Here is a 54,081-nt window from a genome sequence, read left to right on the forward strand (position 1 = left end):
ATCTTCCTGCTGTGCGTGGCCGTCGTGCTCGGCGCGGGCTCGCTCGTGCTGCTGTACTTCAGCTGGGACGCGCTGCTGGCCGTGGCGATCGAAGTCGCCTTCTCCTATGTGTCGGCCCGCGCCGCGGTGCGCGTGGCGCGCGAAGGCTGGCTCATGGCGGCGGTGCGGCTCACCTGGAAGCCGCTGCTGGGCGCCGTGGTCTGCGCGGTGGCGCTGGGCGCGCTCATCGACCACTTCATGCCGCAGGTCCACTCGTTGCCCGAGGCCGTGCGCGTGCTCACGGGGAAGGCACCGCGCTGAGCAGGTGCTCCACCAGCACCCGGCACTTGGGCGGCAGGTAGCGGCTGGGCGGGTACATCAGCCACGCGTGCCCCTGGTAGGCGCCCTGCAGCGCCCAGTCGGGCAGCACGCGCACCACGTGGCCGTCGTCCAGCGCCTCGCGCGCCGTGAAGGCCGGCACGCAGGCCACGCCCAGGTCCGCGAGCGCGCCGTCGAGCCGCATCTCGCTGTGGTTGCAGACGTAGCGGCCGTCCACCACCACCTCGACCTCGTCTTCACCGTCCTTTCGAAAGCGCCAGTGGTTGTCGCGCTCGTGCTCGCCCAGCGACAGGCAGCTGTGCGCGCGCAGGTCGTGCGGGTGCGCGATGGCGCCGTGGCGCGCCAGGTAGGCCGGCGTGGCGCACAGGATGTGCTCGACCGCCATCAGCCGCCGCGCCACCAGCCCCTCGGGCGGCGCCGTGGTCAGCCGCACCACGAGGTCGACGCCTTCGCGGATCGGATCGATGTCGCGGTCGGCCACGATCAGCTGCACGTCCACTGCCGGATACTGGCGCAGGAAGTCGAGCAGGTGCGGGTGCAGCACGCGCCGCGCAAAGGCCTTCGGCGCGCTCAGGCGCACCCGGCCGGCCGGCGTGCGCGCGAACTGCGCGCCGATGTCCATCGCGCCCTGCGCCGCCGCCACCAGTTCGCGGCAGCGCGCAAAAGCCTCGGCGCCGGGCTCGGTGAGCCGCAGCTGGCGCGTGGTGCGCTGCAGCAGCTGCACACCGATCTCCTGTTCGAGCCGCTTCACCTGCCGGCTCGCGGCCGAGGGCGTGATGCCCAGCAGGTCGGCCGCGGCCGAGAAGCTGCCCAGTTCGGCGACCCGCACGAAGGTCACCATCTCGGGCAGCACCTTGAGAAATGAATTCGTTCCGACCACGCAAGAGTCCTGTTCCGGCCGACGGCTGTGCGGCCCTGGTGCCGCCCGGAACAATGCGCCATCTCTTCTTCTTTCAGGCGCCCCGGGCCGCGGGCAGACAGTATGGATTCAAAGGCGTTGCAAGGTGCGGTCCCGGCGGGGCGCGGGTGGCGGCCGGCCGGCTTCGGCCCTGCCGAACTCATGCTGCTGCTCGTGGCGGCGGTCTGGGGCGGCAGCTACGCGGTGGCCAAGCAGGCGACGCAGCAGCTGCCCGTGCTCGAGTTCGTCGCGCTGCGTTTCGGCCTCACCTTTCTTGTGCTGCTGCCCGCGCTGCGGCCGCTGTGGCGTGACCCGCAATGGCGCCAGGGGCTCGCCGTGGGCGGCCTGCTGGGCGCCAACCTGCTCGCCATCTTCCTGTGCGAGACCTTCGGTGTGTCGCTGACCCTGGCGAGCAACGCCGCCTTCCTCATCAGCCTGTGCGTGGCGATCACGCCGTTCGTCGAATGGTGGCTGCTGGACCGGCGGCCCGCGCGGCGCGTGTTCTGGGCGGCCGGGCTCTCGGCCGTGGGCGCGGCCCTGCTCTCGGCGCCCTCGCTCGCCGACCTGTCGATGGGGTGGGGCGACGCCCTCATGCTCGCCGCCGCCTTCCTGCGCGCCGTCATGGTGTGCCTCACGCGCCGGCTGGCGGGCCGCCACAACCTGCCGGCGCTCACGCTGACGGCCGTGCAGTCCGGCGTGATGGCGCTGGGCGCGGCGGCGCTGTCGCTGCTGGCCGCGTCGGGTGGGCGCGCCTGGCACCTGCCGCCCGCCACGGCCGGCTTCTGGTGGGGCATGGCGTATCTCGTGCTGCTGTGCACCGTGTTCGCCTTTTTCGCGCAGAACCACGCGGCCTCGCGCAGCAGCCCGAGCCGGGTGTCGCTGCTCATGGGCAGCGAGCCGGTGTTCGGCGCGGCCATCGCGGCGCTCGGGCTGGGCGAGCGCATCGGCGCCTGGGGCTGGGCCGGCGGCCTGCTGATCGTGGGCGCCGCCCTGTGGGTGAGCCTGGCGCCGGAGGAGGGCGAACAGAAGCGGCGCCCCTGACGGCGGAAGGGGGCCGGCTGGGCGCCGCCCCCGGCTCGTGGCATCCTCGGGGGCTGCGGCGTTTCGCCGCCCCCCACAACACCAAGGAATGCAGACATGGGCGCGCAATGGAAAGCCAAGCACAAGGACGTGGCCGCGAATGCCAAGGGCCGGTTGTTCGGCAAGCTGGCCAAGGAAATCATGATCGCCGCGCGCAACGGCGCCGATCCGGCCTCGAACGCGCGGCTGCGGCTGGTCGTCGAGCAGGCCCGCAAGGTCTCGATGCCGAAGGACACGCTCGACCGCGCCATCAAGAAGGGCGCCGGCCTCACGGGCGAGGCGGTCCACTTCGACCACGTCATGTACGAGGGCTTCGCCCCGCACCGCGTGGCCGTGATGGTCGAGTGCCTGACCGACAACGTGAACCGCACCGCACCTGAAATGCGCGTGCTCTTCCGCAAGGGCCAGCTCGGCACCTCCGGCTCGGTCTCGTGGGACTTCGACCACCTCGGCATGATCGAGGCCGAGCCCGCCAGCAAGGACGCCGACGCCGAAGTGGCCGCCATCGAAGCCGGCGCGCAAGACTTCGAGCCGGGCGCCGAAGACGGCACCACCCTGTTCCTGACCGAGCCCGCCGACCTCGACCTCGTGAGCCGCGCACTGCCGGCCCAGGGCTTCACCGTGCTGTCGGCCAAGCTGGGCTACCGGCCGAAGAACCCGGTCGATCCGGCGAGCCTGAGCGCTGCCGACCTGGAAGAGGTCGAGGCGTTTCTTGCCGCGATCGATGCGAACGACGACGTGCAGAACGTGTACGTCGGGTTGGCGGGTTGAGCGCCTGACATTCAGGGCGACGCTCCCGCCGACGGGGAGCCTTGCTCCGCGAATGTCCTCCGGCCTGCGGGCTCCCCCTTGATTTCGCTGCGCAAGGCACCCCATCGGCGTGAGCGTGTTCAGAGCGGTTGTTGATCGGCCGCACACCACCGCCGCGTCCCGTGCGCAGGACACTGGGTGCTTCCCGCAGCGAAATCAAGGAGGAGGCCGCAGGCCGGGGGACATTCGCGGAGGGAAGTACCCGGTGGCCTGTGCACACGCCCTGAACATCGTCGATAGAACCGAGCCGCCACGCCGGAGACAATCCGCGCCGGAGGAAAACAGTTCAATGACCCATTCGACGAAGAAACGAACGCCGTCGCGTGCCACACGGCATGCCCTCGGCCTGGCACTGGCCATCGCCGGCTTCTCGGCGCAGGCCCAGACCGAAGCGGCTGCACCGCCCATGGCCGCAGCCTCGGCACCCGCCGAAGCCACCCCTCCATCCCAAACCCGCGTCCGCTACCTGCGCATGCCCCAGCAGAGCGGCGCCGATCACCTGCGCGTGGTGCGGCGCGAAGACACGGTGGGCCGCGTGGCCGGCCAGGTCGCGTTGAATGTCGCGTTCGCCGTGCTCGGCACCGGCGCGGCCGTGCAGGGCTTCTCGAAGGACGGCCTCGGCGGCGCCACGCTCGAAGCGTTGCGCGACGACCCGGTGGGCGTCAACCCGGCGATGAGCGACCTGCAGGAGGCCCTGAGCAAGATCGCCACCGACATCTACCGCCGCCGCACCGAGACCGCGCTCGCCACCGCGCTGACCGACGGCTCCACGCCCGAAGAGATCGAGGCCGCGCGCCAGACGCCGAAGGAGGCCGACTCGCCGCTGGTCCCGGGGTCGTGGCACCTCGTCTACGAAAACCTGATGGGCTCGGACGAACTGTTCCGGCTCAAGTACGGCGCCTCGCTGGGACGCGCGGGCTTCATGCGCCCGCCGATCGGCTGCAGCTACGAATCGGAGCCGCTGGCCTGGACCCAGTGGCAGGCCGACGGCTGGCAGCGGCTGCGCGAGGAGCGCGTGAAGATCGTGGCCCGTTGCGTCGAAGCCATCGGCGCCGCGCCGGAAAACCGCTGGTAGCCAGCGGCAGGCTGCTCAGTACAACCCGAGCTGCCGCGTGCGCAGCCGCGCCAGCCCCAGCAGCGCATCCGTGAACGGCGTGGCCACGCCCGTCAGCTCGCCCAGCTCGCGCACCACCGTGACGAGCGCGTCGAGCTCGACCGAACGGCCTGCTTCCACGTCCTGCAGCATCGAGGTCTTGAACGCGCCGAGCTTCATCGTCACCGCATGCCGGTCTTCGGGGCTCTGCGTGATCTCGATGCCGATGCGCCGGCCGATCTCCTTGGCCTCGAGCATCACGGCCGAGATGAACCCGCGCACGTAGTCGTCGCCCATGATCAGGTCGGTGGTGGCACCGGTGAGCGCGCTGATCGGGTTCACCGTCATGTTGCCCCACAGCTTGAACCACACGTCCTTCTGGATCTGCGGCGACAGCGTGGTGTCGATGCCCGTGCTTTTCAGCAGCTCGACCAGCTCCTGCACGCGCGGCGTGGCCTGGCCCGAAGGCTCGCCCACGATCAGCCCGTTGCCGAAGTGATGACGCACCACGCCCGGCCCGTCGAGCGAGCAGCTGGCGTGCACCACGCAGCCGATCACGTTGCGCGAGGGAATGGCCTTGGCAATGGCGCCCTCGGGGTCGACGGCCGCGAGCCGGTGCCCCGTGATCTCGCCGCCGAAGCCGCCTTCGAGGAACCACCACGGCACGCCGTTCATCGCGACCAGCACGATCGTGTCGGGCCCGATCAGCGGCCCGATGCGCTCGGCCACGCCGGCCAGCGCGGGCGCCTTCACGGCGATCACCACCAGGTCTTGCACACCCAGTGCCTCGGGGTCGGCCACCGCGTTCACCGGCACGCGCGTGCGCACGTCGCCGCGCATGAGCGAGAGGCCGTCCTTCTGCAGCGCGTCGAGCGTGGCGCCGCGCGCCACCACGTTCAGGCGCTGGCCTGCCTGCGCGAGGCCGACGCCGATCCATCCGCCGATCGCGCCGGCGCCGTAGATGCAAATCTTCATGGGAACAGGCGCCTCAGTTGCGGTAGCTCGGGTCGATGCGGTCCACCTGCCGCACCAATGCATTGAACACGTCCTGCCCGGCGCCGTGCGCGGGGCTGAACTGCAGCGCGTCGCGCGTGCAGCGCTGTGCGATCTCTTCGCTCACCGGAATCGCGGCGCCCATCGAGAAGGTCGCCATCTGGATCTCGCAGGCGCGTTGCAGCGTCCACAGGATCGCGAAGGTCTGCGGCAGCGTCTGGCCCCAGGCCAGCAGGCCGTGGTTGCGCAGGATCACCGCGTTGCGGTCGCCGATGCTCTTGAGCAGGCGCGGGCCTTCGTCGGCATGGATCGTGATGCCCTCGAAGTCGTGGTACGCCACCATGCCGTGCAGCTGGGCGGTATAGAAATTGGTCTGCTGCAGGCCGCCCTGCAGGCAGGCCACGGCCACGCCGGCCGTGGTGTGCGTGTGCATCACGCAGTGCGCGCCGGGCAGGCCGTCGTGGATGGCCGCATGCACCACGAAGCCGGCCGGGTTCACCGGGTAGGTCGAGCCGTCGAGCACCTTGCCCTGCAGGTCGATCTTCACCAGGTTGCTGGCCGTCACCTCGCTGTAGTGCAGGCCGAAAGGGTTGATGAGGAACTGCTTCTCGCCACCCGTCACGCTGTCGGGCAGCCGCACCGTGATGTGGTTGTAGATCATCTCGGTCCAGCCCAGCATCGCGAACACGCGGTAGCAGGCCGCGAGCTCCTCGCGCGCGGCGCGCTCGTCGGGATGGATCGAGGGATGGACCAGCGCCGACGGCGCGGTGGCGAGTGTGTTCATGGCAGTTCCTTCATGTGATCAACCTTCAGCCGTGAAGCCGACCTCTTTCACGATCGGCGCCCACTTGGCGGTGTCCTTCTTCAGCAGATCGGCCAGCTCGGCCGGCGTGGAAGACATGGCTTCCAGGCCGAAGGTGCCGAGGCCGTCGATCACGTCCTTCTGTGCGAGCGCGTTCTTCATCGCCGTGTTGAGCTTCGTCACCAGCTCGGGCGAGGCCTTGGCCGGCAGGAAGAAGGCGAACCATTCGCTGTGCGCCATGTTCTTGAGGCCCTGCTCGCCGAAGGTCGGCACATCGGGCGCGAAGCGGCTGCGCTTGGCACCCGACACGCCCAGGATGCGCACCTTGCCCGATTGCAGGTGCTGTGTGATGTCGCCGATGGGGCCCGACACCGCCGAGATGTTGCCGCCCAGGAGGTCGAGCATGGCCGGCTGCGTGCCGCGGTAGGCCGCGTGCTTGAGTTCGACGCCGCCTTGCTTGCCCAGCAGCGCGCCGATGAAGTGCGGCGTGGAGCCCGCGGCCGGCGAGCCGTAGTTGGCGCCGGCCGGGTTGGCCTTGGCCCAGGTGAGGAACTCGGGCACGGTCTTGATCGTGGCCGGCACGGCCGGGCCGACCGCGAAGCCGAAGTCGAAGATGCAGGCTAGGCTCACGGGCGTGAGGTCGACCATCGGGTCGTAGGGCAGCTTCTTGTAGATGTGCGGGTAGATCGTGAGGATCGACGTGGGCGTCTGCAGGATGGTGGTGCCGTCGGCCGGGCGGCCCTTCACGTAGCTCACGGCAATCTGGCCGCCCGCGCCGGTGCGGTTCTCGACCACGGCGGTCTTGGCGTAGTCGGGGCTCAGCTTCAGCGCGATGCGCCGGCAGGTGGTGTCCGAGGTGCCGCCGGCCGCGAAGCCGGTGACGATGGTGGCGTTCTCGAGCGCGGCAGCCTGCGCAAAGGCCTGCTGGCCGAGGCTGGCGAGCAGCGCCGAAGCGCCGGTGGACTGCAGCATGTGGCGGCGGGTGAAGGTCATGTCTGTCTCTTTTCGGGTGGGTGAGGAGGGAACAGGATCACGACTCGTCGCGCAGCCAGGTGACCGCGCCCGAGTGGGTCACGGCGCCCTGGTGGGCAGGGCGCACGGTGAGCGCGTATTTTTCCAACAAACCACCGTGCGCCGCCCCCGCGTTTACCTCACGTCCGGCCAGCCGTGACGCGATTTCTTCGGCGCTCAGTTCGACCGAAATGCTGCGCGCCGCGGCGCGCGCATCGATGGCCACCATGTCGCCGTCGCGCAGCACCGCGATCGGCCCGCCGTCGGCCGCCTCGGGCCCCGCGTAGCCGATGCACAGGCCGCGCGTGGCGCCCGAAAAACGCCCGTCGGTGAGCAGCGCCACCTTGTCGCCCATGCCCTGGCCGTACAGCAGCGCGGTGATGCCCAGCATCTCGCGCATGCCGGGGCTGCCCTTGGGGCCTTCGTTGCGGATGACGATCACATCGCCCGCTTCGTAGCGGCGGTTCTGCACGGCGGCCTGCGCTTCTTCTTCCGAATTGAAGACCCGCGCCGGGCCGCGGTGCACCAGCGTCTTCAGGCCCGCCGTCTTGAGCAGCGCGCCGTCAGGGCAGAGGTTGCCCTTGAGCACCGCCAGCCCGCCGTCGCGCGTGATCGGGTTGCCCGCTGCGCGCACCACGCGGCCGTCGGGCGCGGCGGCGTCGGCCACTTCCTCGGCCAGCGTGCGGCCGGTGAAGGTGAGGGCGTCGCCGTGCAGGAAGCCCTGCTCCAGCAGCGTGCGCAGGATGACGCCCGCGCCGCCGATGTAGTACACGTCGCGCGCCAGGTACTGGCCGCCGGGACGCAGGTCGGCAATGAGCGGCGTGCGTGCGAAGATCTCGGCCACGTCGTCCAGGTGGAACTTGATGCCCGCCTCGTGTGCGATGGCCGGCAGGTGCAGCGCCGCGTTGGTCGAGCCGCCCGTGGCCGAGACCACGGCGCAGGCGTTTTCGAGCGCCTTGCGCGTCACGACGTCGCGCGGCAGCGGGCCGTCGCCCATCACCGCCTTCATGAGCTGTTTGGCGGCGCGGCGCATCAGCGGCGCGCGTTCGCTGAACACCGCGGGCACCATGCTCGAGCCGATGGGCGCCAGGCCCAGCGCCTCCGACACCATGCCCATGGTGTTGGCCGTGAACTGCCCCGCGCAGGCGCCGGCCGTGGGCAGGCAGGCGCGGCTCATGGCGTCGAGCTCGTCGTGCGTGGCGGTGCCGGCCAGCACCTTGCCGATGGTCTCGTAGGTGTCGACCACGTTGAGGTCGCGCCCGTCGGGCCCGGGCATCTGGCCCGGCAATGCCGAGCCGCCGTGCACGAACACGCTGGGCACGTTGCAGCGGACCATGCCCATCATCAGGCCCGGCAGGTTCTTGTCGCAGGCGCCGATGGCGAAGATGCCGTCCCACTGGTGGCCGCGCGTGGACGCCTCCACGCTGTCGGCGATGAGCTCGCGCGAGATCAGTGAGAAGCGCATGCCCGAATGCGCCATCGTCAGCCCGTCGCTCACCGACACCACCGGACATTCGTGCGGCGTGCCGCCGCCGGCGTAGATGCCGGTCTTGGCGTGCTGCGCCTGCTCGCGCAGGTTGAGGTTGCACGGGCTCATCTCGCCGCCCGTGTGGAACACGCCGACGTGCGGGCGCGCGATGTCCTCGTCGTCCTGGCCCAGCGCGTGCAGGAAGCTGCGCGTGGTCGCGCGGATCGTGCCCTCGCGGATGGTCGCGGAGCGGAAGCGTTTCGTGGGGTCGGTGGGCGTGGTCATGCGGCTGGCGAAGGCTGGCTCGTGGAAGGGCGGGGCGTCAGAACATGCCGTTCTTGTTCGCGGCGGTTTCGGGCACGGGTTGCACCACGTCCCAGTGCTCGACGATCTTGCCGTTCTCGAGCTTGAAGATGTCGACGATGGCGCTGCCGCGCGTGCCCGGCTCGCGCACCGCGTTCACGTGCAGGATCACGTAGTCGCCGTCGACGAAGCTGCGCTTGATCTCGCTCTTCGAGTTCGGAAACTTCTCGCGCAGGAAGGCGATGAACTTGCGAAAGCCCTCGGGCCCGTCGGCCGCCGTCGGGTTGTGCTGCACGTAGCGGTTGCCCACGTACTGCAATGCTGCGTCAGCGTCCTTCTGGTTCAGGCCTTTCTCGTAGAAGGCGAGCACGGTCTGGCGGTTGGCTTCCTGTCGGGCCTGCGCGGTCGAGGCCGGGCCCGTCTGGGCGCAGGCGCCGAGGAACAGGGCTGCGGCAGCGGCGAAAGCCGCGAGGGTGGTGCGTCGCATCGAAATGTCCTTGAAAGGGGATCAGTAGCCGTTGGGCGCGGTGGCGCCCGGCGCGGCCTTGTACTTCGCGAGCAGTTGCTTGGCGGCGGCCGCGAGCAGGATCGTGTCGACACCCACCGCCACGAACAGCGCGCCGGCCGCGAGCCACTTGCGCGCCTGCTCCTCGGTGGTCGACAGGATGCCGGCCGCCTTGCCGGCCTTGCGGATGCGCGCGATGGCGTCGGCGATCGCGGCCTGCACCTCGGGGTGGTTGGGCTGACCCACGAAGCCCATCGAGGCCGACAGGTCGGCCGGGCCGATGAACACGCCGTCCACGCCGGGCGTGGCCGCGATGGCGTCGAGGTTCTTCATCGCCTCGACCGTCTCGGCCTGCACCAGCAGGCAGGTCTGCGCGTTGGCCTCGTGCAGGTAGTTCGGGTAGGCCTGCCAGCGCGAGGCGCGCGCCAGCGCACTGCCCATGCCGCGGATGCCTTCGGGCGGGTAGCGCATGCCTTGCACGAGTTGAGCGGCCTGCTCGGCGGTGTCGACCATCGGCACCAGCAGCGTCTGCGCGCCGATGTCCAGGTACTGCTTGATCAGCGTGGTGTCGCCGACGGGAATGCGCACGACGGGATGCGAGCGCTGCGCCTCGGGCTGCGCCGACCACGCGCTGGAGATGCCCTGCAGCTGCGCGAGCACCGAGCGCACGTCGTTGGGCGCGTGCTCGCCGTCGACCAGCAGCCAGTCGTAGCCGGTGCCGGCCAGCAGCTCGGCCACGTAGCCGTCGCCCAGGCCGACCCACAGGCCGATCTGGGGTTGGCCGGCCTGCAGGGCCTGCTTGAAGGTGTTGAGTGGGGTGTGCATGAAAAAAACTCGTCAGACGAAACGGAAGGCGATGGAGCCCAGGGGGCCGTAATCCGCATGGAAGGTGTCGCCCGGCACGGCGTTGGTGGGGCGCGTGAACGAGCCGCCCAGCACGATCTCGCCGGCCTCGAGGCATTCGTCCCACGGCGCGAGCTTGTTCGCGAGCCAAGCCACGCCGGTGGCCGGGTGGTTGAGCACGGCCGCGGCCACGCCCGATTCCTCGATCACGCCGTTCTTGTAGAGCAGCGCGCTCACCCAGCGCAGGTCGACCGCGTCGGGCTTCACCGGCCTTCCGCCGAGCACGATGCCCGCATTGGCGGCGTTGTCGGCGATGGTGTCGAACACCTTGCGCATGGCCTTGGTGTGGCGGTCGAACTGCTCGATGCGCGCGTCGATGATCTCGATGGCGGGCACCACGTAGTCGGTGGCGGCCAGCACGTCGAAGATGGTCACGTTCGGCCCCTGCAGCTTCTTGCCGAGCACGAAGGCCAGCTCGACCTCGATGCGCGGCGCGATGAAGCGCGTGAACGGGATGTCGCCGCCCTGCTCGAAGAACATGTCGTCCAGCAGCGTGCCGTAGTCGGGCTCGGTGATCTGGCTGGCCTGCTGCATGGCGCGCGAGGTGAGGCCGATCTTGTGGCCCTTGACGATGCGGCCTTCGGCGATCTTGTGCTTCACCCATTCGCGCGAGATGGCGTAGCCGTCCTCGATGGTCATCTCGGGGAAGCGCTTGGAGAAATGCTCGACCTGCACGCGCGACTTCTCGCTCTCGTGCAGTTCGGCGGCCAGTTGGGCGATGGTGGCGGTGGAGAGCATGGGGGCTCGCTTCTTTTTTATGATTTGTTGAACAGGGGATGCAGGTTGCTGTGCTTGCCGTCGTACACCTGCCCCGGCGCTTCGTCGATCTGCAGTGTGATGCCGATGTGGCGCTGCGTGAAGACGGGCTCGAAATGCGCGCGCACGGCAGCCAGCAGCGCGTCGCCGGCTTTCTTCTTCACCGCCTCGGAGCGGCCAGAGGCCATGCGCAGGTTGAGGTACACGAAGGCGTAGTCGGCCCGGCCGTCGGCCACCGCGTAGTGCGCGGCGGGGTAGGCCAGCACGCGCGTGCCGCCGGTGGGGAACACCGGCTTGCCGGCCTCGTCGCGCTGCTCGAGCATGGTGTCGGCCAGCGTGCGGCACAGCGCCGACACGTCGGTCTCGGCCTCGATGTTGGGCGTGTACAGGATCACCAGGTGCGGCATGGTCGTGCTCCGTTCAAACCACCGACATCGTCGCGGCCGTGCAGGTCACCGCGAAGATCGGGATGGCCTTCATGTGGAAGATCTCGCCCTTGCCGCGCGCGGCCGCGGCCACGCTCAGGAAGGTGCGGATCTCGAAGCCGCCCTGGCCCGCTTCGCGGTAGGTGGCCTCGTCGCCGTAGTCGGCCTGCGACAGCAGCGCCTCGCGGTCGTTGGCGCACCAGCGGCGCATGAACTCGGCGTCCCACTCGGCATTGACCTTGCCCGAATCGGGCGTGGCCGGCCAGTGCGAGATGCCGCCCGTGCCCACCAGCGCGATGCGCTCGGGCACCTTGTCGCAGGCGCGGCGCAAGGCTTCGCCGAAGGCCCACGCGCGGTGCAGCGGCGTGAGCGGCGGGCCCTGGCAGTTGATGTTCACGGGAATGACCTTGGTGTCGAAGTTCGGCGTGAGGAAGTTCAGCGGCACCATGATGCCGTGGTCGAACTTCCATTCTTCCGCGTAGGCCACGTCCACCGTCTGCATCACCTCGCGGATCAGGCGCTGCGACAGCGCGGCGTCGCCGGGGATGGTGTGCTTCTCGATGCCCAGCCACTTCGGGTCTTCGATCGGGCCCTCGTAGCTGTCGGCCATGCCGATCGCATACGCCGGCATGTTGTTCATGAAGAAGTTCGCGAAGTGCTCGGCCGCGATCACGATCACCGCGTCGGGCTTCGTGGCGCGCATCGCTTCGCCGAAGCGATGGAACTGCGCGTGGAACTCGTCCTTCACCGCCGGGTCGGCGAGATGCGCGCGGCCGGTGATGCCGGGGGCGTGGCTGCACACGCCTGCGAATACGAGACTCATACGCCTGCCACCTTTTCGTTCGTGCCGGTTGTCATGGCATAGATGCCCGCGCGCACGGGGCCGTACTTGCGCACGCCCTCGCGCATGGCTTCCAGATAGTCCGCCCATGCGATGCCCAGCAACGGCGCGAAGTGCATCAGCAACTGGCCGTTGCACCCGAGCACGTAGAGCTTGCCGATGTCACCGGTGCCGATCGCTTCGCGCTCTTCGTCGTTCAGGTCGTAGCCCGCCAGCAGCGTGGCGCGCGTGTCGCCGCCTTCGCCGAAGCGGCGCTGCACGTCGGCGTCGCGGTTCAGCGCGAACAAGAATTTCTGCATCGCATAGAGGCTCATGGGTCAGCCCTCGATCTGGATGTTGGCCTTGCGGATCACGTCGCCGTACTTCGCGATCTCGCTGCGGATGAACTCGGCAAAGCGCTCGGGCGTGCCCGACAGCGACGCGATGCCGCCCTTGTGGAAGGCCTCGGTCACGGCCGGCGAGGCGAGTGCGCGGTTCACTTCGGCGTTCACGCGTTGCACGATGGCGTCGGGCGTGCCGGCCGGGGCCAGCAGGCCGTTCCACGAATTGGACTCGATGGCCACGCCCTGTTCGGCCAGTGTGGGTATCGCGGGCGCGTACTGCGAGCGCTGCGCGGTCGCCATGCCCAGCGCCACCAGCTTGCCGGCCTGCACATGGCCGCGGAACTCGGGCCAGTTGCCGAACATGACGGTCACCTGGCCGCCGAGCAGGTCGGCCAGCGCGGGGCCCTGGCCCTTGTAGGGCACGTGCACGATGTCCAGCCCCATCTGCAGCTTGAGCATTTCGCCCGACAGATGCGCCGAGGTGCCGTTGCCGAAGGAGGCGAAGCTCAGCGTGCCGGGTTTGGCCTTGGCCTGGTTGCGCAGGTCGGCCAGCGTCTTCAGGCCGCTGCCCGGGTGCGTGGCGAGCACGTGCTCCGACATGCCCATGAGCGCGATCGGGCGCAGGTCCTTGAGCGTGTCGTAGGGCAGCTTGCGCACCAGGGTCTGGTTGGCCGTGAAGCTGTTGGCCACGCACACGAAGCTGTAGCCGTCGGGCGCTGACTTGGCGACCGCGTCGACGCCGATCACCGTGCCGGCGCCGGGTTTGTTCTCGACGATCACCGGCTGGCCCAGCGCCTTGCCGAGTTCGAGGCCGACGAGGCGCGCGACGAAGTCGGTGGTGCCGCCGGGCGTGAAGGGCACGACGATGCGCACCGGCTTGGCGGGCCACGCCGTCTGCGCGCGTGCCAGTGCGGGCAGGGCCGCGACTGCGGCCGCGCCCTGCAGCAGCATGCGGCGTTGAATGCTCACGCCACGCCCCAGTGCGGAATGTGGTGCGAGCCCATCGACACCGCGATGTTCTTCGGCTCGCAGAACACTTCGTAGCTCCAGGTGCCGCCTTCTCGGCCCGTGCCCGAGGCCTTGGTGCCGCCGAAGGGCTGGCGCAGGTCACGCACGTTCTGGCTGTTGACGAAGCACATGCCGGCTTCCACGGCGGCGGCCACGCGGTGCGCCTTGCCGATGTTCTCGGTCCACACGTAGCTGCTCAGGCCGTAGGCGATGTCGTTGGCCAGTTCGATCGCGTGCGCCTCGTCCTTGAACGGGATCAGGCAGGCGACCGGGCCGAAGATTTCGTCCTGCGCAATCTTCATGCGGTTGTCGACATCGGCGAACACGGTGGGCATCACGTAGTTGCCCTTCTTCACGCGGTCGGGCAGGTTGGCGGGCGCCTCGAGGCCGCCGCACAGCAGCGTCGCGCCTTCCTTCGGGCCCAGTTCGATGTAGCTGCGCACCTTGGCCAGGTGGGCCTGCGAAATCATCGGGCCGACGATGGTCTTCTCGTCCAGCGGGTCGCCCACGACGATGCGTTTGGCGCGCTCCGCGAACTTCGCGGCGAAGTCGGCGTAGATCGACTGCTGCACCAGGATGCGCGAGCCAGCCGTGCAGCGCTCGCCGTTGTTGCTGAAGATCATGAACACGGCCGCGTCGAGCGCGCGGTCGAGGTCGGCGTCCTCGAAGATCACGAAGGGGCTCTTGCCGCCCAGTTCCATGCTGAACTTCTTCAGGCCCGCGCTCTTCACGATGCGGTTGCCGGTGGCGGTGGAGCCGGTGAACGAAATCGCGCGCACGTCGGGGTGTGCCACCAGCGGCTCGCCGGCTTCCTTGCCGTAGCCGTGCACGAGGTTCAGCACGCCGGCGGGAATGCCCGCTTCGAGCGCCAGCTCGCCCAGGCGCGCGGCCGTGAGCGGCGACAGCTCGCTCATCTTCAGCACCGCCGTGTTGCCGAAGGCCAGGCAGGGCGCGACCTTCCAGGTGGCGGTCATGAAGGGCACGTTCCACGGGCTGATGAGCGCGCACACGCCCACCGGGTGGAACAGCGTGTAGTTCAGGTGCGTGGGCGTGGGGTAGGTGTGGCCGTCGACGCGCGTGCACATCTCGGCGAAGTAGTAGAAGTTGTCGGCCGCGCGCGGAATGAGCTGCTTGCCGGTCTGCGCGATCACCTGGCCGCAGTCGTTGGTCTCGGTCTGCGCGATCTCGGGCACGTGCTTGGCGATGAGGTCGCCGAGCTTGCGGATGAGCTTGGCGCGCTCGGGCGCGGGCAGGCCGGCCCACTTGGGGAAGGCGGCCTTGGCGGCGGCCACGGCGGCGTTCACTTCGGCCTCGCCGCCCGAGGCGACTTCGGCCAGCACTTCCTGCGTGGCGGGGTTGACGGTTTCGAAGTAGTCGGTGCCTTGGACTGGCTTGCCGTCGATGAGGTGATGGATCTGTTGCATGGGCGTGAAGGTGTTGCGGCCTTGCGGCGGTGTGTCGTCAGTCGAGCTTGATGTCGCGCGCCTTGATCAGCGCGTGCCACTTCTTGCGTTCGGTGTCCACGAAGCGGGCCATCTCGGCGGCGTCCGTGGGGCGGGCTTCCCAGCCGGCGTCGTAGAGCTTCTGCTTCACGCCGGGGTCGTTCATGCTTTTGAGCAGGTCGGCGCCCAGGCGCGCCTGGATGTCTTTCGGCGTGGCCGCCGGTGCCACCAGCCCTTGCCAGGTGTAGGCCTCGACGGCGTAGCCGAGCTCCTTGGCCGTCGGCAGCTGGGGCAGCTGCGGCACGCGCTCGGCCGACATGGCCAGCAGCGGGAGCACCTTGCCGGCCTTCACGGCGCTGATGCCGCTGGGCAGGTCGAGCATCATCAGCGGCACCTGGTTGCCCATGAGGTCCTGCAGCGCGGGCGCGCCGCCCTTGTAGGGAATGTGCAGCAGCGACACGCCGGCCTCGCGCTGGAACAGCTCGTAGGCCAGGTGGTGCGGGCTGCCGGTGCCCGGCGTGGCGATGCTGTACTTGCCCGGCGAGGCCTTGAGCGCGGCGATGAGCGCCTTGGCGTCGCTGAAGCCCGCGCCCGGCGCGGCCGTGATGATGAGCGGCGAGCGGCCCATCATGCCGAGCAGCGCGAAGTCTTTCTCGGCGTCGTAGGGCAGCTTCTTGTAGAGCGCGGGGTTGTAGACCAGCACGCCGTTGTCGGCCGAGAACACGGTGTAGCCGTCGCCCGGCGAACGCGCCACGTTTTCCGACGCGATGATCGCGCCCGCGCCGGGGCGGTTGTCCACCGTGACCGGCTGTGCGAGCTGCTGCGAGAGCTGCGCGCCGGCCGTGCGCGCGAGGTAGTCGGTGCCGCCGCCGGCCGGGTAGCCCACGACCCAGCGCACGGGCTTGGTCGGATAGGCCGAGGCGGTCTGTGCCGTTGCCGCGGGTGCGAGCAGCAGCGTGGCGGCGCTGGCCGCCACGAAGGCGGCAGCAAGGCGGAAGGTCCGGGTTCTGGCGGTCGTCATGGCGGTGTGTCTCCGTTTTTTTGAAAGGGGTGCAGTCAGTCCGTCAGCGTGCGGCGATGGTGTTGACCAGCGCGCCGATGCCGTCGATCTCGGTCACGACCACGTCGCCCGGCTGGCAATCGACCACGCCGTCGGGCGTGCCGGTGAGGATCAGGTCGCCCGGCGACAGCGTCATGAAGCGGCTGAAGTACTCGATGAGGAAGGGCGCGTCGAAGATCATGTCGCGCGTGTTGCCCTGCTGCGTGACGGTGCCGTTCACCGTGGTGCGCAGCGCGAGCGCCATCGGGTCGGCCACGTCGGCCGCATCGACGAACCACGGGCCCAGCGGCGTGCAGGTGTCGCGGTTCTTCACGCGCAGGTTGGGGCGGTACCAGTTCTCGAGGTAGTCGCGGATCGCGTAGTCGTTGGCCACCGTGTAGCCGCCGATGAAGTCGTAGGCGTCGTCGCGCTTCACGTGCTTCGCGGTCTTGCCGACCACGATGGCGAGCTCGCACTCGTAGTGCATGAACTTCACATCGGCCGGGCGGTGCGTGAGCTGGCGGTGGCCGATGAGCGTGCTCTGGCCCTTGACGAACACCAGCGGTTCCTCGGGCGCCTTGAACTCCAGTTCTTTCGCATGGTCGGCGTAGTTCAGGCCCAGCGCGAGGATGGTGCGCGGGCGCGCCGTGGGCGCGAGCGGCGGCAGCCACACGAGCTGCTCCTGCGGCACGACGTGGCCGTCGGCCAGCCGCACGGCGGCGTCGGCCTGGCCGTTGAATTCGTGCGCGGTGCCGGTGTGCTCGCGGCCTTCGAAGATGACGCGTGCGTGCTTCATGCCGTTGCTTCCTTCACCAGCGTGTTGCTCAGGGTCTCGAACCCCGGCGCGGAGATGTCGATGCGGTCGCCCGCGCGGGCCAGCGGACGGCCCAGGTCACAGCCGAGCATCAGCACGTCGCCGTGCGCCAGCGTCATGAACTCGCCCACGTCGGCCAGCAGCTGCGGTGCGGGGCGCACGAGCTGCGAGAAGTCGATCGATTGCTTGAGTTCGCCGTTGATGCGCACCTCGACGCGGAACTGCGCCGGGTCGGCCACCTCCTGCGCGTCGCGCAGCGCGGGACCGATGCCCAGGAAGCCGTCGACGCACTTGAACTTCACCGGCGGGCGAAAGAAGCTCGCATGCGGGATCGACAGGTCGTTCAGCAGCACGAAGCCTTCGACGTCGCCCTCGGCGCCGATCACCATGCCGACGCTGGCGCCGACTTCCACGTCGGTCACCGCAGCGGGCACGGTGACGGTGCTGCCGTGCGGGCTCCAGGTGTTGGCCGTCTTCACGTAGAGCACGGGCGCCTTCGGCGGTGCCTTGTAGGGCACCTCGGTCATCTGCGGCGCGAGCGCCGCGGCCTCGGCGCGGAAGTTCAGCAGCGTGCCGTACACGGTGCCGGTGGGGAGAAAGGAGGTGGTCATGGTTCGGGTTGCTCCAGCGCGATCAGTTCGTCCAGCAGGCCGTAGAGCTGCGTCAGCTTGGCCTTGCCCAGCGACTGTTCCATCCAGTCGTAGTGCGCCTCGATGCTGGTGCCCAGGCGCTTCACGAGCTTCATGCCGTGCGGCGTGGCCTCGACCACGGTGCGGCGCTGGTCGGCCGGGTCGCGGGCGCGGGTGATGAGGTTGTCGCGCTCCATGCGCGCCAGCACGCCCGTGAGGCTGGGGCCGAGGATGAAAGCCTCGCGTGCGACGCGGCCGGTGTCGACCGCGCCGTGTTCGCCCAGCACGCGCAGCACGCGCCATTGCTGGTCGGACAGTGCGTGCTCGCGCAGGCTGGGCCGCGTGTGGGCCATCACGGCTTCGCGGGCCTGCAGCAGCAGGCGCGGCAAATTGCGGTGCGTGAAGGTGGTGCTCAAAAGCTGTGCCTCTCAGAATTATTTAACATGTTAAATGAATGCCGAGAAAACACGCCTGCGGGATAACCCTTGCGGGCCGTCGGGTGCTCAGTCGATCGTCGTGCCGGAAGCGCGGATCACCCGCCCCCAGCGTTCGGTTTCGCTGCGGATGTAGGCGGCCAATTGCTCCGGCGCGCTCGCGCCGTGCGCCCCCGGTGCGGCCGGTTCGAAGCCCTCGTTCTCGAGCTTCTGGCGCAGTGCGGGCTGCGCGACGAGGCGGGCGATCTCCTGGCTGCAGCGGTCGATGAAGGCCTTGGGCGTGCCCGCGGGCGCGACCACGCTCTGCCACGCCACCGCCTCGAAATCGGCGGTACCGGCCACGCCCGACTCGGCCACCGTCGGCACGGCGGGGAAGGTCGGCTGGCGCTTGCGCGAGGTCACGGCCAGCGCGCGCAGCTTGCCGCTGCGCACGTGCTGCAAGGCCGGCGCGATGTCGGTGAACATGAGCTGCAGCTGGCCGCCGAGCAGGTCGGTCAGCGCGAGCGCGCTGCCCTTGTAGGGCACGTGCACCATGTTCGCCGCGGTCGCGACCTTGAACATCTCCGCGCCCAGGTGCTGCGGGCTGCCGTTGCCGGCGGAGCCGTAGCTCAGCGCATCGGGCCGCGACTTCGCGAGCGCCACCAACTCGGCCAGCGTGGTCGCCGGCACCGACGGATGCACCACCACCATCAGCGGCACGGCGCCGATGAGGCCGACGGGCGCGAAGTCCTTCGCGGGGTCGTACGAGAGCTTCTTGTAGAGCCACGGGTTGATGGCGAGCGTGGTGCTGGTCGCGACCAGCAGCGTCGTGCCGTCGGGTGCCGCGCGCGCCACCTGCGAGGCGCCGATGGCGGTGCCGGCGCCCGGCCGGTTGTCGACGATCACGGTGCGGCCCAGCGCAGTGCCCAGCTGCTGCGCGATCAGCCGGCCGAGCATGTCGGTCGTGCCGCCGGGCGCGTAGGGCACGACGATGGTGATGGGTTTCTCGCCTTGTGCGCGCACGAGGGCGGGACCTGCGGCGCAGGCGGCGGCGGACAGCGCGCCCAGATGGCGCAAGGCATGGCGACGGTTCATTGGCTTGTCTCTCTTTCTTGTTCGGGTGTCGGTGCGGCCACCACGGCGGCGCCGCGCAGCAGGTCGACCAGCGCGAGCGCGTCGGACGGCACGGCATGTCCGCGCCAGGCCACGTGCTGGTCGGGGCGCGAGAGGACGAGCGGCCGGTCGTACACGGCGGTGGCGGCCGAGGCGCGGATGTCGAGCGTGCGCAGCGGCAGGCCGCGCGCCGCGGCGGCGGCTTCGAGCGGCGCGACGTTGATCGCGGGATCGAAGCGCAGCAGCGTGTAGCCCTCGCCGGGCATCGCCATCGCGTCGTACAGCGAGCGCCCGTCGTCCAGCCACAGGTGCGGCGTGCGGCAGCCCGGCACGGTGGAGGGCGTGAACTCGTACATCGTGTAGGCGGGCGCGGCCTCGCCGTCGTAGGCGATGAGCGGCGAGCCCTCGTAGAAGTAGCCGAAGTTGAGCCCGCCGCAGCAGTACTGCTGCACGTTCAGGTCGTACAGCGCCTGGCCGCGCGCGGCGCGCAGCGCGTCGCCCTCGGGCCCGGGAGCCTCGATGTTTTCGGGAACGCCTTCGCGCTGGCGCTGCAGCGCCAGCGCGTGGTTCATCGCGAACCGCGACACCTGCTCGGTGATCGGCTGGCGCTCGGCCTCGTGCGCCGCGAGCGCGCCTTCGGCCAGCCAGCCGTGCAGCCGGCCCGCGAGCAGCCACGAGAGGTTCATCGCATCGGCGATGCCGGCGTTCATGCCGTAGCCCGCCATCGGAATCCACAGGTGCGCGGCGTCGCCGCAGATGAACACGCGGCGGTCGCGGAAGCGGTCGGCCACGAGCCGGCGCCCGACCCAGTCTTCGTTGGAGATCACCTCGTAGGCGAAGTCCTCGCCCACGCCCAGGATCTGGCGGATCGCCCAGTCGCGGTCGATCGAGTCGAAGTCGGTCTCCTCGGGCAGCAGGTAGTTGTGCAGCAGCCAGGTCTCGCGCCCGTCGATGGCGTACACGTTGCCGCAGCGGCGCGGGTTCAGCGCGAAGGTGGCCCAGGCCGGCGGGTGCTTCAGCAGGCCCAGCAGCGCGGGCGCGCGAAAGTACGTCGACTGCACGCGGCCCACCACGTCGGTGCCGTGCAGGCTGGCGCCGATCTTCTTGCGCACCGTCGAGCGGCTGCCGTCGCAACCGACGAGGTACTGGCAGCGGATGCGCACCGTGCGGCCGTCGTCCAGGTCCACGCCCGTGGCCCACACGCCCTCGTCGTCCTGTTCGAAGTCGTCGATGCGCGTGCGGTTGCGGATGCGCAGGCCGGGCGTGCCCTCGGCATGCGCGAACAGCACCGGCTCGAGAAAGATCTGGTTGATGCGGTGCGGCGGCTCCGCCGTGGGCCACCAGGTGTCGGGGCCGCCGGTGGCGGTGTAGCGCTCGCGGCGCGCGGGGATCGGAATGCGCGACAGCTCCATGCCCGTCACGGCCGTGCGGTAGGCCACGTCGTTGGGGTAGTCGGCCGGCAGGCCCGCGTCGCGCAGCGCCTGCGCCACGCCCAGGCGGCGGAACACCTCCATCGAACGCGCCGCCACGTGGTTGCACTTCACGTTGGGTGGTTCGCCGCGGTGGCGGATCTCGGTCATCAGCACGTCGATGCCGCGTTGCGCCAAGTCGATGGCCAGCGTCAGCCCCACGGGGCCGGCGCCGACGATCAGCACCTGGGCTTGCAGTTGCTCGGTCATGGGTTGCTTGTCTCCTGATTCTTGCGAGGCGCCATTACAGTGCCGAACCGGCTCGCGGAAAAAGTGAAACTTTCATGGCCATTCATAAAAAACCACTATCAATGCGCGGCGTGCCCTCTGTGCGGCAGCTGCGCGCGTTCGCGGCCGTGTACCACAGCGGCCAGCTGTCGAGCGCGGCGGCTGCGTTGTCGCTCACGCAGCCGGCCGTCAGCGTGCTGCTGCGCGAACTCGAAGCGCGGCTCGGCGTGCGCCTGTTCGACCGCACCACGCGTTCGCTGCAACGCACCGAGGCGGCGAACGAAGCCATCGCCTATGCCGAGCGCGTGCTGGCCGAACTCGATGCACTGGGCACCGGCATGGCCGAGCTGGCGGCAGGCCGGCGCGGGCGTGTGCGCATCGCGGCCACGTCCACCATCGCGCAGACGCTGATGCCCAAGGCCCTGCGCCGCTACCTCGACCTGCATCCCGACGTGAAGGTCGCCATCGAAGACTGCGCGCCCGGGCAGTTCGTGGAGAAGGTGCTCGGCGAGCAGGTCGACTTCGGCGTGGGCACGCTGCAGGCGCGGACGCCGGGGCTGGACCAGCGCGTGTTCGTGCACGACCACCTGGCGGTGATTGCCGACCGCGACCTGCGCCTGCCCGGCACCGACCGCATCACCTGGCGGCAGCTCGCGGGCCATCCGCTGATCACCGTCAAGCCGGGGTACGGCGTGCGCAGCAGCATCGACATTGCCGCGGCAACCGCCGGCGTGCGGCTGGACATCGCCTACGAGGTGACGCTGTTGACCACGGCGCTCGCGATGGCGGCCAGCGGGCTCGGCCCGGCGCTGCTGCCGGCGTCGATCCTCGCGCATGCCGACCACACGCGGCTGGTGGCGCGGCGGCTCATGCGCCCGACGGTGGCGCGCAACATCGCGGTCGTGACGCGACAGGGCCGATCGCTCTCGCCGGCCGCGGCGGCGTTCGCGGACCTGCTGGTGCGCGAATTCGCCATCGCCTGAATCGCGCCCCCTAAACTCGCTGCATGGCCAAGGACAAAACAACTTTCGTCTGCAGCGAATGCGGCGGCACCAGCCCAAAGTGGCTCGGCAAATGCCCCAGCTGCGGTGCATGGAACACACTCATCGAACAGGTCGCCGGCGCGGCCAACGGACCGGCCAACAACCGCTTCGGCACGCAGTTCGCATCGCTCGCGGGCGCCTCCGAACTCGCCACCCTGTCGGAAATCGAAGCCACCGATGTCGCACGCACGCCCACCGGGCTCGACGAGCTCGACCGCGTGCTCGGCGGCGGCATCGTGTCGGGCGGTGTCACGCTGATCGGCGGCGACCCCGGCATCGGCAAGTCGACGCTGCTGCTGCAGGCGGTCGACGCGCTGCAGCGCGCGGGGCAGAACGCGCTGTACGTCACCGGCGAAGAAAGCGGCTCGCAGGTGGCGCTGCGCTCCAAGCGGCTCGGGCTCGACCACTCGCAGGTGCAGGTGCTGGCCGAGATCCAGCTCGAAAAGATCATCGCCACGCTCGACGCCACGCGCCCGGCCATTGCGGTGATCGACTCCATCCAGACCGTGTACTCCGACCAGCTCACCTCCGCGCCCGGCTCGGTGGCGCAGGTGCGCGAATGCGCGGCGCACCTCACGCGCTTTGCCAAGACCAGCGGCACGGCCGTGGTGCTGGTGGGCCACGTCACGAAAGAAGGTGCGTTGGCCGGCCCGCGCGTGCTCGAGCACATGGTCGACACGGTGCTGTACTTCGAGGGCGACACGCATTCGAGCTTTCGCCTCGTGCGCGCCATCAAGAACCGCTTCGGCGCGGTGAACGAGATCGGCGTGTTCGCCATGACCGAGCGCGGCCTGAAGGGCGTGACCAACCCGAGCGCGATCTTCCTGAGCCAGCATGCCGAGCCGGTGCCCGGCAGCGTGGTGCTGGTCACGCTCGAAGGCACGCGGCCGATGCTGGTGGAAATCCAGGCGCTGGTCGACAACGGCGGGCCGAGCCCGCGCCGCCTGTCGGTGGGCCTGGACCGCGACCGCCTCGCCATGCTGCTGGCCGTGCTGCACCGCCACGCGGGCGTGGCCTGCATGGACCAGGACGTGTTCGTGAATGCGGTGGGCGGGGTGCGCATCAGCGAGCCCGCAGCCGACCTGGCCGTGATGCTGGCCATCACCTCCAGCCTGCGCGGCAAGCCGCTGCCCAAGGGCTTCATCGCCTTCGGCGAAGTCGGCCTGGCCGGCGAGGTGCGGCCCGCGCCGCGCGGCCAGGAGCGCCTGCGCGAAGCCGCCAAGCTGGGCTTCAGCGTGGCCGTGGTGCCGAAGGCCAACGCGCCGCGCAAGGGCACGAAGGAGATCGAGGGCCTGACCATTCACCCGGTCGACCGCATCGAGGAAGCGATGGACGTGGTGCGACGGCTCGACTGACGCGCACCCGCACGACAACACCCCCACCAGGAGACCCCCCATGCAACTCATCGTCTCCGCCGGGCTGATCGCCGTGGTCGTGCTGTGGGGGCTGGTGTCTCCTGCGTCGCTCGACCGCGTGTTCAGTACCGCGCTCGCCGACATCACGCGCAACTTCGGCTGGTTCTACCTGTGGGTGGTGCTCGGGCTGGTGGTGCTGGCCGTCTTCCTGGCGTTCAGCCGCTTCGGCGACCTGAAGCTGGGCGACGAGGACGACGAGCCCGAGTTCTCCATCGGCGCCTGGTTCGCGATGCTGTTCGCGGCCGGCATGGGCATCGGCCTGGTGTTCTGGGGCGTGGCCGAGCCGATCTCGCACTACGCGAATCCGCCGCCCGGCGTGATCCCCGGCACGCCCGATGCGGCCGGCGTGGCCATGCGCTACGCCTTCTTCCATTGGGGGCTGCACCCCTGGGCGATCTACGGCATCGTCGGCCTGTCGATCGCCTTCTTCAGCTTCCGCCGCAAGGCGCTGCCACTGGTCAGCTCGGCCACCGAGGCGCTGCCGTGGCGCTTCGTGCAGCGGCTGTCGCCGGCCTTCAACGTGCTGGCCGTGGTGGCCACCGCCTTCGGCGTGGCGGCCTCGCTGGGCATGGGCGCCACGCAGATCAACAGCGGGCTGCACGCGGCCTTCGGCACGGACATCGGCCGCTGGACGCAGGCGGTGATCATCGTGGTGACGACGGTGCTGTTCATCACCTCGGCGGTCACGGGCGTCGAGCGCGGCGTGAAGTGGCTGTCGATGGGCAACCTGGTGCTGGCGGCGCTGCTGGCGCTCACGGTGCTGGTGGTGGGGCCGACCATCGCCATCGTCGAGACCTTCACCAACACGCTCGGTTCGTACCTTGCCGAGTTCGTGCGCATGAGCCTGCGCATGAACCCGTTCCGCAACAGCTCGTGGGTGGCCGACTGGACGCTCTTCTATTGGGCCTGGTGGCTCGCGTGGTCGCCGTTCGTGGGCCTGTTCATTGCACGCGTGTCGCGCGGCCGCACGATCCGTCAGTTCATCCTGGGCACGGTGATCGCACCCACGCTGGTGGGCTTCGCGTGGTTCTCGGTGTTCGGCGGCGCGGCGCTCAACTTCGAGATCTTCCAGGGCGTGCCGCTGGTCGAGTCGGTGAAGGCCGACGTGTCGACCACCATGTTCGTGATGTTCAAGGCGATGCCCATGGGCGGGCTGCTGTCGATCGTGGCCACGCTGCTGGTGTTCGTGTTCTTCGTGACCTCGGGCGATTCCGCGACGCTGGTGCTGGGCATCATGAGCACGAAGGGCAATCCGAACCCGCCTGCCCGCGTCAAGATCACCTGGGGCGTGCTGGTGGCGGCGATTGCGCTGAGCCTGCTGTTCGCGGGCGGCATCAAGGCCATCCAGACGGCGACCATCGTGTTCGCGCTGCCGTTTGCGTTCGTGATCCTGCTGATGGCGCTGTCGGTCACGCTGGCCATCCGCGACGACTGGAACGCCGAGCAGAAGCGCGAACGCGAGCTGCGGCGCAAGATGCGGCAGCTCGTGAACTGGTAGGACGGACAAAAAAACGCCCGGCGCGCGGTGGACACGCGCCGGGCCTACCCTCCCTACCTTCCCTAGCCTCCCTGGCCTCCCTGGCCTCCCTGGCCTCCCTGGCCTCCCTGGCCTCCCTGGCCTTCTGTGTTCTTTGCTTGCTTAGCTTCCGATGTGCATCGTGAACGCCGGCCCGTTGTTGAGCACGCACTGGCCGCTGCCCAAAGTGGCGGAGTTCATCGTGTACTGGCAACTCAGGTTGCCGCCGCGACTGCCGGTGGCGTTCGCCACGCCGGTGGTGCGCGAGCCGGCCACGCGGGTCGCCTCTCCCTGAAACTGTTCGGCACCGATCTGCGCGCTGAAGTGGCCGCGGCCGTTCATGTCGTTGGTCACCGTGCCCCCGACGGCGCCGTAGCGCGCGGCTTCGGCGTTCGACGGATACAGCCGCGCGCTGAAGGTCTGTGACACCGGCCCCGGTGCCACGGCGTAGCTTTGCTGCGACGGCGCGACGGGAGCGGGTTGCCCGAGCGGCACCACGTAGCAACCGCTGAGGACGGTGCCCGCGAGTGCGGCGGCAAGGGTGAGTCGAACGATGGTGACGGAACGCGGGATGTTCATGCGTTTCTCGGTGGCCCGGGCAGATGCCCGTGCGGCGAAATGTGCCCGCACCCGCCCCGGCATCGTGCGCCTTTCGCCGGGAGTACCGCTTTCTGCGCCCGGCGGTAGCCACGGCGGCTACTGCGACGGGGTTGCGGCCGCACAATCGCGGGCCGTTTCTCGCAGGCACCGAATGAAATCCACCGCACCGCCCATTGCCGCCGTCATGGTCCACGTCACTGATGTGAACGCGGCGCTGCGCTGGTACGCCGACGCCTTCCCCGATGCGGTGCCGATGTCGATCGGCTCGCCGGCCTTCGAGTGCCTGTCGGTCCACGGCGTGCTGCTGGAGCTCGTGCCGGCCGACGCGAAGGTCGGCGCCGGTGCCTCGGGCTCGGTCGTGTACTGGAACGTCGCCGACTTCGATGCGGCGCTGGCCCATCTCGAGGCCTGCGGCGCGCCGCTGTACCGCGGCCCCTTGCGGCTCGAGGGCGACGAACACATGGCCCAGGTACGCGACCCCTGGGGCAACTGCATCGGCCTGCGAGGGCCTTCCACCGGGCGGCGACAATGCGCCCCATGAATTTCCAGAAATTGCTGGTGCCCGTGGGGGCCGTCGTGCTCCTCGGCCTGTCCTGGCACCAATACGGATGGGGCGGCGTGGCGTTCGCCGGCGGTGCGATCGTGATGTTCCTGCTGATGCACTTCAACCGCACGATGCAGGTACTCAAGCGGGCCGCCGACCGGCCCATCGGCACGGTGGCGAGCTCGGTGATGCTGAATGCCAAGCTCAAGCCCGGCGTGACGCTCATGCACGTCATCGCGATGACGCGCGCGCTCGGCGAACAGCGCTCGCCCGAGAACGAGCAGCCCGAGCTGTACCGCTGGACCGACGCCGGCGGCTCCTACGTCGATGCCGTGTTCAACGGCGGCAAGCTGCAGAGCTGGACGCTCACGCGGCCCGAGACGTCGGCCGACGAAGAAACGCCCGCGGCCTGAAGGCGGCGCGGGCGCTTCGCCTGATTCAGAACCTCAGAACGGCGCGTCTTCTTCTTCGGGCGTGTCGGCCTGCGTTGCAGGCGCAGTGGCCGCAGCCTTCGGCGCTTCATCCGGCGGGGCCGCCGAGAACGCCGCTTCACCACCCAACGCATCGAGCAGCGCCGGCACCAGCTGGCCGAGTTCGCCGGTGGCAATGGCCACGTCGGCGTCGAAGTTGTCTTCCTTCTTGCCGCCCGCCGCGCCGTCGCCCGTGCCTTCGAGGAAGGTGATCTTGCGGATCAGCAGGCCGTGCGTCAGCTCGAAGGACACGCGGTCGTCCCAGGTGAGTGCCAGGCGCGTCGGGCGCTTGCCGTCGGTGATGTGCTGCTTGACCTCGTCGATGTCCAGCGCGTGCTTGGCGTAGCGCACCACGGCCTTCGAATCGTCGGAGGCCTTGAGCTCGCACTCGCGGTCGATGCTGAAGCCGGCCGGCGGCTCCTGCGTCAGCAGCCAGTTGGCCATGGCGGCGGCCGGCTCGATCTGCGTGTTGATCAGCGCCACGGCAAAGCCGTCGAGCGACTTCACGAGGCTGGTGACCACTTCGTCGGCGCGCGCGGCATTGCCGCAGTTGATCACGAGGCGGTTCTCCGCCTTGTCGATCCACACCGTCACGCGCGCGCTGCGCGTGAAGGCCATGGGCAGCAGCTCGAGGGTGATGTCTTCCTTGAGCTCCTTCTTTTCCTTCTTGCCAGGCTTGCGGCCGGTGGTCGTCTCGATCTGGGCGCAGCGCTCGTCGAGCTTGCGGCGCACCACGGAGCCGGGGACTTGCTTGCTCTCGATCATGTACTCGACCAGCCACTGGCCGTCGATGGATTCGACCAGCGGGCCGTTGGCTTCGCCGCGGGGCTCGACCCAGCCGGCGGACTTTTCCTGCGAGGGGCCGCAAGGCACGAAGCGTTGCTTGGCCAGCCCTTCTTCTGCCTCGGTCAGTGATTGGGACCAGGCAGGTTCGATGCGATAGACGATGACGTTCTTGAATACGGACACGGGAACCCTTTTTCCACTGGTTGGCACAACCGGCCATTGTCGGGCACCGCGTTCCGGGCTCCGCCGTAAAATCGAAAGCTTTTGCGACTTCCTAGTGGGTCGCACCCCCACACCGCTCCCAAAGGAATCAGGAAATGAGCTCGATCCCCCCCTCGCTGGACGACCGTGACGGCAAGATCTGGATGGACGGCGAACTCGTGGACTGGCGCGACGCCAAGATCCACGTGCTCAGCCACACGCTGCACTACGGGTGCGGCGCCTTCGAGGGCGTGCGCGCCTACAAGACGGCCGACGGCGGCACGTCCATCTTCCGCCTGGCCGAGCACACCGAGCGCCTGTTCAACAGCGCCAAGATCCTGCGCATGAAGATCCCCTTCACGCAGGAACAGCTGAACGAAGCCCAGAAGCAGGTCGTGCGCGAGAACAAGCTCGAAAGCTGCTACCTGCGCCCCCTGATCTGGATCGGCTCCGAGAAGCTGGGCGTGAGCCCCAAGGGCAACAAGATCCACGCCATGGTCGCGGCCTGGTCGTGGGGCGCCTACCTCGGCGAAGAAGGCATGCGCCGCGGCATCCGCGTGAAGACCTCCAGCTACACGCGCCACCACGTGAACATCACGATGACGCAGGCCAAGTCGGTCAGCAACTACACCAACTCGATCCTGGCCAACATGGAAGCGCTGGACGACGGCTACGACGAAGCGCTGCTGCTCGACGCGAGCGGCTTCGTGTCGGAAGGCGCGGGCGAGAACGTGTTCGTGGTCAAGAACGGCGTGGTCTACACGCCCGACCTGTCGGCCGGCGCCCTGAACGGCATCACGCGCAACACCATCCTGCACATCTGCAAGGACCTGGGCATCGAACTCGTGCAAAAGCGCATCACGCGCGACGAGGTCTACATTTCCGATGAAGCCTTCTTCACCGGCACCGCCGCCGAAGTGACGCCGATTCGCGAACTCGACCGCATCGAGATCGGCAACCGCGGCGACGGCGGCTCGCGCGGCCCGGTCACCGAGAAGATCCAGGCGGCCTTCTTCGACATCGTGAACGGCAAGAATCCCAAGTACGCCCACTGGCTCACGAAGGTCTGAGAGAAAACATGTCCACCAATGCAGTCGTCGAACTCCTCGCGAAGGAGCTCAATCACCAGGGCGGCGTGTTCTGCCCCAGCCCCAAGGCAGACATGAAGCTCTGGAACGGCCACCCGAAGGTCTACCTCGACGTGGCGCGCACCGGCGAAGCCAAGTGCCCGTACTGCGGCACGGTGTACCGCCTGAAGGCGGGCGAGACCGTCTCGAGCCGCCACTGAGCGGCCAGGCGGAAAAAAGAAACCGGCCCTTGCGGCCGGTTTTTTCGTTTCAGCTTGGCCGGGCCCGCGGCCACAGGCCGCGCCACGGATCGGGGTCCTGCGATTCCTGCGCCAGCCGCAGGTAGACCATCGCGATCCACAGCACGGCCAGCCCGATCTGCGCGTCGCGCATCGCCGAGTTCACGCTCGACGCGATGAGCGCGATGAGCGTGGCGGCCAGTGCGTAGCGGCCGGCGATGTCGGGCCGGCGCCAGGCCTGCCAGACGGCGACGAGCATGATCGCCAGCAGGCTCAGGATGCCCGGGATGCCGCCTTGCGCGCCCACCCAGAGGAAGTCGTTGTGCGGCATGTTGGAGTCGGCGAACAGCGCCGGGCCGCGCTTGTGCCACTGCTCGGTCCAGCCGCCGATGCCCCAGCCCGCGACGGGCTGGTCGGCGATCATGGCGCCGGTGTCGCGGTACATGTAGTAGCGGATGATCCAGCTGCCGTGGAACACGGCGCCGGTCTGCGCCTTCTCGAGTTCCTCGATGCCGGTCTCGACCTTCTGCTGCAGCTGCGGCAGCTGGTACAGGCCCGCGCCGATCACCACCGCGCCCAGGATCAGCGCGGCCGACAGCGCCTTCAGGTGGTTCTTCCACTGGTGCAGGCAGACCACCGGAATCACCAGCAGCAGCGCCAGCACCGAGGTGCGCGACGTGAGCGGCAGCGCGACCACGGCGCCCAGCCCGAGCACGAGCGCAAAGGCTGGCAGCGCGCGCCAGGGGCGGTGCCCGGCGATCTGCGACAGCCCCCAGACCGCGGCGCTGGCCGCGACGATGCTGAACAGCAGCGCGTTGCTGATCGACTTGTTGCCCACCTCCATCACCACGCCGCGCAGCGCGCCCGGCACCGGAAAGCCCAGGCTGTAGTGCAGCACGATGAGCGCGATGTTGAGCGCCGCGATCAACAGGAAGCCGCGCAGCGCCCACAGCGCCTCTTCGCGCGTGAGCGCCATCGCCATCAGGAAGGTGAGGGCGATGCGCAGCCCGTGGAACAGGTTGGAGGGGGTCTCGGGGTAGTGCGGCCGCACGGCCAGCACGATGAAGGTCCACGCCACGTAGGCGACCACCGGCCACCACAGCGGGTTGGCGCGCAGGCGCGCGTAGCGCTCGCGCAGGCCGCCGGCCACCAGCAGGGTGAGCAGCAGCACGATGGCCGACAGGTAGGTGACGCCGACCGGCATGAACACCACCAGCCCCCAGAACATGGCCGCGGGCCGAACGATGTGCGATCTCTGCATAGGGGCGGGATTTTAGGTGCGGCCCCTCGGCTGAACCTGACTTGCCCCTGCGCGCCCGAAGGCGCTCAGTGCGCTGCGGCGGCAGGGCCTTTGGCCGGCAGGCGGATCACGAAGCTCGCGCCCCCGCCTGGCCGGTCTTCGCACTGCACCGATCCGCCGTGGCGTTCGGCGATCGACTTCACCAGCGCCAGCCCGAGGCCGACGCCGCCGTTGCGCTCGCTGGCGCCCGGCAGGCGGTAGAAGGGCTCGAAGATGCGTTCGCGCAGCGCCGCCGGCACGCCCGGCCCGCGGTCGTTGACGCGCACCGTGGCGTAGCCGCCGGCGCTGCCGAGTTCGACGCTGATCTCGCCCGCGCCGTAGCGGCGGGCGTTCTCGAGCAGGTTGCGGATCGCGCGGCGCAGCAGGCGCGACACGCCCTGCACGGTGAGCGTCGCGTTGTCGGTGCCTTCGGCCAGGTCGAGTTCGGCGTTGACCTGCGCGCACTCTTCGGCGGCCAGGCCCGTCAGGTCGACGGCTTCGATGGTGCCCATGTCGGCCTCGCTGGCGTCGAGCCGGCTGGCCAGCAGGATCTCGTCGATGAGCTGGTCGAGCTCGCCGATGTTGCGCGAAATCTCTTCGCGCGCCGTCGGGCTCGGCCGGTCGCCCATGAGCTCCAGGCCCATGCGGATGCGGGTGAGCGGCGAGCGCAGTTCGTGCGAGGCGTTCGCCAGCAGCGACTTGTGCGAACGCACCAGCTGTTCGATGCGTTCGGCGGAGGCGTTGAAAAGTTTGGAGAGATCGGCCACTTCGTCTTGTCCTTCCTCGGGCACGCGCGCCGACAGGTCGCCCTCGCCCCAGCGCTGCACGCCGCGCTGCAGGGTCTCGAGGCGCTGGGTGATGCGCCGCACGATCGGGTAGACGCCCAATGCCACCGCCACGCCCACGAGCGCGATCATCCAGCCCAGCCCGAACGGCGTGCGCCAGGGCGCGAAGCCGCCGGTGCCGGTGGGGCGTTCGCGCGGCGCCACGCGCAGCGTCATGTCGCGGCCGTCGCTGAGCTGCACGTCGAACTCCAGGCCCTGGCCCGGCACGCGCATGGCCTTGCCGGTGCCGATGGTGCGGTCCTGGCTGTCGAGCACGACCACCTCGCGCGGCACCGGCGCCAGGCGTTCGCGCTCGGCCTCGGCGGCCACGCGCACGATCCAGTTGGCCATCAGCGTGAGGATGACCACGCCGCCGACCACCGCGAGCCAGATGCGGACGTAGAGGTGGCGGCGGTAGAGGCTGCGCAGCATCGCGGGGCGCGTCCTAATCCTGCTGCTTGGCGAACACGTAGCCCACGCCGCGCACCGTCAGGATGCGCTTGGGGTTCTTCGCGTCGACCTCGATGGCGGCGCGGATGCGGCCCATGTGCACGTCGATCGAGCGGTCGAAGGCCTCGAGCTCGCGGCCGCGCACGGCTTCCATGATCTGGTCGCGCGTGAGCACGCGGCCCGCGCGCTCGGCCATGGCCACCAGCAGGTCGAACTGGTAGGAGGTGAGGTCGGCCAGCGCGCCGGCCACCGACACGGTGCGCGCGTTGCGGTCGATCTCGAGCGTGCCGAAGCGCATCACCGTGGAGGCTTCGGCCTCGGTGGCGTTCTCGCTGCGCCGGCGCAGCACGGCGCGGATGCGTGCCAGCAGCTCGCGCGGCTCGAAGGGCTTGGGCAGGTAGTCGTCGGCGCCGATCTCCAGGCCGATGATGCGGTCCATCGGGTCGCCCTTGGCCGTGAGCATCAGCACCGACACCTTGGCCAGCGGGCCGGGCAGGGCGCGGATGCGGCGGCAGACCTCGAGGCCGTCGGTGTCGGGCAGCATCAGGTCGAGGATCACCAGGTCGGGCGCGTGCTGCTGCAGCTGCTCCAGGCCGGTGGCGCCGTCGCCAGCGTGGTTGAAGGCGAAACCCGACTGCGTCAGGTACTCGCCCACCATCTGCGCCAGGCGGGCGTCGTCTTCGATCATCAGGAGTTGGGGGGTGCTCATGCGCTTCATGGTCGTTCACCGGGAGCAAGCGGGCTTGAACGCTCCGTAAAGTTGGGTAAACGCAGCATCGCCCTGTCAACCTGGATCGCTGCGAAAAACATAGCGCCTCGCCCAGGTTGCGTGGGCGCCATGCGGCAATGATGACGTACCGGGGCGCGGTTGCGTGTGTCAACACGCACCGCCGCTCCCCGGCGCAGGCCGGTCAGTCCGCGGCCTGCAGGCGCAGCCGCAGGGCCAGCGCGGCCGACAGTGGCAGGTCGATGGGCGCGTCGGCGCTGCCCGGGGCCTGGGCCAGCGCCTCGAACAGGGGCAGGGCGTCGGCCATCGGGTTGATGTCCTTCAGCGTGGCGGCGGCGGCCGAGCGCGGCGCCGTCGCCGTGCCGGCGGCATCGCCGACCAGCGACCAGTCGAGGCTGGCCACCGTGCGGGCCGTGCGCTCGGGCGCGATCACCAGCGCCACGGCCAGCAGGCCGCGGCTGTCGGTCACGGAGGCCAGCGCGCCGACCGTGGGGGCGTCGTAGCCCACCAGCAGCACCGGCGTCTGGTCGGCCGCGCACTGCACGGCCGCTTCGAGCAGGCCGGCGGCAAAGCTGTGGCCGTAGGCCGAGACGGCGTTGCTGGCCGCCATGCAGCCGGTGCCGATGGTCCAGTAGCCCACGGCCGCGTTGTGCACCGAGTTGTGGAACTTGGTGGGCGACAGCATCTTCGGGTCGCCCGCGAGCGTGCTGCACATGTAGTCGTTGATCGACAGGTCGCCGTGCGCCGACGTGAACACGCAGGGCACGTCGGCCGCGGGCCGGTCGGCGCCCGCGATGGCCGCGGCGGCCACTTCGAGCGCCAGCGCCACGGTGTCGGGGGCGCGGCGGCGCTCGGCCGGGGCCAGCACCTGCGGCGAGGGCCGCTTGGCGGGCGGATCGGCCAGCGCGCCTTCGCCGCGGAAGGCCGCGCGCGCGGCGTCCCAGCCGGGCAGCGTGGGGGTCCAGAAGGCGGGGCCTTCGATGTAGAGCGTTGGAGGCGTGTTCATGCGGTCACCGCCTTGCCGAAGACCAGCGCGCAGTTGTTGCCGCCGAAGCCGAAGGAGTTGGAGAGCGCGTAGCGCACCTCGCCCGTCGCGGGTTCGAGCTTGATCTGCGGGCCGAAGCCTTCGTCCAGCGTGCGCGTGTTGACCGTGCCCGGCATCAGGCCGCGCTCGATCGCCAGCAGGCAGACGACGGCCTCGACGATGCCCGCGGCGCCCAGCGTATGGCCCATGAAGCCCTTGGTCGAGCTGGCGTGCGTGCGCGCCGGGAAGCGGCGCGCCACCAGCGCGCCCTCGACCTCGTCGTTCTTCTGGCTCGCCGTGCCGTGCATGTTGATGTAGTCGATGGCGTCGGCGGCCAGGCCCGCGCGCGCCAGCGCGTCGTCGAGTGCGCGCTCGGCGCCCAGGCCCTCGGGGTGCGGCGTCGACATGTGGTGCGCGTCGCTCGCTTCGCCGTAGCCCAGCAGCTGCGTGGCGCTCTCGCCCGCCTGCACGCGCTCGACCAGCGCGAAGCCGGCTGCCTCGCCGAGGCTGATGCCCTTGCGGTCGGCATCGAAGGGGCGGCAGGGTTCGGTGGAGACCAGTTCCAGCGAGTTGAAACCGAACAGCACGCTGCCGCACAGCGTGTCCGCGCCGCCGACCACGGCCGCGTCGGCCAGGCCCAGGCGGATCAGCCGCTCGGCCGAGGCGAACACCTTGGCGCTGGACGAGCAGGCGGTGGAAATCGTCTCGCTCGGGCCGTCGATGCCCAGCACCTGCTGCACGAACATGGCCAGCGAATGCGGCGTGTGGACGGCCGCGCGGCGCTGGTCCGGCGGAAAGTTGCCGTCGGCGTCGAGCTGCGTGTAGGCCAGCTCGGTCTCGCCGATGCTGGCCGTGGAGGTGCCGAGCACCAGCGCGATGCGCGTGGCACCGTACTTCTGGCGCGCGGCCGCGACCGCCTCGAGGAAGCCGTCGGCCTGCAGGCCCAGCCAGGCCAGCCGGTTGTTGCGGCAGTCCCAGAACGCGGCCGATTCGGGCAGGCGGACGTCTTCCAGGCCGTCGACGCGGCCGATCCAGGTCGGCAGCGGCGCTTCGCCGAAGTCGTTGGCGCGCAGGCCGCTGCGCGAGTGCGCGAGTGCGTCGGCGTGCGCTTCCTTGCCGACGCCGACGGCCGAGGTGGCCGTGTAGGCACTGATTTGAAGGGGAGAAATTCGGGACGGCACGATGGATGTGGGAGCAGGCAACAGGCGAAAGGGCGTCGGCGACAGAAGAAAAAGCGGGAAAGCGCAATTTTCACGCAATGAATGTCGCAGCCTACCAGCGTTGCGTATCAGGTTGCGTCGGCTGTTTCCTATAGATGACAGCTCCGGCGCAGGCCCTATTGACGCTCGCCGTCGCCTGTGCGGGCCGCCATGCGCGAGGCCAGCGCCACCAGCAGCAGCACCGGCACGCCCAGCAGCGCGGTGGCGGTGAAGAAGGTGCTGTAGCCGTAGGCGTCGACAAAGGCGCCCGAATAGCCGGCGATGAACTTCGGCAGCAGCAGCATCAGCGAGCTGAACAGCGCGTACTGCGTGGCCGAGTAGCTGATGTTGGTCAGGCTCGACAGGTAGGCGATGAAGGCCGCCGAGGCGATGCCGCCGGCCAGGTTGTCGGCCGAGACCACCGCGATCAGCGCCGTCAGGTCGTGCCCGCGCGTGGCCAGCCAGGCGAACAGCAGGTTGCTCGCGGCGCTCAGCACGGCGCCCAGCATCAGCACCCGCATCACGCCCAGGCGCATCGACAGCACGCCGCCCACGAAGGCGCCCACCAGCGTCATGATCACGCCGTAGATCTTGCTGACCGTGGCCACCTGGTCCTTGGTGAAGCCCATGTCCACATAGAAGGGGTTGGCCATGATGCCCATCACCACGTCGCTGATGCGGTAGATGGCGATCAGCGCCAGGATCAGCGCGGCTTGCCACTTGTAGCGGCGGATGAAGTCGGCAAAAGGCTCGATCAGCACGCTTCGCAGCCATTCGCCCGCGTTCTTCGCCTTCGGCAGCACGCGCCGCACCGGTTCGGGCGACAGCAGCACCGTGAGCACGCCGACCGCCATCGAGGCCGCCATGACGAGGTAGGCCGTCTTCCAGGCGCCGTTCTGGTAGGCCGCCGCGCCGGTGACCGCCACGGCGGGCGCCACCTCGGCCCAGGCCGCGACCCACAGCACGCCGGCGCCGGCCCAGATCATCGCCAGCCGGTAGCCCGTTTGATAAGCGGCGGCCAGCGCGGCCTGCTTGCGCGTCTCGGCCGATTCGATGCGGAAGGCGTCCAGCGCGATATCTTGTGTGGCCGAGCCGAAGGCCACCAGCAGCGCGCACCAGATCAGCGGCTGCAGCCCCAGGCGCGGGTCGTTCATCGCCATGCCGACCAGCCCGACGATCACCATGCCCTGCGCCAGCAGCAGCCAGCCGCGCCGGCGACCGAGCAGCGTGGTCAGCGGCGGCAGCGGCAGCCGGTCGACCAGCGGCGCCCAGACCCACTTGAAGCCATAGGCCAGCCCGACCCAGCTCAGGTAGCCGATGGTGGTGCGGTCGATGCCCGCTTCGCGCAGCCGGAAACTCAGCGTGCCCAGCACCAGCAGCAGCGGCAGGCCGGCCGAGAAGCCCAGCGCGAGCATGCGCAGGGTGGCGGGTTCGAGGTAGACCTTGAGCGCGTCGCGCCAGGGCAGCGCGGCGCTCGCGGGGGCTTGGGTGGGTTCGGCGGGCGGTGCGGACATGAGTGGGGGATTGTCCATGAGCCATGGAGGACATCGGCGCGCCCGCTCGTCTCCATTTGTTCCTATCATCCGGGCACCTATGTGCACACGATGCGAACGCCCCCTTTCCGCCCTCTCCGAAGCCTCGGCCTGGAACCCGCGCCGGGCCTTCCTGCTGGCCGCCGCCGGTGCGGCGCTGAGCGCGCCGGCGCTGGCGCAGGTCAACGTCGGCAATGCCTCGGTGGCGCGCAACCTCGTGCCGGCCGAGCAGATCGAGGCGGCCGGCGTGCAGCAGTACGGCCAGCTGCTCGCACAGGCGCGCGCCAAGGGCGCGCTGGCCGGCGACGGCAACGCGCAGCTGCAGCGCCTGCGCACCATCGCGCAGCGGCTCATTCCCTTCGCCCTGCCGTGGAACAGCCGGGCGCGCGAATGGAAGTGGGAGGTGAACCTGATCGGCAGCAAGCAGATCAACGCCTTCTGCATGCCCGGCGGCAAGATCGCCTTCTTCACCGGCATCCTCGAGCAGCTCAAGCTGAGCGACGACGAGGTCGCGATGGTCATGGGCCATGAAATGGCGCACGCGCTGCGCGAACACGCCCGCGCGCGCATGGCCAAGAGCGCCGGCACCGGCGCGGCGCTGTCCATCGGCGCGCAGCTGCTGGGGCTCGGCCAGGTCGGTGACCTCGCGGCGCGCGCCGGCACGCAGCTCATCACCCTGAAGTTCAGCCGCAGCGACGAGACCGACGCCGACCTCGTCGGCCTGGAGCTCGCCGCGCGCGCGGGCTACGACCCGCAGGCCTCGGTGTCGCTGTGGAAGAAGATGGCCACGGCCTCCAAGAACCAGGGCGGCCTGAGCTTCCTGTCGACCCACCCGAGCGGGCCGGACCGCATCGCCAAGCTCGAGGCGAACGTGCCGAAGGTCGAGAACCTGTACCGGGCGGCTGCGCGCAAGTAGCGGGCGTTTCGCCCCGGCTCCGCTCAGTCGGCGGTGATGTTCCCCTTCTTCACCACCGTCGCCCAGCGCTGCGCGTCCTTCTGGATCAACGCGCCGAACGCCGCTGGCGTCGAACTGGCGGGCACCATGCCCTGCGACTCGAAGGACTTCGCCACCTCGGGCGCCTTCAGCACTGCGGCGATCTCCGTGTTCAGCCGCGCCACCACGTTGGCGGGCGTGCCCTTGGGCGCGAGCACGCCGTACCACATGTCGACGTTGTCGGCGGTCACGCCGGCCTCGGCCAGGGTGGGCACGTCGGGCAACTGCGGCAGGCGGTGGCTGCTGCCGGTGGCGAGCGCCTTGAGCTTGCCGGCCTGGATGTGCTGCAGCGCCACGTGCACCGGCAGGAACATCGCATCGATGCGCCCGCCGAGCAGGTCAGTCACCGCGCCGGCCGTGCCCTTGTAGGGCACGTGCAGCAGGTCGGTGCCGGTGCCCTGCATCAGGAGCGCCATCGACAGGTGGTGCGGCGTGCCGACACCGGGCGTGGCGTAGGTCAGCTTGCCGGGGTTGGCCTTGGCGGTGGCCACCAGCTGCGCGAGCGAGCCCGCCTTCTGGGTGGACGGGTTGGTCACCAGCAGCAGCGTGCCCCAAGAGGTCTGCGACACCGGCGTGAAGTCGGCCACCGGGTCGTAGGCGAGCGACTTGTACAGGCCCTTGTTCATCACCAGCGTGTTGACCTGCACCAGCAGCGTGTAGCCGTCGGGCTTGGCGCGCGCCACCTTCTCGCTGCCGATGTTGCCGCTGGCGCCGGCGACGTTCTCCACGATCACCGGCTGGCCGAGCACGGCGGGCAGGCGGGCCGAGAGCTGGCGTGCGATCAGGTCGATGCCGGTGCCGGGCGTGTAGGGCACCACCAGCGTCACCGGCTGGTCGGGCCAGGCGTGGGCCGCAGCGGCGCTGGCCGCAACAAGCAGGGTGGCGAGGGTCCGGGTCAGAAATCTCATGGGGTCTTGTCTCCGTCTTGTTCGGTGAATGTGCAGTCGCTCAGAGGTACGACGCGCGCGCCTTCAGCGCCGCCGGGTCGTAGCCGGCCACGCGCTTGTAGTGGTCGGAGATCGCCTGCAGTTCCTGCTGCGTGACGATCTCGTCGAGGTTCTCGACGCGCCGGCCGCCCGAGCGCTCGAACACCTCGCGCAGGATGGTGTCGGGCGGGTTGCTGCGGTTGGTCAGCACCACGTCGGTGGTGGCCTTCACGCGCACGCGGTCGTAGGTCTCGAGCGCTGCGGTGCCCACGCCTTCGCGCTTCATCGCGCCCGCGAGAAAACGCGCGTCGATGATCGCCTGGCCCGCGCCGTTGGAGCCGCGCGGCACCATCGGGTGCGCGGCGTCGCCCAGCAGCGTGAGGCGGCCGTGGCTCCAGCGCGGCAGCGGGTCCTGGTCGACCATCGGGTACTCCAGGATGGTGTCGGAGGCCAGGATCAGCGCGGGCACGTCGAGCCAGTCGAAGTGCCAGTCGGCGAAGGCGGGCAGGAAGTCCTCGAGGCGCCCGGCGCGGCTCCAGTCGCGCATCGCGGGCTGGGGCGCGTGGATCTCGGCGACCCAGTTCACGAGCTGGCGGCCCTGGTCGTCGATGTCGTTGCGGATCGGGTAGATCACCATCTTGCCGACGGTGAGCCAGCCCGCGCGCACCATGCTGCCACCCGAGAGAAAGGGCTTCCAGGCCGCGGTGCCGCGCCACATGTTGATGCCCGAATAGCGCGGCGCGCCCTCGTTCGGATACAGCTGCTTGCGCAGCGCCGAGTGGATGCCGTCGCAGCCCACCGCGACCGCGCCGCGCACCGGCGCGCGGCCGTCGGCGAAGTGCACCGTCACGCCGTCGGCGTCCTGTTCGACGCCGGTGCAGCGGTGGCCGCACTGCACGCTGTCGGGGCCCAGGCGCTTGCGTGTTTCGTTCAGCAGCACCGTTTGCAGGTCGCCGCGGTGGATCGAGTACTGCGGCCAGTCGTAGCCCGCGTGCTGGCCGGCGGGCTCGCGGAACACCAGCTGGCCGTGCTCGGTGAAGAAGACCGCCTCCTGCGTGCGCACGCCCACGGCGTCGAGCGCGTCGAGCAGGCCCAGCTCGGACAGCTCGCGCACCGCATGCGGCAGCAGGTTGATGCCCACGCCGAGCGGGCGCAGTTCGGGCACGGCCTCGTACACGCGGCAGGCGATGCCGGCCTGGTGCAGGCTCAGGGCGAGGGTCAGGCCGCCGATGCCGGCGCCGAGGATGATGACTTCGTTAGGTGCGGTGCTCATGGGGTCCGTATTGGGACCGCAAACGAGGCATATGGGAAATTTAGATGTGATATGGATTTATCATGAATACTTATGAACCTGACCACGCGCCAGATGCGCGCCTTCCTGCAGGTGGCGCGCATCGGCAACTTCACCCGCGCGGCGGAGCAGGCGCACATCACCCAGGCCGGCCTGAGCATCCTGATCCGCGAGATGGAGAAGCAGCTCGGCTGCCGCCTGTTCGACCGCACCACGCGCATGGTGAGCCTCACGCCGGCCGGCCGCAGGCTGCTGCCGGTGGTGGAGCGGCTCGTCACCGACCTCGATGACGTGGCCGCCGAGCTCGGCGCCGAGGGCGACGCGGCACGCCAGACGCTGCGCATCGCGGCCACGCCGCTGGTGTCCTCGCACCTGCTGCCCTGGGTGTTCGCGAGTTTTCGCCAGGCGCATCCGCAGGTCGTGCTGCGCCTTTTCGACGCCGACCTGCGCGATGTGGAAGCGATGGTGGCCGCGGGCGAGGCCGACCTCGGCCTGGGCTTCTTCTTCAAGGCCGCGGCGGGGCTCGACCGCACGCCCGTGGGGCGCTTCGAGCTGATGCGCGTCACGCAGGCCACGGCCGACGGCGAGCCGGTCGGCACCGCGCCCTGGTCCGCGCTGCGCGGCGCCACGCTGATCGGCCTGCCGCCCGGCAACCCGATCCAGAAGGTGATCGAGCGCCAGCTCGGCGAGATCGGGCTGGCCGACGCGCAGCGGCCCGCCTTCAACTTCTTCGGCACGCTGATCTCGATGGTCGAGGCCGGCTTCGGCACCGCGGTGATGCCCACCTTCGCGCTGGCGGCCTGCCGCCGTCACCGCGTGAAGACCGACGTGCTGCTGAAGCCGCGCGTGGGCATGGACTTCTTTCGCCTGACCAAGCGCGGCACGCACGAGACCGAGGCGATGCGCGCCTTCAGCGAGACGCTGGCGAAGGCCTTGCCGGCGCTGTCACGCTAGCCGTTACACCATCGCGTTGTCGCCGCCCGGGATCTCGTGCGCCTTGATCTGCCGGCGCGTGAGCTTGTAGAGCGTGGACGACAGGAAGCCGTCCTGGTGGGTGTTCTTGGTCACGTTCACCACGAACTCGTCCTCGGGCGCCACGGCCTGCGCGCCCATGATCCAGCGCACGCTCTCTCGGTAGTTGTAGAGCACCTTGTCGTTGGCGTCGGCCAGCAGGGTCGACAGCGTGGCCATGGCGATGGCGTCGCCATTGGTGGCGTGCTCGCGCACGAAGTCCAGGTGGCGGTGGCGCACGGGGATGTCGGACAGGTCGCTGATGAACATCAGCGCGCCCTCGGTGGCGTCGTCGTGGCCCAGCTCGCGGGCCTTCATCATGGCCTCGACCGCCTGCGCCTGCAGTGCGGGGCGTTGCGCCGCGGGCGTGGCGTCTTCCCAGGCCATGTCGTGGCAGAGGTAGCCGAGCTTGTAGGCCGCGACGCTGTTGCCGGCTTCCGCCGCCTGGCCATAGAAGTGCATCGCCTGTTGCCGGTCCTTGGTGCCGTGCTCGCCGCCCGCGTGGAAGATGCCGAGCGTGAGCAGGCACGAGGTGTCGCCGGCGGCCAGCCCCATCTCCAGGATCTCGAAGGCTTCCTTGTTGCGCGGCACGCGCCACAGCGCGCGGGCCAGGTCGTCCCAGTTCTCGGTGCCGGCGTTGCGTTCGCGCGCGGCCGCCAGCCAGGCGTTGCCGGTCGCCTCGTTGGGCACGAAGCCGAAGGCGCCCTTCAGGCTGCAGTAGCCGTGCAGGATCAGCGCGGTGTTGCATTCGTAGGCGTTGGCGCTGTTGCAGATGGCCTGGCCCAGCCACTGGCCGCCGGGGTCCTGTTCCAGGGCGACGTGCACCGCCATGTTCATGGCGTAGTCGTCGTCGATGGGATGGTGGCTCTCGGCCTCGCGCAGGCAGGCCAGCGCTTCGGCATGCTGGTCGAGCATGTAGTGGCTCACGGCCAGCCAGCGCAGGGTTTCCCAGCGGTGGTAGGGGTAGAGCGCCTCCTGGGCGCGCTGGCGCGTGGCGGCCATGCGCTGCTGGGCTTCGGCCGGGTCTTCGTCCTTGTCGACGCTGTTGCCCTGGTGTTCGTCGCGCCAGATCTCGTGGCGCAGCCGGTCTTTCTCGACCTCGCTCAGGTGGGCGCAGGCGGGCGAGGCGATGAAGGCGCGCACGCGCTCGTGGCTGCCACCCCAGCGCGGCTGCTGGAACCAGACGCACTGGCGCATGAAGAAGAACAGCCGCGGGTGCACATGCAGCGTGGCGTGGATCCAGTAGGACGTGCCGCTGATCACCTTGCGGCCCTGCACGGGCGAGGGCAGGGCGGTGGGCGCGGCCTCGGGGCAGGCGACGCGCTCGTCGTGCGCCAGGCCGGAGCGCGCGAGCTGCGCCAGCAGCTCGTCGCGGGTGGCCGCGTCGTCGTCCAGGGAAAAGTCGTGCTGCAGCGGCTTGTCGGGCCAGCGGCCGCTGCGCACCAGCTCGGTCAGCCAGTCGGGCTCGTTGAAGGCCGAGGTGCTCTGCAGCAGCAGGGCGCAGGCGGTCCACATCGTGGGCGCGAGCGTGAGGGCACGCAGGGCGGCCACGGCGCAGCGCGTGGCGCAGGCATGGGCGCATTCCCAGCCCAGCGCGGTGACCGTGCTGGCCCAGCCCGAGCCGCGGTATTCGTAGGCCCAGTGGTACCAGTAGTGCGCTTCGCACAGCCAGGCGTGGGCCGATTGCGGGCGGGCGGCCTGCCATGCGGCCAGGCGGGCCAGCCCTTCGGCGCCGTCGGCGGTGCAGCCGGCCAGGTCGTCGGGCAAGGCGCCGTAGTAGCGCTCTTCCTCGTCGCGGTCTTGAAAGCTGGCGGCCAGCGCGTCATCGAGTCGCTGGTCGAGTGCGGCGTAATCGCCGGCGCGCAGCAGGGCGTCGATGTCGCAGAGCTTCCAGCGCGCGGGCGCGGGGGGAATCACGGTCGCTGCGGCGGGGGGCGTGTGTGTGGTCATGGGCGGGGCTCGCGCGTCAGGCCGACGCGGCGGGGGCGAGAGCGACGGGTTGGGGATCGAAGATGCGGTAGCGCTTCCAGGGCAGCGTGAGCCAGTTGCCCTGGGTGTTCTGCAGGTGCTCCTGCACTTCCAGCGTGGCGCGCGACGAGGCGGGGCCGTCCTGGCTGCTGATGCGCAGCCAGTGCAGCCGCGCCCGCGCATAGGCGTGGCCGAAGTCTTCCCAGCTCTCGAAGCTGTCCTGCGCGCGCTGAGCGTTGAGGAACAGCACCAGCCAGGCCTGCGACTCGGGCACCCAGCCCAGCAGCGCGATGCAGCGCACCAGGAAGGCGGTGCGCGCGCAGTCGAAGGCCAGCGCGTCGCGCACCTGGCCTTCTGCCGCGAGCTGTTCGTAGAAGTTGGCGTGGGTGCGGCCGAGCCCGCCGACCCAGCCGACCAGCGCGGCCTGCATCTGCGTGGCGATGTCGCGCTCGGGCAGGTCGGCGGCCATGTTCATTTCGCGCAGCACCTGCCTGGCCAGCCGCTGGCGCTGCTCGGCGGGCACGTCGAGCGCCAGCGTGTCGCTGTCGCAGCGCAGGCCGTTGCGCAGCAGCAGGATGTCGCCGAGCGCCAGCGCCCAGCGGCGGCGGTTGGGCACCACCTTGCCGGTATCGGCTCTGGCCTGCGCCGCGCGCACCGCGAGGTCGGCGTTGGCCTTTTCCATGTGGCCGATCGCCGTGCCCGAGCCGCGCACGACGATGCGGAACGCGGTGCGCACGATGAACCACGCGATGCGCACCCCGAGGTACAGCAGGCCCAGGAACACAACGATGACGATGGCCTGCGTCATGGCAATGCCGCTCCCAGCGGCGGCGCGCACACGGCGGCGCTCAGCGAGATGCCTTCGATCTCCAGCATCGTGGCGGGCGCCTGCGTGGGGGCCGCCTGCAGCGACGGCGGCAACCGGTTCGGGGGCAGCGTCAGCCGTGCGGCGGCGGCCACCGCCACGTCCATCTGGCGCAGCCGCGCCAGCTCGTGCGGCGCGATGCGCAGCAGCAGCCATTGCAGCGCCGGCGGCGGCTGCTCGAAGTGCTCGATCAGGTGGAAGTTGCCGCTCATCACGCTGAGCAGAAAGTCGGGGCTCTGTACGTCGGTGACGAACTTCCATTCACCCCGGGCTGCGTCCGAGGCCTCGGGCTCGAACACCAGGCCCATGCCCTCGCAGTCGCTGTGGCGCTCGCCGCGCGGCGGCAGCGTGCGCAGGAACTGCAGCACGTCGTCCGCGTACTTGCGGATCGGGTGGCGGTTCTGCTTGCCCTTGATCTGGTCGACCCGCAGCCCGTCCGGATGCACCTCGAGGCTGATGGTCACGTGCGGCAGGTTGCCCGCGCTGCGCAGCGTGAACAGGCGCAGCCGGCCGCTCTGCGCCGCGCTGGCGTACTGCTCGCCGTAGCCGCCGTTCAGCTTCTTGATGTTGGCGAACTGGCCCAGGCAGTGCTGCATGTGGAACGACTCGTAGGCCATCTCCTCGCGCAAGGCCGCATGGCTGCCGATGAACTCGAAGATCACGCCGTTGGGCGTGCGCAGCACTTCCTTCAGCGCCAGGCCGCTGCTGGGCACCCAGCCCTTGTTGCGCTTGGCCTGCATGCGCTGGTGCTCCTGCTCCCACAGGGCCATGGCCATGAAGCAGGTGATGCGCTGCAGCTTCTGTTCGAGCCGCGTGCCGCGCCGCGATCGCAGGAACTCGACCAGCATGCGTTCGCGGTCGACCAGCAGCAGGTGATCGGGGTCGAGGTAGTAGAAAGTTTTCGGGGCGGCTTCGGCGGCGGGCGATTCGGCCTTGTTGCCCATGTTGCCCTTGGACTTTTCCTTGTCCTGCACGGACGCCGCGTTCACCGCGGCAGGGGCGCGCGGCTGCAGCTGCTTCGCCAGCCACTCGGGCAGCGGCTTGTCGGGCCCGGCCGCGGCCAGGTAGTCGGCGGGCGACTGCACCGGCAGCACGTTGCCGAAGCTGCCGATGGCCCAGCGGAAGAAGTGGTTCAGCAGCCAGGCCGCCATGTCGGCGTCGTCGCCGCGCTCTGCGCTGCGGCGCGCGATCGCGGCCTTCACCTCGGGCGCGTTCACCACGTCGCGCGGCAGGTACACCGCCGTCGCCGCGGCCGTGGGCGGCGAGGACGGGTTCGTGGACGGAGACGGAGTCGGGATCGGCATCGACGGGCGGGCGACTTACAGCGTGAAGTCGTACTCCACCGTGATCGGCGCGTGGTCGCTGAACTTGACCGTCTTGTAGATCGCCTCGGTGCGCGCCAGCGCGCCCATCGCCGGCGTGGCCAGGTGGTAGTCCAGCCGCCATCCCACGTTGTTCGCGTAGGCCTGGCCGCGGTTGCTCCACCAGGTGTAGGCGTCGCCTGTGGTGTCGGGCTTGAGGCGGCGGTACACGTCCACCAGGCCGGCGCCTTCGGTGCCGGCGTCGAGCAGGCGCGTCATCCAGGCGCGTTCCTCGGGCAGGAAGCCGCTGTTCTTCTGGTTGCCGCGCCAGTTCTTCAGGTCGATCTCCTGGTGCGCGATGTTGATGTCGCCGCACAGGATGAACTCGCGCTCCTTCTTCAGCGCCAAGAGGTGCGGGAAAAAGCCCTTCAGGAAGCGGAACTTGGCGGCTTGGCGCTCCTCGCCCGAGCTGCCGCTCGGGAAGTAGCAGCTGATCACCGAGAACTTGCGCTTGGGCGTGTCGAAGCGCAGCTCGAGGTAGCGACCTTCGGCGTCGAATTCGGGATCACCCCAGCCCACCACCACGGCGCTGGGCGCATGCTTCGTGTAGATGGCGGTGCCCGCGTAGCCTTTTTTCTCGGCAAAGTGGAAGTGGCCCTGCAGGCCGGCCATCTGCTCGAAGCGGCCTTCGACATCGCTGGCCTGGACGCGGATCTCCTGCATGCAAATACAATCCGGCGCGAGTTCGGCCACCCAGTCGGCGACGCCCTTGGTGGCCGCCGAGCGCAGGCCATTGAGATTGAGACTGGTCAGTTTGAACACAAGGAATTTCCAATGGCTGTAGACGGTCAGACAAGCAGCGCGGTGGCACAGGACTTCGTCCAGTTCGCGCTCGACGCCGGCGTGCTTCGCTTCGGCGAATTCAAGACCAAGGCCGGTCGCATGAGCCCGTATTTCTTCAATTCGGGCCTCTTCGACGACGGCGGCAAGATCGCGCGGCTCGCCGGATTCTATGCAGACCGCCTGGTCGAAAGCGGCCTCGAGTTCGACATGATCTTCGGCCCCGCCTACAAGGGCATCCCGCTGGGCGCCACCGTGGCCGCCGAGCTGGCCCGGCGCGGGCGCAACTACCCCTTCGCCTACAACCGCAAGGAAGCCAAGGCGCACGGCGAAGGCGGCAATCTGGTGGGCGCGCCGCTGAAGGGCCGCGTGCTCATCGTCGACGACGTGATGTCGGCCGGCACCGCGGTGCGTGAATCCATCGCCGCGATCCAGGCCGCGGGCGCCACGCCGCATGCCGTGGCCATTGCCCTCGACCGGCAGGAAAAAGCCACCGAGAACGGCGTCGATGTGGACCACAGCGCCGTGCAGTACGTGCGCAACCAGCTCGGCCTCGCGGTGGTGCCCATCGCCACGCTGGACGACCTGCTGAGCTACCTCTCGGGCAATGCCGCCGCCGACCTCGGCGCGCACCGCGAGCGCGTGCTGGCCTACCGCACGCGCTACGGCGCCTGAGACGCAGCGCCGATGCGACGCCCCGCGCGCGAACCCTCTTCCGCTGCCGCCGTGGCGTCGCTGTGGCTGGGCCTGGCGGCCCTGTCGTCGTGCGCAACGGCGCTGGCCCAGCCCGCCAAGACGGACGGGCCCGGCGTCGGCATCTACACCTGCGTCGACGCGCGCGGGCGCACGCTCACGGCCGACCGGCCGATCGCCGAGTGCAGCGACCGCGAGCAGCGCGAACTGAGCCCGAGCGGCACGGTGCGCCGCAAGCTGGAGCCGACCTACACGGCGCGCGAGCAGCAGGAGCGCGAGGACCGCGCGCGCGAAGCCGCCATCCAGGCCGCGCGGCTCATCGACGAGCGCCGCCGCGAGCGCGCGCTGCTGGTGCGCTACCCCAATGCCACCACGCACGACCGCGAGCGCGTCGAGGCGCTGTCGCAGATCGATGCGGTGATCCAGGCCGCGAAGAAGCGCCTCGTCGAGCTCGCCGACGACCGCAAGAAGATCGACGAGGAGCTCGAGTTCTACAAGCAGGACACGAGCAAGGCGCCCGGCGCCGTGCGCCGTCGCATCGAGGACAACACGCAGAGCGTGGCCGTGCAGAACCGCTTCATCTCGGAGCAGGAAGAAGAGAAGAAGCGCGTGAATGCGCGCTTCGACGAAGAGCGCGGGCGCCTGAAGACGCTCTGGTCGCCGCAGAACGGCGGCAACCCGCGCTGAACGAACCCGCCGGGGCCTGGCGCAAGGCCCCGGGGCTCGTTCGCGATCAGCCCAGCTTGGCTTTCAGCAGCTCGGTGACCTGCGCAGGGTTGGCCTTGCCCCCGCTGGCCTTCATGACCTGGCCCACGAGGCCGTTGAGCGCCTTTTCCTTGCCGCCGCGGTATTCCTCGACGTTCTTCGCGTTCTTGGCAATCACCTCGTCGAGGATCTTGTCGAGCGCGCCGGCGTCGTTCATCGGCTTCAGGTCCTTGGCTTCGATGATCGCGTCGACATCGCTGCCTTCGCCGCTCCACAGCGCTTCGAACACCTGGCGCGCGGCGTTGTTCGGCAGCGTGCCGTCGGCGATGCGCGTCACCAGCTGCGCGAGCTGCGCGGCCTTCACGGGCGCGGCCTCGATGCCGATCTCGGCGGCGTTCAGGCGGCGTGCCATCTCGCCGGTGATCCAGTTGCTGGCCAGCTTGGGCGCCGCGCCGGCGTTCACCGCATCGTCGAAGTAGCGGGCCAGCGCCGCGCCTTGCGTGAGCTGCGCGGCGTCGTATTCCGACAGGCCGTGGTCGCGCACATAGCGCTCGGCCGTGGCACGCGGCAGCTCGGGCATGGTGGCGCGCACGCGCTCGATCCACTCGGCGGCCACCACCAGGGGCGGCAGGTCCGGATCGGGGAAGTAGCGGTAGTCGGCCGCGTCTTCCTTGGTGCGCATGGTGCGCGTCTCGCCGGTGGCGGGGTCGAACAGCACGGTGGCCTGTTCGATGGCGCGGCCTTCTTCGAGCTCGTCGATCTGCGAGTTGATCTCGTAGTCGATCGCCTGCTGCATGAACTTGAAGCTGTTCAGGTTCTTGATCTCGCGGCGCGTGCCGAGCTTCTCGCCGGGCTTGCGCACCGACACGTTGGCGTCGCAGCGAAAGCTGCCTTCCTGCATGTTGCCGTCGCAGATGCCGATCCACGTGACGATCTTGTGCAGTTCCTTCGCATAGGCCACGGCCTCGGCGGTGGAGCGCATGTCGGGCTCGGTCACGATCTCCAGCAGCGGCGTGCCGGCGCGGTTCAGGTCGATGCCGCTCTGGCCGATGAAGTCCTCGTGCAGCGACTTGCCCGCGTCTTCCTCGAGGTGGGCGCGCACCAGGCGCACGGTCTTCTTTTCTTCGCCGAGGAAGAACGACACCGCACCGCCTTGCACCACCGGAATCTCGAACTGGCTGATCTGGTAGCCCTTGGGCAGGTCGGGGTAGAAGTAGTTCTTGCGCGCGAACACGCTGCGCGGCGCGATGTGCGAGCCCAGCGCCAGGCCCAGCTTGATGGCGCGTTCGACCGCGCCCTTGTTCATCACGGGCAGCGTGCCCGGCAGCGCCAGGTCGACCGCGCAGGCCTGCGTGTTGGGCTCGGCGCCGAAGGCGGTGGAGGCGCGGCTGAAGATCTTGCTCGCGGTCGACAGCTGGGCGTGCGTCTCGAAGCCGATGATGACTTCATAGCCGCGCACCAGCGGGCCGGTCGGGCGGCCTTGTTGTTGTGCTTCGAATGTGTTCACGGTCTCGCTCATGTCAGAAGCCCTCCGGCGTGCGCGTGTGCCAGTCGGTGGCTTGCTGGAAGCGGTGCGCTGCGTTGAGCAGCTTCGCTTCGCCGAAGTAGTTGCCGATCAGCTGCAGGCCCACGGGCATGCCCGCATCGAAGCCCGCAGGCACGCTCATGCCGGGCAGGCCGGCCAGCGAGGCGGGCAGCGTGAAGATGTCGGCGAGGTAGTCGGCCACGGGGTCGTCGCCGTGTTCGCCGATCTTCCAGGCGGTGGTCGGCGCTGCGGGGCCGGCGATCACGTCGCATTGCGTCAGCGCCTGCTGGAAGTCGTCGGCGATCATGCGGCGCACCTTCTGCGCCTGCAGGTAGTAGGCGTCGTAGTAGCCGTGCGAGAGCACGTAGGTGCCGATCATGATGCGGCGCTTCACCTCGTCGCCGAAGCCTTCGGCGCGCGTGCGTTCGTACATCTCGGCCAGGTCCTTGTACTGCTTGGCGCGGTGGCCGAACTTGACGCCGTCGAAGCGGCTCAGGTTACTTGAGGCTTCGGCCGCGGCCAGGATGTAGTACACGGGAATCGACAGCTCGGTGCGCGGCAGCGAGACCTCGACGCGCTTAGCGCCGAGCTTCTCGTACTGCGCGAGCGCCGCATCGATGGCGGCGCGCACGCCGGGCGCCACGCCGTCGCCGAAGAACTCCTTCGGCACGCCGATGCGCAGGCCGTCGAGCGAGTCGTTCAGCGAACGGCCGAAGTCTTCGGCGGGCTTGTCGAGCGAGGTCGAGTCGCGGTCGAGGTCGGGGCCGCAGAAGGCCGACAGCAGCAGCGCGCAGTCTTCCGCCGAGCGGGCCATCGGGCCGGCCTGGTCGAGGCTCGATGCGAAGGCCACCATGCCGTAGCGCGAGGCGCGCCCGTAGGTCGGCTTGATACCGGTGATGCCGCAGAACGACGCGGGCTGGCGGATCGAGCCGCCGGTGTCGGTGCCGGTGGCCGCAGGGGCCAGGCGTGCCGCGACAGCCGCCGCGCTGGCGCCCGACGAGCCGCCCGGAATGCGTTCGAGGTTCCAGGGGTTGCGCACCGGCACGGCCTGGTCGTGGCCCACGGCGGGCACGGCGACGTTCTCGTTGGCCGAGCCCATCGCGAACTCGTCGCAGCTGAGCTTGCCCAGCGTGACCGCGCCGGCTTCGGCCAGGCGGCGCACCACGGTCGCGTCGAAGGGCGAGCGGTAGCCCGCGAGCATCTTCGAGCCGGCGGTGGTGGCGAAATCGGTGGTGACGAAGATGTCCTTGTGCGCGATCGGCACGCCGGCCAGCGCCGGAGCGTTGCCCTTGGCGATGAGCGCGTCGGCCGCGCGGGCCTGGGCCAGCGTGACTTCTTCATTGACGTCGACGAAGGTGCCGAGCGACTCGTGGGCCTTCATGCGGCCCAGAAACGCCTGCGAGGCCTCGACGGCCGAAACCTTGCGCTCGGCCAGGGCCTTGGCCAGGGCGACCACGCCCATCTGGTGCAGTTGCTCGCCGCTCATTATTCGATCACCTTGGGCACGAGGAACAGGCCGGCTTCGACGGCCGGGGCGCTCTTCTGGTTGGCTTCGCGGTTGTTCGGCTCGCTCACGACGTCGTCGCGCAGGCGCAGCGTCACGTCCTCGAGCGCGGCCACCGGGTGCGCCAGCGGCTCGACGCCGGTGGTGTCGACCGCGCGCATGCGTTCGACCAGATCGAAGAAGCCGTTGATTTGAGTGAGCATGCGCTCGCTTTCATCTGGGGCAAGCTGCAGCCGCGCCAGGGAGGCGATGCGTGCAATATCGGAAGCGGAAAGAGACATAGATGGCTGACGGGTCGAAAAAACCGGAGGCAATCGCACGCCGAAGAGGGTGCCGACACGGGATTCAGAGGGGATTCGGTTATTATCCCGCCTTTGCCGCAACCCCCGCGAACGCGCCGGCTTTTGCGCCAAAAACGATCAATTCACCCCGTCAAACGACCCAAAAATAGAGCGACGACCTGCCGATGCGCAGGCCGTGCTCAGAGGATTCCGCACATGTTTGGAGCTTTCCGTCGGTACTTCTCCACCGACCTGGCGATCGACCTCGGCACCGCCAACACCCTGATCTTCGCCCGCAACAAGGGCATCGTGCTGGACGAGCCCTCCGTGGTCGCGATCCGCCACGAAGGCGGTCCCCATGGCAAGAAGGTGATCCAGGCCGTCGGCCGCGAAGCCAAGGCCATGCTGGGCAAGGTGCCCGGCAACATCGAGGCCATCCGCCCGATGAAGGACGGCGTCATTGCCGACTTCGTGATCACCGAGCAGATGATCAAGCAGTTCATCAAGATGGTGCACCCGCGCACGCTGCTCACGCCGAGCCCGCGCATCATCATCTGCGTGCCCTGCGGCTCGACCCAGGTCGAGCGCCGCGCCATCAAGGACGCGGCCGAAGCCGCCGGCGCCACCGCCGTCTACCTCATCGAAGAACCCATGGCCGCGGCCATCGGCGCCGGCCTGCCCGTCAGCGAAGCCTCGGGCTCGATGGTGGTGGACATCGGCGGCGGCACCACCGAAGTGGGCGTGATCTCGCTGGGCGGCATGGTCTACAAGGGCTCGGTCCGCGTGGGCGGCGACCGCTTCGATGAAGCCATCATCAACTACATCCGCCGCAACTACGGCATGCTGATCGGCGAGCCGACGGCCGAAGTCATCAAGAAGAACATCGGCTCGGCCTTCCCGGGCTCCGAAGTCAAGGAAATGGAAGTCAAGGGCCGCAACCTCTCCGAAGGCGTGCCGCGCAGCTTCACCATCAGCAGCAACGAAGTGCTGGAAGCCCTGACCGACCCCCTGAACAACATCGTCTCGGCCGTGAAGAACGCGCTGGAACAGACGCCTCCCGAACTGGGCGCCGACATCGCCGAGCGCGGCATGATGCTCACCGGCGGCGGCGCGCTGCTGCGCGACCTCGACCGCCTGCTCGCCGAGGAAACCGGCCTGCCGGTGCTCGTGGCCGAAGACCCGCTGACCTGCGTGGTGCGCGGCTGCGGCATCGCCCTGGAGCGCATGGACCGTCTGGGCAGCATCTTCACGAGCGAGTAAAAGGCGAAAGCCATCATCGGCCGGCCTCTGCTTGCGCAGGCCGGCTTTTTGTTATTTGATGCCGCACCACCGCCGGGTCTGACTACATGCCTCTGGGCACGCTCGATCGCACAGCGCCACCCCTGTTCAACCAGGGGCAATCGGCACTCAGCAAGCTGATCTTCTTCGGCGCGCTCTCGCTCTTCCTCATGGTCGCCGACGCCCGCTTTCACCTCGTGAAGCCGATCCGCTCGGCCATCGGCGCGGTGCTCTACCCGGTGCAGATGGCGGCGCTCAAGCCGGTCATGCTGGTGATGGGCGGCAGCCGCTACTTCGAAGAGCTGCAGACCGCGCAGCGCAACGAAGACGAGGCCCGCAAGGCCCTGATGCTGCAGGCCGAGACCGCCAGCCGCGCCGACACGCTCGCGCAAGACAACGCCCGCCTGCGCGAGCTGCTCGAGCTGCGTCAGACCACCACCACGCCGGGCCGCCCGGCCGAGGTGCTGTACGACGCGGCCGACCCCTACACGCGCAAGATCGTCATCGACCAGGGCCTCGCGCAGGGCGTGGCGGCCGGCTCGCCGGTGATCGACGCGCGCGGCGTGCTGGGCCAGGTGACGCAGGTGCTGCCCTTCACGAGCGAGGTCACGCTGGTGATCGACCGCGACCTGGCCATTCCCGTGCAGAACACCCGCACCGGCGTGCGCAGCGTGGCCTTCGGCGACGCCTCGGCGCACGGCGGCGGCATGGAGCTGCGCTTCATGGCGGCCAACGCCGACCTGCAGGAGGGCGACCTGCTGTCCACCAGCGGCGTCGACGGCATCTACCCGGCCGGCCTGCCGGTGGCCAAGATCGAACGCATCGAGCGCCGTGCCGATTCGGCCTTCGCGCGCATCTACTGCGTGCCGCTGGCCCGCGTGACCGCGGCGCGCTACGTGCTGGTGCTCGAGCCCTCCGGCGCGCCGGTGGCGCCGCCGCACGTCGAGGCCGCGTCCACCCAGCGCAAGCGCCCCGAAGGCAAGCCGGGCGCCGGCAAGAACGAGAAGAAACCGGCGGGAGCCACGCGATGATCAAGCGCCCCGGCCAGCAGCAGCTCTTGCTGCCCGTCAGCCCCGTCTTCATGTGGACCAGCCTGCTCGTGGCGTTGCTGGTCAACATGATCCCCATCGGCCGCGCCGCCTGGATGCCCGACCTGCTGGCGCTTGTGATCGTGTTCTGGGGCGTGCACCAGCCCGCGCGCGTGGGCATCGGCGCGGCCTTCATGTTCGGCCTGCTCATGGACGTGCACCAGTCGTCGATGCTGGGCCAGCATGCGCTGTCCTACACCACGCTGGGCTTCTTCGCGATCATGATCCATCGGCGCCTGCTGTGGTACCCGGTGCTCTCGCAGGCGCTGCAGGTGCTGCCGCTGTTTGCGCTGTCGCAGTTCATCGAGGTGATCACGCGCATGATCGGCGGCGGCGTGTTCCCGGGCTGGGGCGTGCTGGTCTCGCCGGCGCTCGAGGCGGCGCTGTGGCCGCTGGCCACCGCGTTGCTGCTGGCGCCCCAGCGCCGCACGCCCGAACCTGACGAGAACCGCCCCCTCTAGTCATGGTGCCCCCCGGCTTTTCACTTCGCTTCGCTGCGTGTAACTCCACCCCCCGAGGGGGAGGCGCGGCCCGCCTTGGGGCGGCCCGGCGGCGGCCGCCCGTCGCATTTGCCATCGCACCTGCGCACGCCTAAGCTTCCTGACGCCATGACCGAAATCCGCAACGTTGCCGCCGACCTGGCGCGCTTCAAGCGCCGCGTGATCGTCATCGGCCTGGCGGTGCTGTTCGCCTTCAGCCTGCTGGGCTCGCGGCTGGTCTACCTTCAGGTCGTGCGCCATGCCGACCTGGCCGAGCAGGCCGAGAGCAACCGCACGGCCGTGGTGCCGGTGGTGCCGAACCGGGGGCTCATCCTCGACCGCAACGGCATCGTGCTGGCCTCCAACTATTCGGCCTACACGCTGGAGATCACGCCCTCGAAGGTCGGTGACGTCGAGGAGACCATCAACAGCCTGACCAGCGTGCTCGAGGTGTCGCCGCGCGACCGCCGCCGCTTCAAGCGCCTGCGCGAAGACTCGCGCAGCTTCGACTCCATTCCGATCCGCACCCGCCTGAGCGACGAAGAGGTGGCGCGCTTCGCGGCACAGCGCTACCGCTTCCCGGGCGTGGAGATCAAGGCGCGCCTGTTCCGCAACTACCCGCAGGGCGAGCTGGCCTCGCACGTGCTGGGCTACATCGGCCGCATCAACCAGCGCGAAAAAACCGCGATGGAAGACTGGGACGAGGAAGACCAGGCCAACTACAAAGGCACCGACTACATCGGCAAGCTGGGCATCGAGCAGAGCTACGAGAAGATGCTGCACGGCCAGACCGGTGTCGAGCAGATGGAAACCTCGGCCGGCGGGCGCGCCGTGCGCCGGCTCGCGAGCCACCCGGCCACGCCGGGCAACACCGTCATGCTGTCGCTGGACATCAAGCTGCAGAAGCTGGTGGAAGACATGTACGGCGACCGGCGCGGCGCGCTCGTGGCCATCGACCCCAAGACCGGCGAGGTGCTGGCCTTCGTGAGCAAGCCCACCTTCGATCCCAACCTGTTCGTCGAAGGCATCGACACCGAGAGCTGGCAGGCGCTCACCGAGTCGATCGACAAGCCGCTGCTCAACCGCGCGCTGCGCGGCACCTACCCGCCGGGCTCCACCTACAAGCCCTTCATGGCGCTGGCGGCGCTGCAGACCGGCAAGCGTGCCGCGAGCGTGGTGGTGAACGACCCCGGCTACTTCAACTTCGGCGGCCACCGCTTCGGCAGCCCCGAGGGCTACCTGGGCGGCGTCGACATGCGCCGCTCGATCCAGGTGTCGAGCAACATCTACTACTACTCGCTGGCCAACGAGATGGGCGTGGACCTGATCCACGACTTCATGAAGCCGATGGGCTTCGGCCAGATCACCGGCATCGACCTGGGCGGCGAGGTGCGCGGCGTGCTGCCCAGCACCGAGTGGAAGCGCAACGCCTACAAGCGGCCCGAGCAGAAGAAGTGGTACGCGGGCGAGACCATCTCGCTGGGCATCGGCCAGGGCTACAACGCCTTCACCATGCTGCAGCTGGCGCAGGCCACGGCCATCGTGGCCGACGGCGGCATGAAGCACCGGCCGCACCTGGCGCTGGCGATGCGCAACACGGTCAGCGGGCAGGTCGTGCCGCTGCCGCAGCCGCCGGCCGAGAACCTGGGCTACACGGCGGCCAACGTGGCGGTGATCCGCGAAGGCCTGACCAGCGTGGTCACCAGCGGCACCGCGCGCGGCGTGTTCGCGG

Annotated in this window: 55 protein-coding genes (2 of these 55 only partly in view); 19 read left to right on the plus strand and 36 right to left on the minus strand. The window is 69.5% G+C overall.

Annotation, left to right across the window (positions count from 1 at the left end; translation table 11 throughout):
• On the plus strand, positions 1–300 hold the 3' portion of the coding sequence (locus ACAM42_RS01415) for a hypothetical protein (RefSeq protein WP_159278889.1). Its footprint begins 441 nt before the window's first position; only the last 300 of its 741 coding nucleotides appear in the window; the start codon falls outside the window, past its left edge; the stop codon is at positions 298–300.
• Here ACAM42_RS01415 and ACAM42_RS01420 read toward each other — a convergent pair.
• The gene (locus tag ACAM42_RS01420; protein ID WP_369632703.1) at positions 278–1,159 is read right to left on the minus strand and encodes a LysR family transcriptional regulator; all 882 of its coding nucleotides are present in this window, start codon (positions 1,157–1,159) and stop codon (positions 278–280) included. The two genes, ACAM42_RS01415 and ACAM42_RS01420, sit on opposite strands and share 23 nt — an antisense overlap.
• A gap of 141 nt (positions 1,160–1,300) precedes the next feature.
• Between ACAM42_RS01420 and ACAM42_RS01425 the strand changes: the two genes are divergently transcribed.
• The 3 genes from ACAM42_RS01425 to ACAM42_RS01435 all read left to right on the plus strand — a co-directional run bounded on the left by ACAM42_RS01425 (position 1,301) and on the right by ACAM42_RS01435 (position 4,181).
• Entirely contained in the window at positions 1,301–2,257 is a 957-nt protein-coding gene (locus ACAM42_RS01425) for a DMT family transporter (protein ID WP_369630891.1), read from the plus strand.
• A gap of 96 nt (positions 2,258–2,353) precedes the next feature.
• Entirely contained in the window at positions 2,354–3,067 is a 714-nt protein-coding gene (locus tag ACAM42_RS01430; protein WP_095949820.1) for a YebC/PmpR family DNA-binding transcriptional regulator, read from the plus strand.
• Positions 3,068–3,395: 328 nt separating this feature from the next.
• Positions 3,396–4,181 carry a hypothetical protein gene (locus ACAM42_RS01435; RefSeq protein ID WP_369630892.1) on the plus strand — a complete coding sequence of 262 codons (786 nt, stop codon included), beginning with the start codon at positions 3,396–3,398 and terminating at the stop codon, positions 4,179–4,181.
• 15 nt (positions 4,182–4,196) lie between these two features.
• Here the strand turns inward: ACAM42_RS01435 and ACAM42_RS01440 are convergent, their stop codons facing one another.
• From ACAM42_RS01440 to ACAM42_RS01525, 18 genes are all read right to left on the minus strand, one after another.
• Entirely contained in the window at positions 4,197–5,174 is a 978-nt protein-coding gene (locus ACAM42_RS01440; RefSeq protein ID WP_369630893.1) for a 2-dehydropantoate 2-reductase, read from the minus strand.
• Between the two features lie 13 nt (positions 5,175–5,187).
• On the minus strand, positions 5,188–5,976 hold the full coding sequence (locus ACAM42_RS01445) for a class II aldolase/adducin family protein (RefSeq protein WP_070063516.1): 789 nt from the start codon (positions 5,974–5,976) through the stop codon (positions 5,188–5,190).
• Positions 5,977–5,994: 18 nt separating this feature from the next.
• Positions 5,995–6,987 carry a Bug family tripartite tricarboxylate transporter substrate binding protein gene (locus ACAM42_RS01450; RefSeq protein WP_369630894.1) on the minus strand — a complete coding sequence of 331 codons (993 nt, stop codon included), beginning with the start codon at positions 6,985–6,987 and terminating at the stop codon, positions 5,995–5,997.
• A gap of 37 nt (positions 6,988–7,024) precedes the next feature.
• Positions 7,025–8,758 carry a dihydroxy-acid dehydratase gene (ilvD, locus tag ACAM42_RS01455; RefSeq protein WP_062476869.1) on the minus strand — a complete coding sequence of 578 codons (1,734 nt, stop codon included), beginning with the start codon at positions 8,756–8,758 and terminating at the stop codon, positions 7,025–7,027.
• Positions 8,759–8,795: 37 nt separating this feature from the next.
• A complete protein-coding gene (locus tag ACAM42_RS01460) occupies positions 8,796–9,263 on the minus strand; it encodes a nuclear transport factor 2 family protein (RefSeq protein WP_139704058.1) in 468 nt (155 codons plus the stop codon).
• Positions 9,264–9,284: 21 nt separating this feature from the next.
• A complete protein-coding gene (gene hpaI, locus ACAM42_RS01465; protein ID WP_369630895.1) occupies positions 9,285–10,106 on the minus strand; it encodes a 4-hydroxy-2-oxoheptanedioate aldolase in 822 nt (273 codons plus the stop codon).
• 12 nt (positions 10,107–10,118) lie between these two features.
• A complete protein-coding gene (gene hpaH, locus ACAM42_RS01470) occupies positions 10,119–10,922 on the minus strand; it encodes a 2-oxo-hept-4-ene-1,7-dioate hydratase (RefSeq protein ID WP_062476860.1) in 804 nt (267 codons plus the stop codon).
• A 17-nt stretch (positions 10,923–10,939) separates the two neighbouring features.
• Positions 10,940–11,347, minus strand: coding sequence for a 5-carboxymethyl-2-hydroxymuconate Delta-isomerase (locus tag ACAM42_RS01475; protein ID WP_369630896.1), 408 nt, complete (start codon positions 11,345–11,347; stop codon positions 10,940–10,942).
• A gap of 13 nt (positions 11,348–11,360) precedes the next feature.
• Positions 11,361–12,188 carry an extradiol ring-cleavage dioxygenase gene (locus tag ACAM42_RS01480; RefSeq protein WP_062476853.1) on the minus strand — a complete coding sequence of 276 codons (828 nt, stop codon included), beginning with the start codon at positions 12,186–12,188 and terminating at the stop codon, positions 11,361–11,363.
• Positions 12,185–12,520 carry an aromatic ring-opening dioxygenase subunit LigA gene (locus ACAM42_RS01485; RefSeq protein WP_369630897.1) on the minus strand — a complete coding sequence of 112 codons (336 nt, stop codon included), beginning with the start codon at positions 12,518–12,520 and terminating at the stop codon, positions 12,185–12,187. Before ACAM42_RS01485 ends, ACAM42_RS01480 begins: the two co-directional genes overlap by 4 nt.
• 3 nt (positions 12,521–12,523) lie before the next feature.
• On the minus strand, positions 12,524–13,498 hold the full coding sequence (locus ACAM42_RS01490; RefSeq protein ID WP_369630898.1) for a tripartite tricarboxylate transporter substrate binding protein: 975 nt from the start codon (positions 13,496–13,498) through the stop codon (positions 12,524–12,526).
• Positions 13,495–14,961 (minus strand): 5-carboxymethyl-2-hydroxymuconate semialdehyde dehydrogenase, encoded by a 1,467-nt coding sequence (gene hpaE / locus ACAM42_RS01495; protein ID WP_369630899.1) that lies wholly within the window; start codon positions 14,959–14,961, stop codon positions 13,495–13,497. The genes ACAM42_RS01490 and hpaE overlap by 4 nt, the downstream gene beginning before the upstream one ends.
• Positions 14,962–14,998: 37 nt before the next feature.
• Positions 14,999–16,000: a Bug family tripartite tricarboxylate transporter substrate binding protein gene (locus ACAM42_RS01500; protein ID WP_369630900.1), complete on the minus strand. Its 1,002-nt coding sequence runs from the start codon at positions 15,998–16,000 to the stop codon at positions 14,999–15,001.
• A 43-nt stretch (positions 16,001–16,043) separates the two neighbouring features.
• Positions 16,044–16,814 carry a fumarylacetoacetate hydrolase family protein gene (locus ACAM42_RS01505; RefSeq protein ID WP_369630901.1) on the minus strand — a complete coding sequence of 257 codons (771 nt, stop codon included), beginning with the start codon at positions 16,812–16,814 and terminating at the stop codon, positions 16,044–16,046.
• Positions 16,811–17,443: a fumarylacetoacetate hydrolase family protein gene (locus ACAM42_RS01510; RefSeq protein ID WP_369630902.1), complete on the minus strand. Its 633-nt coding sequence runs from the start codon at positions 17,441–17,443 to the stop codon at positions 16,811–16,813. Before ACAM42_RS01510 ends, ACAM42_RS01505 begins: the two co-directional genes overlap by 4 nt.
• On the minus strand, positions 17,440–17,877 hold the full coding sequence (hpaR, locus tag ACAM42_RS01515; RefSeq protein WP_056583837.1) for a homoprotocatechuate degradation operon regulator HpaR: 438 nt from the start codon (positions 17,875–17,877) through the stop codon (positions 17,440–17,442). Before hpaR ends, ACAM42_RS01510 begins: the two co-directional genes overlap by 4 nt.
• 87 nt (positions 17,878–17,964) lie before the next feature.
• Positions 17,965–18,969 (minus strand): tripartite tricarboxylate transporter substrate binding protein, encoded by a 1,005-nt coding sequence (locus ACAM42_RS01520; protein WP_369630903.1) that lies wholly within the window; start codon positions 18,967–18,969, stop codon positions 17,965–17,967.
• Positions 18,966–20,666 (minus strand): FAD-dependent oxidoreductase, encoded by a 1,701-nt coding sequence (locus ACAM42_RS01525; protein ID WP_369630904.1) that lies wholly within the window; start codon positions 20,664–20,666, stop codon positions 18,966–18,968. Before ACAM42_RS01525 ends, ACAM42_RS01520 begins: the two co-directional genes overlap by 4 nt.
• A gap of 74 nt (positions 20,667–20,740) precedes the next feature.
• Here ACAM42_RS01525 and ACAM42_RS01530 point away from each other — a divergent pair, with 74 nt between their 5' ends.
• From ACAM42_RS01530 to ACAM42_RS01540, 3 genes are read left to right on the plus strand one after another with little or no spacing between them, the layout of a single operon-like run.
• A complete protein-coding gene (locus ACAM42_RS01530; RefSeq protein WP_139704038.1) occupies positions 20,741–21,667 on the plus strand; it encodes a LysR family transcriptional regulator in 927 nt (308 codons plus the stop codon).
• A 23-nt stretch (positions 21,668–21,690) separates the two neighbouring features.
• Complete coding sequence (gene radA, locus ACAM42_RS01535; protein WP_070063503.1) at positions 21,691–23,082, plus strand: DNA repair protein RadA; 1,392 nt, start codon at positions 21,691–21,693, stop codon at positions 23,080–23,082.
• A 40-nt stretch (positions 23,083–23,122) separates the two neighbouring features.
• Positions 23,123–24,640, plus strand: coding sequence for a BCCT family transporter (locus ACAM42_RS01540; protein ID WP_369630905.1), 1,518 nt, complete (start codon positions 23,123–23,125; stop codon positions 24,638–24,640).
• A gap of 141 nt (positions 24,641–24,781) precedes the next feature.
• Here ACAM42_RS01540 and ACAM42_RS01545 read toward each other — a convergent pair whose 3' ends face one another.
• Positions 24,782–25,237, minus strand: coding sequence for a hypothetical protein (locus ACAM42_RS01545; RefSeq protein WP_369630906.1), 456 nt, complete (start codon positions 25,235–25,237; stop codon positions 24,782–24,784).
• Positions 25,238–25,409: 172 nt separating this feature from the next.
• Here ACAM42_RS01545 and ACAM42_RS01550 point away from each other — a divergent pair, with 172 nt between their 5' ends.
• A complete protein-coding gene (locus ACAM42_RS01550) occupies positions 25,410–25,799 on the plus strand; it encodes a VOC family protein (protein WP_167394955.1) in 390 nt (129 codons plus the stop codon).
• Complete coding sequence (locus ACAM42_RS01555; protein ID WP_369630907.1) at positions 25,787–26,215, plus strand: glycerate kinase; 429 nt, start codon at positions 25,787–25,789, stop codon at positions 26,213–26,215. Before ACAM42_RS01550 ends, ACAM42_RS01555 begins: the two co-directional genes overlap by 13 nt.
• Positions 26,216–26,248: 33 nt before the next feature.
• On the opposite strand, the gene ACAM42_RS01560 is transcribed toward ACAM42_RS01555, so the two are convergent.
• A complete protein-coding gene (locus ACAM42_RS01560; RefSeq protein ID WP_369630908.1) occupies positions 26,249–27,241 on the minus strand; it encodes a recombination-associated protein RdgC in 993 nt (330 codons plus the stop codon).
• Positions 27,242–27,375: 134 nt separating this feature from the next.
• Here ACAM42_RS01560 and ACAM42_RS01565 point away from each other — a divergent pair, with 134 nt between their 5' ends.
• Positions 27,376–28,329 carry a branched-chain amino acid transaminase gene (locus ACAM42_RS01565; protein ID WP_369630909.1) on the plus strand — a complete coding sequence of 318 codons (954 nt, stop codon included), beginning with the start codon at positions 27,376–27,378 and terminating at the stop codon, positions 28,327–28,329.
• Between the two features lie 8 nt (positions 28,330–28,337).
• Positions 28,338–28,547: a zinc-finger domain-containing protein gene (locus ACAM42_RS01570; protein WP_056583879.1), complete on the plus strand. Its 210-nt coding sequence runs from the start codon at positions 28,338–28,340 to the stop codon at positions 28,545–28,547.
• Positions 28,548–28,596: 49 nt separating this feature from the next.
• On the opposite strand, the gene ACAM42_RS01575 is transcribed toward ACAM42_RS01570, so the two are convergent.
• The 6 genes from ACAM42_RS01575 to ACAM42_RS01600 form a co-directional block, all read right to left on the minus strand.
• A complete protein-coding gene (locus ACAM42_RS01575; RefSeq protein WP_369630910.1) occupies positions 28,597–29,826 on the minus strand; it encodes an O-antigen ligase family protein in 1,230 nt (409 codons plus the stop codon).
• Positions 29,827–29,891: 65 nt separating this feature from the next.
• On the minus strand, positions 29,892–31,100 hold the full coding sequence (locus ACAM42_RS01580) for an ATP-binding protein (RefSeq protein WP_369630911.1): 1,209 nt from the start codon (positions 31,098–31,100) through the stop codon (positions 29,892–29,894).
• A 13-nt stretch (positions 31,101–31,113) separates the two neighbouring features.
• A complete protein-coding gene (locus ACAM42_RS01585) occupies positions 31,114–31,836 on the minus strand; it encodes a response regulator transcription factor (protein ID WP_062476797.1) in 723 nt (240 codons plus the stop codon).
• Positions 31,837–32,029: 193 nt separating this feature from the next.
• Positions 32,030–32,851 carry a beta-ketoacyl synthase chain length factor gene (locus tag ACAM42_RS01590; protein ID WP_369630912.1) on the minus strand — a complete coding sequence of 274 codons (822 nt, stop codon included), beginning with the start codon at positions 32,849–32,851 and terminating at the stop codon, positions 32,030–32,032.
• On the minus strand, positions 32,848–34,050 hold the full coding sequence (locus ACAM42_RS01595) for a beta-ketoacyl-[acyl-carrier-protein] synthase family protein (RefSeq protein WP_369632704.1): 1,203 nt from the start codon (positions 34,048–34,050) through the stop codon (positions 32,848–32,850). The genes ACAM42_RS01590 and ACAM42_RS01595 overlap by 4 nt, the downstream gene beginning before the upstream one ends.
• 155 nt (positions 34,051–34,205) lie before the next feature.
• Positions 34,206–35,600 carry an AmpG family muropeptide MFS transporter gene (locus tag ACAM42_RS01600; RefSeq protein WP_070063493.1) on the minus strand — a complete coding sequence of 465 codons (1,395 nt, stop codon included), beginning with the start codon at positions 35,598–35,600 and terminating at the stop codon, positions 34,206–34,208.
• Between the two features lie 61 nt (positions 35,601–35,661).
• On the opposite strand from ACAM42_RS01600, the gene ACAM42_RS01605 reads away from it, so the two are divergent.
• Positions 35,662–36,516, plus strand: coding sequence for a M48 family metallopeptidase (locus ACAM42_RS01605; protein WP_369630913.1), 855 nt, complete (start codon positions 35,662–35,664; stop codon positions 36,514–36,516).
• 23 nt (positions 36,517–36,539) lie between these two features.
• On the opposite strand, the gene ACAM42_RS01610 is transcribed toward ACAM42_RS01605, so the two are convergent.
• Positions 36,540–37,502 (minus strand): tripartite tricarboxylate transporter substrate binding protein, encoded by a 963-nt coding sequence (locus ACAM42_RS01610; protein WP_369630914.1) that lies wholly within the window; start codon positions 37,500–37,502, stop codon positions 36,540–36,542.
• Between the two features lie 40 nt (positions 37,503–37,542).
• Positions 37,543–38,793 (minus strand): flavin-dependent oxidoreductase, encoded by a 1,251-nt coding sequence (locus tag ACAM42_RS01615; RefSeq protein WP_369630915.1) that lies wholly within the window; start codon positions 38,791–38,793, stop codon positions 37,543–37,545.
• Positions 38,794–38,865: 72 nt separating this feature from the next.
• Between ACAM42_RS01615 and ACAM42_RS01620 the strand changes: the two genes are divergently transcribed.
• Positions 38,866–39,765: a LysR family transcriptional regulator gene (locus ACAM42_RS01620; RefSeq protein ID WP_159273505.1), complete on the plus strand. Its 900-nt coding sequence runs from the start codon at positions 38,866–38,868 to the stop codon at positions 39,763–39,765.
• 3 nt (positions 39,766–39,768) lie between these two features.
• Here the strand turns inward: ACAM42_RS01620 and ACAM42_RS01625 are convergent, their stop codons facing one another.
• Genes ACAM42_RS01625 through ACAM42_RS01640 form a run of 4 tightly spaced genes read right to left on the minus strand, consistent with a single transcriptional unit; the run spans position 39,769 to position 44,778 of the window.
• Positions 39,769–41,772: a DUF4034 domain-containing protein gene (locus ACAM42_RS01625; protein WP_369630916.1), complete on the minus strand. Its 2,004-nt coding sequence runs from the start codon at positions 41,770–41,772 to the stop codon at positions 39,769–39,771.
• 16 nt (positions 41,773–41,788) lie between these two features.
• Complete coding sequence (locus ACAM42_RS01630) at positions 41,789–42,598, minus strand: DUF1266 domain-containing protein (RefSeq protein WP_369630917.1); 810 nt, start codon at positions 42,596–42,598, stop codon at positions 41,789–41,791.
• Complete coding sequence (locus tag ACAM42_RS01635) at positions 42,595–43,959, minus strand: hypothetical protein (protein WP_369630918.1); 1,365 nt, start codon at positions 43,957–43,959, stop codon at positions 42,595–42,597. The genes ACAM42_RS01630 and ACAM42_RS01635 overlap by 4 nt, the downstream gene beginning before the upstream one ends.
• A gap of 15 nt (positions 43,960–43,974) precedes the next feature.
• Positions 43,975–44,778: an exodeoxyribonuclease III gene (locus ACAM42_RS01640; RefSeq protein WP_062472711.1), complete on the minus strand. Its 804-nt coding sequence runs from the start codon at positions 44,776–44,778 to the stop codon at positions 43,975–43,977.
• A gap of 12 nt (positions 44,779–44,790) precedes the next feature.
• Between ACAM42_RS01640 and pyrE the strand changes: the two genes are divergently transcribed.
• Both pyrE and ACAM42_RS01650 read left to right on the plus strand, forming a co-directional pair.
• The gene (gene pyrE, locus ACAM42_RS01645; RefSeq protein WP_369630919.1) at positions 44,791–45,471 is read left to right on the plus strand and encodes an orotate phosphoribosyltransferase; all 681 of its coding nucleotides are present in this window, start codon (positions 44,791–44,793) and stop codon (positions 45,469–45,471) included.
• Positions 45,472–45,483: 12 nt separating this feature from the next.
• Positions 45,484–46,176, plus strand: a complete 693-nt coding sequence (locus tag ACAM42_RS01650) for a DUF4124 domain-containing protein (RefSeq protein ID WP_369630920.1) — start codon at positions 45,484–45,486, stop codon at positions 46,174–46,176.
• Between the two features lie 46 nt (positions 46,177–46,222).
• On the opposite strand, the gene gatB is transcribed toward ACAM42_RS01650, so the two are convergent.
• The 3 genes from gatB to gatC are packed head-to-tail and all read right to left on the minus strand — an operon-like array spanning position 46,223 to position 49,504.
• Complete coding sequence (gene gatB, locus ACAM42_RS01655) at positions 46,223–47,713, minus strand: Asp-tRNA(Asn)/Glu-tRNA(Gln) amidotransferase subunit GatB (RefSeq protein WP_095949786.1); 1,491 nt, start codon at positions 47,711–47,713, stop codon at positions 46,223–46,225.
• A gap of 1 nt (position 47,714) precedes the next feature.
• Positions 47,715–49,205, minus strand: coding sequence for an Asp-tRNA(Asn)/Glu-tRNA(Gln) amidotransferase subunit GatA (gatA, locus tag ACAM42_RS01660; protein WP_369630921.1), 1,491 nt, complete (start codon positions 49,203–49,205; stop codon positions 47,715–47,717).
• On the minus strand, positions 49,205–49,504 hold the full coding sequence (gatC, locus tag ACAM42_RS01665) for an Asp-tRNA(Asn)/Glu-tRNA(Gln) amidotransferase subunit GatC (RefSeq protein WP_056583926.1): 300 nt from the start codon (positions 49,502–49,504) through the stop codon (positions 49,205–49,207). The genes gatA and gatC overlap by 1 nt, the downstream gene beginning before the upstream one ends.
• 216 nt (positions 49,505–49,720) lie before the next feature.
• On the opposite strand from gatC, the gene ACAM42_RS01670 reads away from it, so the two are divergent.
• From ACAM42_RS01670 to mrdA, 4 genes are all read left to right on the plus strand, one after another.
• Positions 49,721–50,764 (plus strand): rod shape-determining protein, encoded by a 1,044-nt coding sequence (locus ACAM42_RS01670; RefSeq protein WP_056583929.1) that lies wholly within the window; start codon positions 49,721–49,723, stop codon positions 50,762–50,764.
• 86 nt (positions 50,765–50,850) lie between these two features.
• A complete protein-coding gene (gene mreC / locus ACAM42_RS01675) occupies positions 50,851–51,813 on the plus strand; it encodes a rod shape-determining protein MreC (RefSeq protein ID WP_095743224.1) in 963 nt (320 codons plus the stop codon).
• Positions 51,810–52,331 (plus strand): rod shape-determining protein MreD, encoded by a 522-nt coding sequence (gene mreD, locus ACAM42_RS01680; protein WP_062472721.1) that lies wholly within the window; start codon positions 51,810–51,812, stop codon positions 52,329–52,331. Before mreC ends, mreD begins: the two co-directional genes overlap by 4 nt.
• Positions 52,332–52,478: 147 nt before the next feature.
• A protein-coding gene (gene mrdA, locus ACAM42_RS01685; RefSeq protein ID WP_062472723.1) for a penicillin-binding protein 2 crosses the window boundary here: on the plus strand, positions 52,479–54,081 show its 5' portion. It continues 395 nt past the right edge of the window; 1,603 of the gene's 1,998 nt are visible here — the first part of the coding sequence; it begins with the start codon at positions 52,479–52,481; the stop codon falls past the right edge of the window.

This window comes from Variovorax sp. V35 (assembly GCF_041154465.1).
In the GTDB taxonomy this organism is placed as follows: domain Bacteria; phylum Pseudomonadota; class Gammaproteobacteria; order Burkholderiales; family Burkholderiaceae_C; genus Variovorax; species Variovorax boronicumulans.

What these genes read in the sequence shown, in the direction of transcription:
- ACAM42_RS01585 (WP_062476797.1), bottom strand. Translation starts at nt 31,836, where the DNA reads ATGAAGCGCATGAGCACCCCCCAACTCCTGATGATCGAAGACGACGCC.
- ACAM42_RS01565 (WP_369630909.1), top strand. Translation starts at nt 27,376, where the DNA reads ATGAGCTCGATCCCCCCCTCGCTGGACGACCGTGACGGCAAGATCTGG.
- ACAM42_RS01635 (WP_369630918.1), bottom strand. Translation starts at nt 43,959, where the DNA reads ATGCCGATCCCGACTCCGTCTCCGTCCACGAACCCGTCCTCGCCGCCC.
- ACAM42_RS01445 (WP_070063516.1), bottom strand. Translation starts at nt 5,976, where the DNA reads ATGAACACACTCGCCACCGCGCCGTCGGCGCTGGTCCATCCCTCGATC.
- gatB (WP_095949786.1), bottom strand. Translation starts at nt 47,713, where the DNA reads ATGAGCGAGACCGTGAACACATTCGAAGCACAACAACAAGGCCGCCCG.
- pyrE (WP_369630919.1), top strand. Translation starts at nt 44,791, where the DNA reads ATGGCTGTAGACGGTCAGACAAGCAGCGCGGTGGCACAGGACTTCGTC.
- ACAM42_RS01520 (WP_369630903.1), bottom strand. Translation starts at nt 18,969, where the DNA reads ATGAACCGTCGCCATGCCTTGCGCCATCTGGGCGCGCTGTCCGCCGCC.
- ACAM42_RS01620 (WP_159273505.1), top strand. Translation starts at nt 38,866, where the DNA reads ATGAACCTGACCACGCGCCAGATGCGCGCCTTCCTGCAGGTGGCGCGC.
- ACAM42_RS01545 (WP_369630906.1), bottom strand. Translation starts at nt 25,237, where the DNA reads ATGAACATCCCGCGTTCCGTCACCATCGTTCGACTCACCCTTGCCGCC.
- ACAM42_RS01430 (WP_095949820.1), top strand. Translation starts at nt 2,354, where the DNA reads ATGGGCGCGCAATGGAAAGCCAAGCACAAGGACGTGGCCGCGAATGCC.
- ACAM42_RS01555 (WP_369630907.1), top strand. Translation starts at nt 25,787, where the DNA reads ATGCGCCCCATGAATTTCCAGAAATTGCTGGTGCCCGTGGGGGCCGTC.
- ACAM42_RS01505 (WP_369630901.1), bottom strand. Translation starts at nt 16,814, where the DNA reads ATGAAGCACGCACGCGTCATCTTCGAAGGCCGCGAGCACACCGGCACC.
- ACAM42_RS01540 (WP_369630905.1), top strand. Translation starts at nt 23,123, where the DNA reads ATGCAACTCATCGTCTCCGCCGGGCTGATCGCCGTGGTCGTGCTGTGG.
- ACAM42_RS01615 (WP_369630915.1), bottom strand. Translation starts at nt 38,793, where the DNA reads ATGAGCACCGCACCTAACGAAGTCATCATCCTCGGCGCCGGCATCGGC.
- ACAM42_RS01425 (WP_369630891.1), top strand. Translation starts at nt 1,301, where the DNA reads ATGGATTCAAAGGCGTTGCAAGGTGCGGTCCCGGCGGGGCGCGGGTGG.
- ACAM42_RS01630 (WP_369630917.1), bottom strand. Translation starts at nt 42,598, where the DNA reads ATGACGCAGGCCATCGTCATCGTTGTGTTCCTGGGCCTGCTGTACCTC.
- ACAM42_RS01525 (WP_369630904.1), bottom strand. Translation starts at nt 20,666, where the DNA reads ATGACCGAGCAACTGCAAGCCCAGGTGCTGATCGTCGGCGCCGGCCCC.
- ACAM42_RS01530 (WP_139704038.1), top strand. Translation starts at nt 20,741, where the DNA reads ATGGCCATTCATAAAAAACCACTATCAATGCGCGGCGTGCCCTCTGTG.
- ACAM42_RS01570 (WP_056583879.1), top strand. Translation starts at nt 28,338, where the DNA reads ATGTCCACCAATGCAGTCGTCGAACTCCTCGCGAAGGAGCTCAATCAC.
- mreD (WP_062472721.1), top strand. Translation starts at nt 51,810, where the DNA reads ATGATCAAGCGCCCCGGCCAGCAGCAGCTCTTGCTGCCCGTCAGCCCC.
- ACAM42_RS01435 (WP_369630892.1), top strand. Translation starts at nt 3,396, where the DNA reads ATGACCCATTCGACGAAGAAACGAACGCCGTCGCGTGCCACACGGCAT.
- hpaE (WP_369630899.1), bottom strand. Translation starts at nt 14,961, where the DNA reads ATGCAACAGATCCATCACCTCATCGACGGCAAGCCAGTCCAAGGCACC.
- ACAM42_RS01605 (WP_369630913.1), top strand. Translation starts at nt 35,662, where the DNA reads ATGTGCACACGATGCGAACGCCCCCTTTCCGCCCTCTCCGAAGCCTCG.
- ACAM42_RS01475 (WP_369630896.1), bottom strand. Translation starts at nt 11,347, where the DNA reads ATGCCGCACCTGGTGATCCTGTACACGCCCAACATCGAGGCCGAGACC.
- hpaH (WP_062476860.1), bottom strand. Translation starts at nt 10,922, where the DNA reads ATGCTCTCCACCGCCACCATCGCCCAACTGGCCGCCGAACTGCACGAG.
- radA (WP_070063503.1), top strand. Translation starts at nt 21,691, where the DNA reads ATGGCCAAGGACAAAACAACTTTCGTCTGCAGCGAATGCGGCGGCACC.
- ACAM42_RS01600 (WP_070063493.1), bottom strand. Translation starts at nt 35,600, where the DNA reads ATGGACAATCCCCCACTCATGTCCGCACCGCCCGCCGAACCCACCCAA.
- ACAM42_RS01510 (WP_369630902.1), bottom strand. Translation starts at nt 17,443, where the DNA reads ATGACCACCTCCTTTCTCCCCACCGGCACCGTGTACGGCACGCTGCTG.
- gatA (WP_369630921.1), bottom strand. Translation starts at nt 49,205, where the DNA reads ATGAGCGGCGAGCAACTGCACCAGATGGGCGTGGTCGCCCTGGCCAAG.
- ACAM42_RS01420 (WP_369632703.1), bottom strand. Translation starts at nt 1,159, where the DNA reads ATGGTGACCTTCGTGCGGGTCGCCGAACTGGGCAGCTTCTCGGCCGCG.
- ACAM42_RS01610 (WP_369630914.1), bottom strand. Translation starts at nt 37,502, where the DNA reads ATGAGATTTCTGACCCGGACCCTCGCCACCCTGCTTGTTGCGGCCAGC.
- ACAM42_RS01460 (WP_139704058.1), bottom strand. Translation starts at nt 9,263, where the DNA reads ATGCGACGCACCACCCTCGCGGCTTTCGCCGCTGCCGCAGCCCTGTTC.
- ACAM42_RS01590 (WP_369630912.1), bottom strand. Translation starts at nt 32,851, where the DNA reads ATGAACACGCCTCCAACGCTCTACATCGAAGGCCCCGCCTTCTGGACC.
- ACAM42_RS01500 (WP_369630900.1), bottom strand. Translation starts at nt 16,000, where the DNA reads ATGACGACCGCCAGAACCCGGACCTTCCGCCTTGCTGCCGCCTTCGTG.
- ACAM42_RS01670 (WP_056583929.1), top strand. Translation starts at nt 49,721, where the DNA reads ATGTTTGGAGCTTTCCGTCGGTACTTCTCCACCGACCTGGCGATCGAC.
- ACAM42_RS01625 (WP_369630916.1), bottom strand. Translation starts at nt 41,772, where the DNA reads ATGACCACACACACGCCCCCCGCCGCAGCGACCGTGATTCCCCCCGCG.
- ACAM42_RS01550 (WP_167394955.1), top strand. Translation starts at nt 25,410, where the DNA reads ATGAAATCCACCGCACCGCCCATTGCCGCCGTCATGGTCCACGTCACT.
- ACAM42_RS01575 (WP_369630910.1), bottom strand. Translation starts at nt 29,826, where the DNA reads ATGCAGAGATCGCACATCGTTCGGCCCGCGGCCATGTTCTGGGGGCTG.
- ilvD (WP_062476869.1), bottom strand. Translation starts at nt 8,758, where the DNA reads ATGACCACGCCCACCGACCCCACGAAACGCTTCCGCTCCGCGACCATC.
- ACAM42_RS01580 (WP_369630911.1), bottom strand. Translation starts at nt 31,100, where the DNA reads ATGCTGCGCAGCCTCTACCGCCGCCACCTCTACGTCCGCATCTGGCTC.
- mreC (WP_095743224.1), top strand. Translation starts at nt 50,851, where the DNA reads ATGCCTCTGGGCACGCTCGATCGCACAGCGCCACCCCTGTTCAACCAG.
- ACAM42_RS01485 (WP_369630897.1), bottom strand. Translation starts at nt 12,520, where the DNA reads ATGAGCCTCTATGCGATGCAGAAATTCTTGTTCGCGCTGAACCGCGAC.
- ACAM42_RS01440 (WP_369630893.1), bottom strand. Translation starts at nt 5,174, where the DNA reads ATGAAGATTTGCATCTACGGCGCCGGCGCGATCGGCGGATGGATCGGC.
- gatC (WP_056583926.1), bottom strand. Translation starts at nt 49,504, where the DNA reads ATGTCTCTTTCCGCTTCCGATATTGCACGCATCGCCTCCCTGGCGCGG.
- ACAM42_RS01480 (WP_062476853.1), bottom strand. Translation starts at nt 12,188, where the DNA reads ATGAGTCTCGTATTCGCAGGCGTGTGCAGCCACGCCCCCGGCATCACC.
- hpaI (WP_369630895.1), bottom strand. Translation starts at nt 10,106, where the DNA reads ATGCACACCCCACTCAACACCTTCAAGCAGGCCCTGCAGGCCGGCCAA.
- ACAM42_RS01650 (WP_369630920.1), top strand. Translation starts at nt 45,484, where the DNA reads ATGCGACGCCCCGCGCGCGAACCCTCTTCCGCTGCCGCCGTGGCGTCG.
- ACAM42_RS01450 (WP_369630894.1), bottom strand. Translation starts at nt 6,987, where the DNA reads ATGACCTTCACCCGCCGCCACATGCTGCAGTCCACCGGCGCTTCGGCG.